Raw genomic sequence first — 57671 nt, forward strand, 5'->3', positions numbered from 1 at the left:
TTTAAAGAATTTTCGACTGATTTATAAACTTAAATTGACTGAATTGTATTTAATGGCTTGTCAAGTAAAATTCCATTTTTTTCTTCCCTATTTTTTTATCATTTTTGTCAGCCCTGAGCAAAAATAGGGGACTCAAATTAACAATCCGTCAATTATTAGTGTGAATGGTTAAAGACTGTCAATCAGTGTGGAATAATTGTCTTCACTCCATAAAGGAGGGAGTAGGGGAGCAAAGTTTTAATACTTGGTTTTCTCCTATTGAGCCGGTAAAGCTTGAAAATAACGTATTAACGATTCAAGTACCGAGCCAGTTCTTTTATGAGTGGTTGGAGGAGCATTATGTACATATTTTACGGAAAGTCATTCACCAGGAATTGGGCCCAGAAGGCAGATTGGAATACTCTGTTATTGTAGATAAAGGAAATGACAAGTATAAGCCATTTACTATCAACTTACCGAACAATAATAAATCCAATAAACCGAAAGAGCAACAAAGAGAACAACCACTCAATCCTTTTGCTCTTAATGGGGTAGATTTAAGTCAACAAAATTCACAACTAAATCCAAACTATACTTTCGATACATTTATAGAAGGAGATTGTAATCGTTTGGCTCGATCTGCAGGCTATGCTGTGGCTAAAAAACCTGGTATTACTTCTTTCAACCCATTAATGATTTATGGGGGAGTAGGATTGGGAAAAACCCATCTGGTGCAAGCCATTGGAAATGAAATAAAAGATACTTTAAATGGTAAATTCGTTTTGTATGTTTCGTCTGAGAAATTTACCAATCAATTTATCGATGCCTTAAGAAATAATAAAATTCAGGATTTCTCCAACTACTACTTACACATTGATGCTTTAATAATTGATGATGTTCAGTTTTTAGGAGGTAAAGAAAGAACTCAGGAAATATTTTTTCATATTTTCAACCATTTACATCAGAATGGTAAGCAAATTATCATGACTTCTGACCGTCCACCTAGGGATTTGAAAGGATTAGAAGATAGATTACTTTCCCGTTTTAAATGGGGATTAACTGCTGATTTACAGCAACCCGATTTGGAAACCAGAATTGCCATTATCCAGAATAAAATGGAAAGCGATGGTATTCATATCCCAGAGGATGTGATTGAATATTTAGCTTATTCTGTAGATACCAATATCAGGGAACTGGAAGGAGTCCTAATTTCATTGATTGCTCATGCGTCTTTAAACAGAAAGGAAATTGATTTAGAACTTGCCAAGCAGACTTTGAAAAATATTGTACACGATATTGAGTCTGAAGTAGGTATTGATTTTATTCAAAAAACCATTGCGGAGCATTTTGCGGTAAAAATTGATGATTTAAAAGCGAAAACCAGAAAGAAAGAGATCGTAATTGCCCGTCAGGTTTCCATGTATTTCTGCAAAGAACACACTAACCATTCTTTAAAATCAATCGGTTACCATTTTGGTGGAAGAGACCATTCTACTGTAATCCATGCAGTGCAGTCAGTAAATGACATGATGCAAGTAGATAAGCGTTTCAGAGAAGAAATGGAAGAACTGAAGAAGCGATTTAAAATGAAGAAGGTTTAGGCCAGCCACCTAACCCGCCAGCTGGCGGGGAATAAAGCACGGTTATACTTTAATGATTAATAGCAATCGACATTCCTTTATTCCTACAGGGAAACACCCCTGTAGTCCCCTCAAGGGGACAATCTCATAGATTTAAATCAGTAGAAAATAATGAAATTCATCACTATTTTTGATTATTTGATGAAACAACATTTTCAAATTAAAAAGTCATTGTAAATTCTGTGCGACTCGCCGCCAGCTGGAGGGGGCGAAGGGGGGTGTGATTCGTCCTAAAAAAGTACGACTGTACTATATTAAATTCCAGTCCTATTTCTTTGTGTAAATAATGATAGTCTTTGAAATAGAAGTGTTCTAATCCAAAGTATTTCAAGCAGATTCCGTCCTCTTCAAAAATCCTTCCTTCTTAATTTTCTTATAATGCCTAGTAGCATGTTCACTGCTCAGTATTTTATAAATTTCAGGATGGTCAGGATACTGAATTAAGTAATTGCTGAATTCTTCCCAGTGCTCTATTGAATCTTCCTGAGTATAAAAACCAAAGCCTTTGTAAAAACCATCTTCTACTAATACAAAAGCTGTTTCATTGATGTTTCGACCTTCTCCAATTAATAGATAATCACTTTTTTCGGCTTTGCAGTGATCTATAAAAGCTTGAATCTTTTCATTGTGTTGAGATACAGATTCTTCTCCAGCGCAGGCTCCTTCACAAAGATTTACGCTATAATCAAAGCAAGTCCCGGGACTAGATTGAATTCCAGCAAATTTTGGACAGATTTTCAATTTTTTACTGACTTCATTTAAAAAACTAAATCCAGAAGCGTGATTAGGAAAGCGCATCAAACTTTGCATTCCAGTTTGTTTTCTGCCTAGTTGCAATCTTTTGTAGCCTTGTCTGTCTTCGTAAAGGTAAATGGAATAACCAGGACTGTTATTCTTCTGGGCTCGGTTATAGCGGGGCCAATTCTTTCTGATTTCATGTGATTCATGTAAGAGTGCAATCAGTTCATTGCCAGTCAAATAATAATCTACATGATGAATTTGGCTTTGGAAAGCTTGTTTGGCTACTTCCAACTTACTTCCGCCAAAATGATTGCTTACCCTCTTTTTAATGTTTTTGGCTTTGCCTACGTAAATGATTTGGCTTTTCTGATTAAGAAAATAATAAACGCCTGGCGATTCAGGTAAGTCTTCAAAAACCGTTCTTTCTAGATTTTCGGGAATATTTACTACAGCGGCATTCTTTTTCAATGATTTTTGGATGTGATTATCTGTGTCGTGCTGAACTAATTGGGTGAAAAGCTCAGCTGTGGCGATGGCATCCCCGAATGCTCTGTGTCGGTCATTTATTTTGATTCCCCGATTTTCACAAATGTTTCCTAGACTATAGCTCTTTAATCCTGGAAATATTTTTCTGCTCAAGCGGACCGTACAGAGTTTTTTCAATTTTAACTCATATCCCAAATCTTGAAATGCTGCTTTAACAAAGGAGTAGTCAAAATTTACACTATGCGCTACAAAGATATTCCCTTCTAGTAGCTCATGAATGGTTTTAGCTTCCTCATAAAATTTAGGAGCATCTTCCACCATTTGGTCGTTTATACCATGAATAGCAGAGAGTTGTGGAGGAATGTGTCTTTCAGGATTGATTAAAGTCTGATATTCTTTGACCACTTTTTCGCCATCATGCAAAATAATGGCGATTTCGCATATTCTGTTTCGGGCTGCATAACCTCCAGTGGTTTCAATATCAACTATGGCGTACATTCCACATTTAACTTTTCTAAAACTTTATTAGTTCGACATTATTGATAAATTTAAAATCTTTAATGTTATATGTGAATAGAGGCACTCTTAATTTTACTGCAGATGCTGCTATTAAACAATCTGCTATTCCAATTTTATGGCTAAGATGAAAATTATTTAAAAGTTGGGAAGCAGTTAAGCTTATATCTGTATTAATTGGTACGATATCAAAGTTATTTAGCTGGCTATTTATAAGATGTAAATCGTTTTTATTACTGGCACCAATTGTTAATTCCATTAATGAAATTATAGAAATTAAAATATTATCTAAACCAATTTTATTTTCTATAATATCAACTGTTTTTTCATGCCTTGTTTTTCTTTTTTCAAAATAATCAATCAATACATCAGTATCGCAAATTATAAGTTTCGATTCCATCCTTTTTCTCGTAATTCTTTGGCTGTGCTTTTATATTCAGAAACTACATCTGACACCAAGTCTAAGTTTGAAAAATCTTTCTTTCCCTTCTTTATTTTAACTCCGTTTAAATCATAATAATCACTAGAATCCGGATATAAGTTTTGTACTGTGCCAATTTCAAAATTGTATTTTTTTGAAGCATCTTTTATAAATTTCAAAGCTGCATCATCAACATTATTTAGAATTAAATTATTCATCATTTTCATTTTATTCAGTCCAACTCATAGGATATTTCTTATCCATAAATTCTTTGCCTTCTTCTGTAACATAAAGGGGTCTGAAAGTATCTAACATAACTGCTAGTTCTTCAGTTTCTTTGGCTCCTATGCTTTTTTCAACAGTTCCTGGATGAGGTCCGTGAGGAAGTCCACCAGGATGAAGCGTAAAAGAACCTCTGTCGATTCCTTTTCTGCTCATAAAGTTTCCTTCCACATAATACAATACTTCATCAGAATCAATATTACTGTGGTTATAAGGTGCTGGAATAGCATCTGGATGATAATCAAATAATCTTGGCACAAAAGAGCAAATCACATAACCAGCTGCCTGAAAGGTTTGATGTACGGGAGGCGGCTGATGGATTCTTCCTGTAATAGGCTCGAAATCATGGATAGATAAGGTGTAAGGATATAAAAAACCATCCCAACCTACTAAATCAAATGGACTATGATCATAAACATAATGATGGATATAGCCTCCCTTTTTGATTTTTACATGGTAATCTCCTTTGGTTTCTTCTGTGATCAATTCTTGTGGAGGATGGATGTCTCGCTCACAATAGGGAGAGTGTTCCAATAGTTGACCTAAATCATTTCTATATCGGCTTACTGTTTCAACTGGGCTAGCTGATTCTATTACTAGGTAACGGATTTCACTTGTATCCCATTCTAATTTATAAATGGTGGTTCTTGGAATCACTACATAATCACCCGCTTGGATTTTCAGTTTTCCAAATTGGGAATACATATAACCACTGCCATCATGAATGAATAATAACTCATCTGCTTCAGCATTTTTATAGTAATAATCCATACTTTGGCGGCTCGGCATACAAAGCGCCATGGACACATCATCATTCATCAATAATACTTTTCTGCTGTCCAGAAAATCACTCCCTGTATTTTTAACGCCAGAAGTATTTAGGTGTACTTGCTGAAGTGTTAAATCTTTGTCAGGCTTAGCTCCATAAGCCACAGACTTTTTAATCTGCTTTACTCGTGTAGGAGGGTTAATGTGGTATAAATTTGAATAAATACCTGAAAATCCTAAAGAGCTTACTAATTCTTCAGCATACAAACTCCCGTCTGGTTGTCTGAATTGAGTATGTCTTTTAGGTGGTATGTTTCCTTTTCTTACGTAAAATGCCATAATAATATAAGTTCTAAAAAATTATTTCTTAGCCAATGATTCAGCTCGATCAAAAAGTTTAAGTGCTTCTAGGAAGACTTCATTCTGCTGATTAAAGATAGGGTAGAAGCCTTCATTATTCCAAATATTCCTAGCGATGTAAGCCTTGCTATACAATTTAATTAAATCTTTAGATTTATTAAATCCGTCTTCATTGAATTTCACGTCATTGGTTTTAGCCAAGTTTGTTAGCTCATTCAACATTTTATCAGTAACCTGAAAGTTATTGATGAAGCCTTCCATTCCCATGTTTTCCAACATTTTTTTATTTTTTTCATAATAAGAGAAAGTGTATTGTCTTAAGCTATTGCTCAAGAAAAGTCTATTCAAATACGTTGAAGTTTGTGCAGTATCCAGTGGTACGAAATAGTCAGGCATGATTCCTCCACCTCCGTAAACTATTCTCCCATTTGAAGTTGTATACTTTAATGAATCATCAAATTCAATGCTATCAGCAACAAAATATTCACCGTGTTCATATCTGTAATTCATCTCATTCCTATATTCATTAGGGTCTTCGCCAAATGGTTTTTGAATTGATCTTCCTGAAGGAGTGTAATATCTGGAAATAGTCAATCGCAATTCAGAACCGTCTTTTAACGGCACTGGCATTTGAACTAATCCTTTACCAAATGATCTTCTTCCTACTATCAAGCCTCTATCATTGTCCTGGATGGCACCTGAAACAATTTCTGAAGCAGAAGCACTGCCCTCATTGATTAAAACGATTAACGGGCTGTCCTCAAATTCTCCATCTTTGATAGCTCTTGCTTCAGAATTATATCTTTTTTCTTTCCCTTTGGTATAAACAATCATGGCATTATCTTTCAGGAATTCATCAGCCATGTTGATGGCTTTGTCCATGTAACCGCCAGGATTGTCCTGTAAATCCAGAATTAGTTTTTGCAAACCTTGTTCTTTCAATTTGTTCAGGGCTTCCATGAATTCATTATAAGTTGTGGCGGAAAAACGACTAACTTTTATGTAACCGATTTCATCATCTACCATATAACTGACATCCACAGAAAATTGAGGGATTTTATCTCGAACGATTTTATATTCAACGGGCTCTTCTAAGCCAGAACGCATAATTTGTAATTTCACTTCACTGCCTTTTTCTCCCCTTAAATTTTCATGTACTTGCCTGTTAGTAAGTCCTACACCTGCAATGTTTTTACCATCCACCGCAATGATTTTATCGCCTGATTGAAGCCCGGCAGTTTCTGACGGGCCACCACTTAAGGGGGCAACGACATAAAGTGTGTCATTAAAGATGTTGAATTCTATTCCAATCCCTTCAAAATTACCTTTTAGATCAGCTGAAACCATTTCTAAATCTTTAGCTGGGATGTAGGAAGTATGAGGATCTAACTCTTTTATTATACCAGAGATAGCACTATTTACTAATTTATCGGTATCAACTTCTTCAACATAATTTTGATCCACTTGTAAAAGAATCTCTTTTATTCTTGTAATCCCCTCTAAAACAGTATCTTTATTGGAAGAGGGGTTTGCCATAGTGGCACCAATCAATATTCCTGCTGCCAAAGTTGAAAAAATGATGATAGGCAGTTTGATTTGAAATGAACTATTTTTATTATTATTCATGTGTATAAATTAATTTGTCAATGGGTACAACTTGTCCCGCATTTATCTGGAATTCGCAAAAAACATTTCTTCAGTTGGTTATTTAACTTGACCTTAGAATTATTTTTGCTCATTCCACGTTTTAAGATTTTTATTTTAACAAATAACGCAACAATTTAACAAATCGTTGGATTGAAAAGCTTTAAAATTAAATTACCTTTGTAAAATACCTAAATTAGTTAATGTGGAATACTCTCAAAAGAAAATAAAAGAATTAGTAGCGGAAAATTACGTTTTTGCATCGGTTCTCTATTATTTAGGTATTGAGTATTATGAATATGCAGAGGATTCTCTTGAAAAAGTTTGTCTGCATATAGGAGTTGATTTAAATTACGTAGTTTCAGAATTAGAGAAAATAAATCAAAATGAGGAAATTGAGAATGTTAAATTGTTATCTTTTCCAATAGATTTAGTCATCACATATCTTAAACATGCTCATTTTATTTTTATTAAAAAGGATTTGCCTTTTTTAGTAAAATTAGTGAATAAATTAAACAGTGTTTCTCCAAGTTTAGCTTCAGTAGAAAAGGAGATTAAAGATGTTTTCCCCTTATTCGTGGAAGATTTTGTTCATCATATTTATGAGGAAGAGGACACGCTTTTTGAATATATTAGCCAACTAAAAGCAATAGAAGATAAAAAGAAGAATCCTTCGGCCTTTTTTTATAAGCACCCAAATTTTAATATGCAGAAATTTGCTATTGATCATGAAGTGCATGATGATGAAATGAAAGGAATCCGATTCTTAATGGATCAATATCCTGTAGAGAAAGATTCTCCTTTGAATGTTAAAGTTTTGTTTTCAGAACTGGAAAGATTTGAAGAAAAACTTAAAGTTCATGCCAAAATTGAAAATGAAGTGCTTTTTCCAAAAGCCTTGATGTTGGAAAAATCAGTAAGGAAGAAATTTGATTCCCTTATTCGACTGAATTAATAATGCCCAGAGTTTTAGCAATAGATTATGGTACCAAAAGGGTTGGTTTAGCAGTAACAGATCCATTGAAAATTATTGCCTCACCTTTAGAAATGATACATTCTAAAGACTTGGTTCAATACTTAGCCAATTATTTCTCGAGTGAAGAAGTAGAAGCTGTGGTTTGTGGTTATCCTACCAACGAAGAAGGGGAAGCCACAGATGCAACCCGTCATGTTGATGCATTTATTAATCTCTTTAAGAAGAAATTTCCGACAATGCCCTTACATTTGCAGGATGAAAGCTTCAGTTCGCAAGAAGCTATGCAAGCCATGATTCATTCTGGATCCAATAGGAAACAAAGAAATAAGAAATCAGGTAATATAGATAAAATTAGTGCAGCAATTATTTTACAACAATTTTTAGAAGAATATTAGATTATGATATATCCTATAGTAGCTTATGGGCATCCGGTTCTTAAAACCAAAGGGAAAGATATTGATAAGGGTGAGATAGATGTTAAAACATTGGTGGATGATATGTTTGAAACCATGTATAATGCAAATGGTGTTGGGCTTGCGGCTCCTCAAATTGGCAAGAGTTTGAGATTGTTTGTTATAGATACTGATCCTATAGATGATGAAGAAGATCAACCAAAAGTAAAGCAGGCTTTTATAAATCCGCAAATTTTAGAAGAAGAGGGTGAGGAATGGGCTTTTGAAGAAGGTTGTTTAAGTATTCCTAATATTAGAGAGGACGTAAACCGTAAGCCAACTATAAGAATTAAGTATTTTGATGAAAATTGGAATGAGCATGAGAAAGAGTATGATGGTTTTGTTGCCAGAGTTATTCAACATGAATATGATCATATAGAGGGAATACTTTTTACAGATCATGTTTCTGCTTTCAAAAAAAGGATTTTGAAAGGTAAATTAGCTAATATCAGTAAAGGGAAGGTTTCTGCAGATTATAAAATGTTATTCCCTCTTAAAAAATAAATAGATGTAAGTTCAGCTTGAATTTAGCTGTTAATTTGTTTAAATTTTTAAATATATTTGAATAATGCAATAAACTGATCGCTTTTAGGGATATTGGCAAACTTATTGCATTGGTTTTTATTCAACATATTTAATTTTTATTATGAATAAATTATCGAAAACATTAATCTTAAGCCTGATAATGGTTTTTTGCATTTCAGTTGTCTCAGCTCAACAGAAAAAGGCTGCAGATTTTATTGAAAATGGCATCAATAAATTTGAGGAAAAAGAGTATATGGAAGCCATTGTGAGTTTTAATGAAGCCATTAAATTGGACGCAAAAGCATATCAGGCTTACTATATGAGAGGTAATATCAAGCAAAAATTTGCAGATGTTCATGGTGCTATGAAAGATTACAATAAGGCAATTGAAGCAAAATCTGATTTTTCTGAAGCTTATTTTGAAAGAGGGAACATTAAATATTTGTTGCAAGATTATTACGGAGCAATCAATGATTATTCTAAAACCATTGAGCTTAACGAAAATAACTTAGATGCTTATTATAAAAGAGGGCAAGCGAAGCAGCAGCTAGAGGCATATCAAGATGCCATAAATGACTGTACCAAAATAATTGAAAAAGACAGTGATAATGTTGATGCCTATTATTTAAGGGGTGTTTTAAGAATTGAATACGGCCAACTTTCCGAAGGTTGTCTTGACTTAAGTAAAGCTGGTGAACTTGGAGATTTGAAAGCCTATGAAATGATTCGTGAAAGATGTAATGATGTGAAATGTTATCCTTCTGAATTCGAGTAAAATTTTTAATTGCTATTAATAAAAGCCAGCAAAATGTCGATATTGCTGGCTTTTTTTGTTTTAAAGCTTGGTTTTTACTTTTTCCCAAGATTTAATTTGCCAATAGATTTTACCCGTGCTAAGATGATTTTCATTTTTATCATATAATTTGATCTCACAGGGGATAACAACTGCATCTTCTGTTTTCAAAGGGCCTTCTACTTCATTTTTCACCCAATGATCATCAATTGAAAATTCAGCGTAAGCATCCATTTTTGCTTGAAAGTGGTAATCCATTTCCAGCTTTTGCATGATTATGCGATACTTCTTAACATCTAATTTATATAAAATCATTAAGCCAGTTGTGTATTCTGAAATAGTAGCCATTGCACACGCATGAATTCCTTTAATATGATTCAAATTCCTTTTCTTATAGGGCAGCTTTGTTTTGATTTTATCAGGAGAGATCTCTGTGATTTTAAAACCATGCGGTTTGTTAAAGGGAATCATTTTGCTTAATCCAAGATTTAGAAGCCATAAATAGAATCCAGAGTGCTGTGCTTTATTAATTATGGAAGTTAAGTTCATGAAATTGAGTGTTTACCAGATTGAATTGAATTTGTAAGTGATTTTTATAAAATATTACTTTATTATAAAGCAATCTCGTTGAAATAGACCTATTTTTCAACTATCGATCAAAATTTATTATGCATGCTGAGTTTTTGGGAAAGAGAAAGTTTATCTAAATATGATTATGTAATAATAGGCGGAGGCATAGTGGGATGCTCCACAGCTTATCATTTAAAAAAGAAAAAACCTAAAGCCGAGATTGCCATCATTGAAAGGGGAGTATTTCCAAGTGGGGCAAGCTCAAAGAATGCTGGTTTTGCTTGTTTTGGAAGCCTTACAGAATTGGTCGATGACAGAAAAGGACTTAGTGATGATGAGCAGTTGACTTTAGTTGAAAAAAGGTGGAAAGGTTTACTAGCTCTTCGAAATATCTTAGGAGAGAAAAATATAGGCTTTGAGGATAATGGAGGCTTTGAAGTCATAAGAAAAGCGGAACTGCCTGCTTTGGAATATTTAGACCATTATAATCAATTGCTTAGAAGTATTTTTAAGAAAAATGTATACAGCTTAAAACCGAATTTCATTAATGAATTTGGTTTTAATAAAAGTGATATTGAAACCATTGTTTCTAATCCATTTGAAGGCCAGATTGATACGGGTAAAATGATGAAAAGCTGGTGGTCATTGTGCAGCGAGATGAGCATTAAAATTATAACAGGTTGTGAATTGAAGGGATTTGAAGAAAAAAATGACTATGTAAATTTAAATTGTCAATCTGGTAATCAATCTGTTCAGCTTCAGGCGAATAAAATTGCCATTTGTACCAATGCTTTTGCACATAAATGGTTCAATCAAGAAGATATTAATCCTGGAAGAGGAATGGTGTTAGTTACAGACCCAATTGAAAAATTGAAATTTAAAGGTGTTTTTCACTACGATGAAGGTTATTTTTATTTTAGAAATGTGGGAAACAGAGTCTTGATTGGAGGTGGCAGAAATTTGGATAAATCCACTGAAGATACTGTGGAATTTGGGATTAACCCTAAAATCAAATTGGCTATCTTACATGATTTGAAAGAACTAATTTTACCTAATCAGGATTTTTCCATTGATATGGAGTGGTCAGGTATCATGGCGTTTGGTGCCATCAAATCACCGATTATCAAAAAAATTTCTGATAAAATCGCTATTGGAGTACGGTTAGGAGGGATGGGAGTAGCCATTGGTACTCAAGTAGGCAAGGAATTACATGAATTGCTTGCTGACGGATAACTTATTTTTATTATATTTCGAATTCATTTAAAATTAATATCTTGATTTAAATTACATGACGGACAAGCAGCTCAAGCCAAGCTTAATTCAAGCACTGATTCCAATTATATTTTTAATTTCTCTTTTAAGCTTAAATGTCTACTTCTTTGGAGATGGCACTTTAGATGGTTCCAACCAAATCGCTCTAATTTTATCAGCAGGAATTGCTGCAATAGTGGCATTGAAGGTAGGCTTTAAATGGACGACAATGCTGGATGGTATAGTGAGTAGTATTAGTTCCGCTATGTCTTCTATATTGATTTTATTATTGATTGGATCTTTAGCTGGCACATGGTTGCTGAGCGGTATCGTTCCCGCCATGATTTATTATGGATTAAACATTCTTAATCCCACTATATTTCTTTTCGCAGCTTGTATTGTGAGTGCAATTGTCTCGGTGGCAACCGGGAGCTCATGGAGTACAATAGCTACCTTAGGGCTAGCATTGCTTGGAATTGGTCAAACCTTAGGTATGAGTGAGGGAGTAGTGGCCGGAGCCATCATTTCTGGTGCTTATTTTGGAGATAAAATGTCACCTTTAAGTGATACAACTAATCTGGCACCAGCAATGGCTGGAACTGACTTATTTACACATATTCGCTACATGGCCTATACCACAATACCGTCTATTGTTATAGCATTAATAATATTTCTGGTATTAGGTTTGATGAATAATTCCGAAACTGACATTCAGCAAGTTGGCTTGGTTCAAGCAGCAATACAGGATAAATTTAATATCAATTTATGGTTGTTTTTAGTACCTGCGATTGTGATTTTCATGATTGTTAAAAAGATATCAGCTATTCCAGCATTGCTAATTGGTTCTTTATTAGGTGGGGCGTTTGCAATTATATTTCAACCACAAATTATTGAAACTATAGCTGGTGGTACCGGTAACTTCTTTGAACAATCATACAAAGCTGTAATGGTGTCAATGTACGGAGATATAAGTATCAGTACCAATAATGAAATGGTAAATGATTTACTCTCTACTGGAGGCATGGCAGGCATGTTGAATACCATCTGGCTAATTGTTTGTGCGATGGTATTTGGAGGTGTGATGGAATCTACCAATATGTTGCGAGTAATCACAGCTTCTATCATAAAATTAGCCAACTCAACTGGTTCATTGGTGGCTTCAACTGCTGGAACATGCGTTTTCTTTAATGTAACCGCTTCTGACCAATATTTAGCTATTGTAGTACCTGGCAGAATGTTTGCCGAAACCTACAGAGAGCGCGGCTTAAAACCTGAAGTATTGAGTAGAACCCTAGAAGATTCAGGTACAGTTACCAGTGTGCTTATTCCATGGAATACTTGTGGAGCTACGCAATCCTCCGTTTTAGGAGTTTCTACGTGGACTTATGCACCTTATGCGTTTTTTAATATCATAAGTCCATTTATGACCATACTGTTCGCATACCTTAATATTAAAATTAGAAGATTTACTGATAAATGAATTTTGTAAAGGAGATTTCAAAGGAAGAGATCAATGATTTACCACTTTGGAAGTTTGAAGGTGAAATTACATTGGTGGAGAAAGATGAAGATTGGGAAGAAGTGATACCTAAACTGTGGAAAGCAGAAATTTTGGGATTCGACACAGAAGCTAAGCCAGTTTTTAAGAAAGGGCAGTATAATCCAGTTTCACTCATTCAATTGGCCACTGAAGAAGAGGTTTTCCTTATTCGAAATTTGATGTGTGGCTTTCACGGTGATTTGGTAAGGATTTTTGAAGATCCTTCAATTATTAAAACAGGAGCTGCTATCCATGATGATTTAAAAGATTTACAAAAATTAAGGAAATTTAGACCTGAAGGATTTGAGGATATTGGTTCCATTGCAAGGCAAAATGGGATGCTCCAAAGTGGTGCAAAGAATCTGACCGCTATATTTCTTAACAAAAGAATTTCAAAAGCCCAGCAAACCTCTAACTGGGAAAAATCAGAGTTGACCCAAGCTCAAATAGATTATGCCGCTACAGATGCCTATCTGGGTTTAAAGGTATATGAAGTTTTTGAGAGGATAGGTTGGGTTTGATGTTTTACCTTCATTCTAAAGTTGAATAAGAATTATGTTATAAGAGAATAACATAATTCTATGATTTATTTAATTTTTACGATTTATTAAAGCTTTCTCAATATTTTCTAAACCTTCTATAAACAAAGTCATTTGCCCAATAATTTGAGACATTCTATCAGAATCACCTAGACCTTTTAATTTATTGTTTTTCACAAAGGTTTCTTTTATTGAATTCCATCTTTTAGCTTTTACTTCATCTAAGTCGTCCATTAGTTCTCCTAACTTTAATAGATTAGCCTCTGCATCAGAAGTTAAGGTCTGAGATTCGTTTTGATAGTGATCTATCAATAGTTGATATACCTCTCGATCTTCTAATATAGGAACTACTTGACTCATAAGTTTATTCATATCTCTGTATGAACCCTGTAATTTAAAAGGAGGTTCTACTCTATAATCATCACTCATTGCAGCAGATGTGATGTATTGTGCGTTTACTTTTAATACTACATCCCTGATATACATTACCTTTTCCAATACCTTCAAACAATCTTGTACCTCTTGAGGGGAAAGGTTACCTTCCATATCCGGCATGTTCTGTTCGTCATTTTCAATGTATTTAACCAGCTTATACAAATTGTCCAAACCATATTGCGTTATGGATTTTAAATAAGGATTTGAAGTAAGTCCATTTTCTATTAAACTTAATCTAAATAAGTCTGCACGATTGGTAGCCGTATCTCCTAGATTATAAATATCAGCTCTATTAGATAGCATATCTGGAATTTGAAATTTGTCACCACTTTCAGTGTAAGGGTTTCCAGCCATCACCACACAGAAACGCTTACCTCTAAAATCGTAAGTTTTTGATTCTCCATTAAATACCCCCTCGATTTTGCGTTGTCCATCTGCTAATGAAATAAATTTCTGTAAAAATTCAGGATTACAATGCTGGATATCATCTAAGTAGAGCATGACATTATCGCTCATTTCAAATGCTAGATTTAGTTTTTGCAGTTCTTGTCTGGTAGCAGCATTTCGCGCTTCCCCGGGATCAACGGAAGTGATTTCATGTCCTATTGAAGGACCATTGATTTTCATGAAAATTAAGCCTAGTCGATCTGCTACGTATTCCATCAGAGTAGTTTTACCGTAGCCAGGAGGAGAAATTAACAATAGCATACCAGATCGGTCGGTACGCTTATCATTACCATAAGCCCCCATTTGTTTGGCAAAATTGGCACCTATTAAAGGAAAATAAACCTGATTTATCAATTTATTTCTTACAAAAGAGGTCAATACCTGAGTTTGGAATTCGTGTAATTTTAAGGCTTTTCTTTTCTGCTCAACTAAATCATGTTTAAGCTTTTGCAATTCCATATACCGAGGCTTTACCTTCTTCACGAAGTTTGTTAACCTATTTACAAATTCATGATAATCGAAATGATAGGATTTTGTGGATTTATCATTATCCTGCTCATTATGACTAATTACAGCTTTTAAATTATCTATTTTTTCTACACCAGAGATAGTCTGTACCTGTTTACTATCAGCGGAGTCAGTCATTATAAATCCTGCAACCTCATTGATTGTTTGTTCAGAACTTTCATATTTACTGTTTTCAATAAAAGAAACAATCCATTGCTTGCATAGATGCCAATTTTCTGCTGGGTGGTCATTTAGCTGGTTTTGCGCATCCTTAAAGTTTAGGTCTGCATTTTTGGTTTTAAGGTGTTTTTTAAATGCGACCAATATATCGAAGGCCGTTTTGTCTATTACAAATCCATCTGAAACCTGTTCTTCTGCCAAATAAATTGCCGCCTGACGCACATCAATCTTTTGAAATAAATGATTCTCCTCAGTGAAATTTTTGATAGCCTCAGTAAGCTTTTCAATTAAATGAACATGCTCTTTGGGGTTGGAGAAGGCTTGTTTTAATAAATTTACGAATACGAATTGTTTTTTAAAATAGGCCTTTTTATCAGCATGGGTAAAATGCCAAAATAACTGAGCCAAAATCCTAACATTAGGGGAAAAACGCAATAAGCCCAAATCATTGTGCTTCTTAAGTAGTGTTTTTACAATATAGAGTGCGTCATGATCGTGTACTCCTTTTACGTAACCTTCTCCATAATTTGCTGCTGTGTATTGATTAATTTCTTCTTTTAATTCTTGATCAGTATATTTTTTTTGCTGATTAAGACTATTGAAAATTTTCCAGGATAAATATTCCGTTCTATTGACATTTTTGTTTTCAGAAGGAAGTTCCTGTTCCCAAACATCTTTTAAGTCATTGATGTTTGTGGCATCAATTTGTTCGTAATAAGATGTGCCTGTCAGGTGATAAAAGTACTTTTTATCTTTTATTACCAATGCTAAGTCTAGCTTTTGAGTATTGGTTGAAAATCGATATTCTCCTAATTTAATGATATTATCACCATCTTCAAATAGCTCTTTTTTGTCTTTTAAAGCTCTTAAGGCTTCTTGTTGCAATACTTGAAGTTGGTTTAATAAGTCTTCTGATTTAGCTGAGTCACCTAAATTTTCCAGTTTTTCAGCCACATCACGGACTTTATCAATCATGAGATCAGAAGCGAAATAACCATTAATCTCTACATCAGAATCAAAGCTTGCAGCCCTTGATTTTATGCCTTTTAAGACGCGTTCTGCTGATCCAAATAAAGAATTGGTTTTTTTATTCCGCGCTTCAGTAAGATTAACTTTCTTTGATTCAAACGCGGCATAAATAGATTCTCTTTTTATACTTATTTTCTCAATAAACTCCTCAAAATCCACAAATCTGCTTTCCAATTCTTCTAACTGTATGGATAATTTGGTTAGATATTCATCGCATTTTTGAGGATCGGTTGCTAAATCTAAATAGTTTACAATTGACTGTTCAAAAAGGGTCATTTGTGCTTGAAAATCTGCTCTAGCCTCACGTTCCCCCAGTTGTTTGCGCTTATTGTTTAGGGCTATTCTTTGTTGATTGAGTTGTGCGAATATTAATGAGATGTTCTCTATAATTTGAGTAGAATGAGCAGTGTCTTCTACCTTTAAGTTATTGACAATATCAATCAGTAATTCTAATTGAAGAGAGAGCTCATCAAACTCTTTTTCCAATTCTTTTGCGTCAATTACTTTAGTAAGTTTTTCAACAGACTTTACTAAGGAGTTCATCTGTTTTTGGTAGTAATCAAGTGCATTATCTTTTAGCAGGAATTGCACACATGCCTCTGAAAGTTCATCTGCTCGTTCAGCTATCTGATTTTCCATTTCCTCTACCAGCTCTAAATCAATATAGCGCAAATTTTTTAGCCCAATAATTTCGCCCCTTATGCTTCTCATTTGAGAAAGTAAAGAAACATACTGTTCAAGAGTGTCGTAATTGGCACTTCGAGTGTCAAATAGTATTTTCTCTACCTTAGCTTTAGTTTCTTCTAGTGTGTCATTGGTTTTATTACGGATTTCTACTACTTTTTCAAATTCATCAATAGCTGAAACAGCAATTTTTTTGACAGCCTTTATAGGTTGATTTAAACCTTCAGGCGAATCACTTTTTAACCAAAAGTAGCCATCTAATATGCCTTGACTTCTCTTTTCAATGTCTTCATAGAGCCCGTTATAACTATCTTCTTTATTTAATAAAACAATAAGCTCTTGTATTTCTGCCATGGCATTTACAATCTGCCTATTTCCTATTTTGTAAAGTTCATGGTCTTTAAATTCATCATTTGGAATTAACTCCTTGGTATAAGGTGTTTGCCAAATTTGTATTAAATGGGTTTTACTAGGCTCTTTTTCAGTATTGAAATAACACATTTCTCCATCTGCAAAAAGAGTGTAGCCATTACAGAAAATCGGAGTCTTAACCGTTTGTTCAATTACATTGTAAGAGAGAATAACGAAATCATGGTTTTTTTCTTCATAAAAAACGAATAGGTAGTCCTCCCCATTTGGAGATTGAACTTTTCTTAAAAATTTTACTCCTTCTATTCGCCTATCAAATATTTTATTTTCACCTGTTTGTAGATAATAGCCATTAGACAATATTATCCCTTGTTCATCTGGTAGTAATATTCCTGCGTCTTCAAGCGTATCTACCCTTACTACTTTTTTGACCCTGTAGTTAAAAATGAAATAGCGGTTGCTTTCTAAATAGGGCTTTATTTTCAGTAAAACTAAATTACCTAAATCACAATAGGATACTTCTGCATCATCTAATGATTGATCTCTTTGCTCAACATCCTCACTATATATTCCTTCCCCATCATCTGTATTATCCTCAATTTTGATTGTCAGATTGCCATTTACTGTTTCAACGAAAACTTTATCGACAATAGAAATATGCGGGTTTTTACCTGTTCTTTGCATGTCTCTAGTGGCTTTAGTCCACTCAAACTCATGCTGCGCTGGGAATTGTACTTCAGCGGCACTGCGTGAATCTACGAAGGTTAGTTTTTCATCTTCTATGAGCCATTTAAAAGCTTTTATATCTGTAGGGCTTTCAGATAATTGAAAGACCAAATACAGAAAACTTCCTTTTTTAAAGAAGCGTGAAAATTGCGTGTTTCTATAAAATTTATAGAGGTTCTGAAGTTCTTCTGAAAAAGTATCATCCTTTATTATATCAGAAGAAATAGGATGAAATTCATCATTTTCAAATTTGAATACACTAAATACATCATCAATTTCGAGAATTGATTTAAGGCCTAATCTGACATTATAGCCAAATAAGCAAATATTGCCAATAGAAATAATATCTCTTGCCAGACAATTATGTTCAGTTTTAATACGAACATTTGATAGAAGTTTGAATTCAACAGCCCCAAATATATTTTGACGTTCTTTATTTAGTTTTTGAAGCTTTTCAACCAGATTTTCACGTTGCTCATGTAGTCGGTTTTGAATAATCTCGTAGGTACCTCTTTCAATATTATTATCCATAATCGGTTTATTCCCTTATCCTAAATGATTAGATTTTTTGGCAATTTGTTGGTGTTTAGATTTAGCTACTGGCTATTAATTAAAGCCAGTAGCTAAAGTTTAATTGTATTTGTAGGAAAGTCCTATTAATATGAAGCTTTTGGGTAATTAATTTATTGTAGCTTTTTTTGATCTAAACCCATTCCGCTAACAAACTTACTTATATTCGACAAGAAGCTTTTATCCTCATCAGTTGCTTTCATTTGTACACGGGTAATTAGAGCTGCAATAGATAGATTTTTTATATCTTCTGCTGTAACTCCATATTTGAAAGCCATATTTTTAATCTTCTCAATTAAATCAGTTTGCTCACCGTTTTCACCGTTACCACCAAAAAAGGAATCTTTGAAGCTCGTAAGTGTATTGGAGTTTTCTACCAATTTATCAATTCCCTTTCCGTTGGAAACTTGCTTGATAAGATTGTCAAAGAAAGTGTTGTCACCACCGACAATATCAATTTTCGCAGTTTTAAATGCTTCAGATAGTACTTGAGCTTGTGCATTAGCAATATCTTTTTGTATGCCAATGTCTGCAAGTTGTACTTCTTTCTCTTTATTGAGTTTCAGTCTGAATTCTTCATGTTCTTTACCAGCATCATTCAATTTCTTCATTGCTTCAGCTTTTTCATGAATTCCTTTAGCCTCAGCAACTGCTTTTTCTTGGATGACACTAGCTTCTGCTAGTCCTTGTTTTCTTTTTGCTTCTGCTAGTTTCTCAACTACTATTGCATCCACAGTACCTTGTCTCTCGTTTGCGTCAGCTTTTGCATGCATGACTTGTGCTTCAGACATTCCAATCGTAGCTTCTTCCTTAGCTTTTGCATCTGCAATTATTTTTCTTGCTTCTGCTTCCATATCAGCAGCATCCTTCTTAGCCCCCGCTTCAATGAGTACCTTTTGTGCATCAAACTTAGCAGCTTGTTCTCTTGATTCTGCAGCTTTTACATCTTCAATTAAGTGTTGCTCTGCTTCTTTATCAGCATTAATAATGGCAACTTCTTTTAATCTATTCGCTTCTTTTAAAGCAACAACATCTTTGATTTTTTCTTGTTCTTCAACAACAGTTTTTTCCATTACAACACGTTCACGGATGGCGTCTTGGATATTTCTTTTTTCAATTTCTACTGCTTTTTCTTTTTCGATTTGAGCGAGTGAAACTATCCTTTCTCTTTCTGTTGCCTCAATATCACGATCTTTTTGTACTCTTTCAGTTTCAACTGCTTCAGCCCTTTCTTTATTTTTGGCAGCAATAATTACCTGACGAAGTTTGTTTTCTTGTTGTATTTCAAGCTGTTCCTCAGTTCTAATACGTACTTCCTCTGACTTCAGTTTTTCTTGTGAGCTTACAGTGTCAATCTCAGCTTGTTCTCGGGCTATAATTGTTTCAATTTCCCTGCGTTGCGATTCTTCTTTCTCTTTTTGTTGCTTTTCAAGTTCTAAGATAGCTTCCCTAGCTTCAACATCTTGTTTTTTGATAGTTTTCTCCTCATCTCTGCGGATCAAATTCGATTTAACCTTTTGAGCAGCAGTTAATTCTGTGATTTTTTTGATACCCTCAGCATCTAAGATATTGTCAGCATCCAGGTTTACTACATTAGTCTGTTCTAAATAATCAATCGCACAATCATCTAAAACATAGCCGTTTAAATCTGTACCTATAATGTCGATGATTTCATTTCTAAATTCTCTCCTAGCTTCATATAACTCTATGAATTCAAACTTTTTACCTACACTTTTTAGTGCTTCTGAGAATTTTGCTTCAAAAAGGCTCTCCAACGTTTCATGATCAGATGCTCTTTCACATCCAATAGTTTGTGCAACGTTGACTATATCTTGAACAGATTTATTTACTCTTACAAAAAAAGCTACTTTAATGTCTGCCCTCATATTGTCTTTGCAGATTAGTCCATCTTTCATCATTCTGGAAATTTCCAGTTTTTTGACAGATATATCCATGATTTCTTCTTTATGCAGAATAGGGATTACCATACCTGCATTGAAGAATATTTTGACACCACCCTGTCCGGTCCGTACTAAAACACGGCCTTGGCTTACTTTTTTATACATTGAGATGAGCCAGATTCCTAGCCCAAATAAAACAACGATGCCTACTGTGGCAACTACGTAAAATGATTCTATCATAAGATTTGAGTTTAAATTATTGTGGATATTTTTGTGCAAGAAAGTATTTCTTGTCTGGTGATTCTTCTAAAATTATCACTGTTTCATTAAAGGCTACTAGCTGTTCATCAATGGATTTTGCATAAACTTTAATGATGTCGCCATTTACCTGAATTTCTAATTGACCAATTTTATCAAATCCTATCGGAGAAAGTACTTTTCCAGTTTTACCGATAAAATCAATTGCTACTTCTCCTTTATGATTAAATTGTGCATATAGTTTGACAAATGGTTTGGCAACTACTTTTGTAATAAGCATACTTACTATTAAGCCCGGAATATATAGTAAAAATCCAAACAGGTTGTTTTCTATCCCAAGTATAGCAGTGATATTCACATTTATAAGCCACATGCAAAAAATCACGATAGTAATTATGAACATGACGGGAAGCTCCCCAATGTAAAAGAAGGATAAAAATGAGTTCCAGAAGCTAGGGCTTTCTATTTCTCCTGCCTCTATTGCTCCTGAATCAGCATCAACATCGGCATTGGCAAAGTCTAAATCTAAGCCAGTAAAAATAATTAAAAGCCAATAAAACACCATTAAAGCCGCCAACATGGTTAAGATGAAATTAGCAGGTGCTAAAGCGATATTTATTAAATTCTCCATAGTTGCAATTAAAAATATTGTTTTCAGAATGATTTTATTGTGATCCCTTTATTTTGGGCCATGCATGGGCTCTCTGAAAATTATATTCCTAATTGCTTTTTCATTTGTGCTAATTCATCTTCCACCGAAAGATTTTCAATGGCTTTGTTCATTTTTTCTTCATTAGTTTCACTTGCTTCAGCCATTTCACCATAAGCCTGAGCCAAAGCTTCATCTTGCATTACTTTGCTCTTCATTCTTTCCAACATTGAAACCACGCTATGACTATCCATATTGGTCATTTGCTTATTGATTTTTTGAGTGGCACTGCTTACTTTAACACGAGCTTTTAGAGTGCTTAATTCATTTTCCCATTGTTTTATACCAGTTTTGATGCTGTTTACATTTTTTTCTAATGTTGCAACTTGCTTCTCTAAATTGGCCACATCATCTTTTATTAAAAGAATGTCTTTAGCCAATTGCGCTTTTCTTTTTAGGTTTTCTTTAACAAAATTGTCTGCTTCCGCACTATCAATTTCTTTCTGCTGAGCTTTTTTCAATAGCAATACTGATTTGTTTTGAAGGTCTTCTTCAGCCTCTTTAGTTTCGTTGAGTTCTCGTGTTCTTTTTATATGCATGGCTTTTACTTCTGCTAAAGAACGCATGGCAACATCTTGATTTTCACGCATATCTCGTAACCCCTGTTCAACCATTTTGATTGGGTCTTCCAGTTTATCTACTGCCGAGTTGGTTTCAGCTTGTCCGATTTTAAATAGTCTTCTTAGTACATTCATGATTTTAAATTTAGTTTTTTGAAAATGAAACAAGCTCATTGGAAAATTCTGATAGCAATAATCCCAATGAGTTAATAGTGCTTTCTAATTCTTCAAGATCCAAAGTTTCAACTTGCAAAGTGTTTCTAAAGATTACCTTTTCGCCTTTTTCGTCTAATACAAAAGCACCATGAACAATATCCCGATTTTTGATAAGTAGTTGTTTGTAAATATTTCCTTCATCTTTTACTTCAAATAGATATTGCTCAATAATTACAATTGGAGATGCTACACCAATTACCATGTTTTTCACACCTAGTTCTTCATTCTCCACTACTAATAAGCTATCGGTTTCACTTTCATGTAGAATTACTGACTCAAGCTCCAAAACAAACTCTTTAACTTTTTTGAAATGCGGTTCCATTAATGGCTTATTTTTTATTTTAAAAATTGATATGGTGATTAAACCATAGCACAATATCCATGAAAATATTTATATTTGCAAATAGTATTTGCATTATATGATAATATTATTTGCAAAGTATTGTTATTTAAATTATTGGAATATGTCAAAATACGGAGAAAACATAAAGAAAATACGTAGTGTAAGAGGATTAACGCAATCTCAATTAGCAGATATTATTGATGTGAGTAGAGGAGTGATCAGTTCATACGAAGAGGGTAGGGCAGAACCAAAAATTGAGACGATTATAAAAACAGCTGAGGTATTTCAAGTTACAATTGATACATTGTTGAAGAAAAATATTACAGTAAATCAACTAAGCGGATTTGCCATACCAGATATTTTGACTGATAATAAACAGATAGCTACATCTTCTGGAAATGAAGAGTTTGCTAAATTTTTTCCTAGTGGATTAATAATTTTAGAAGCATCTAAAGTAAATGAAAATATTTACTGTACTGGCAATGACTTAATATTTGGACTTAAAGATGAGGCTACAAAAAATAAGTTATTTGTAATAGAATTGTATAATGAATCAATAATTGGGAGAGTCACACAAATAACTGATGAATTTATTTTCTTAAATAGATCAAAGATTCTAATTAAAGATATAAAAAGGACTATTAAAGTGATTGGCATCTACCAGCCTTTTAAAACTGTTTCTCCTTTAGAGAATAGGCTTATGTTATTGGAAAAAAGGCTCAAGAAAATTGAAGAAGCAATCGAGAGTGATTGGTCAGATATATAGTGAATCTTTTAATCAGATTTTTTAATTCAGCCTTCTGTTAAGGATGGTTCCGATGATTTCACAACAATTTAACAATTATCAATAGTTGTTATACTAACAATTTGTTTACTTTGTAGTTAAATCGGTGGAAGGAATAAAAATATGGAAATCTCAACTAAAAATTTTCAGCAGTATTGTAATAGCTTAGTTGCTTATAAGCGTAGAAAAACTATTCCTGTAAAAGTGGGTGATGTTACTATTGGAGGTGATAATCCTATTGTTTTGCAATCCATGACTACTGTTGACACCATGGACACAGAAGGCTCCATTGAGCAATCCATCAGAATGATTGATGCAGGGTGTCAGTTGGTAAGAATTACCGCTCCCTCGATCAAGGAAGCTGAAAATTTGAGAGCCATTAAAGAAGGCCTAAAGAAACGAGGCTACAACTCTCCTTTGGTAGCCGATATCCATTTCACACCCAATGCAGCAGAATTAGCAGCCAAGATAGTAGAAAAAGTAAGGGTGAATCCTGGCAATTATGCCGATAAAAAGAAATTTGAGAATATTGAATATACAGATGAGAGCTATCAAGCGGAATTAGATAGAATAAAAAAGCGTTTTAAGCCCTTGGTCAAGATCTGTAAAGAACATGGCACTGCGATGAGAATAGGCACCAATCACGGTTCGCTTTCTGATCGTATTATGAGCCGGTATGGTGACACTCCTTTTGGTATGGTGGAATCCGCCTTGGAATTCATCAGGATATGTGAAGAAATGGAGTTCTATGATATAGTAGTTTCCATGAAGTCAAGTAATCCGCAAGTGATGGTGCAGGCCTATCGTTTGTTGGTGCAAAAGCTCGATGAAGAAGGTCTAAAACCTTATCCCTTGCATTTAGGTGTAACAGAAGCAGGAGAGGCAGAAGATGGTCGTATCAAAAGCTCTGTAGGTATAGGAACTTTGTTGGAAGATGGTTTAGGAGATACCATTCGGGTTTCTTTAACAGAAGAGCCAGAGGAAGAAATCCCAGTTGCCAAGGTTTTAGCTGATCGTTATAATGAGAGAGAGGATCATGATGAAATCCCGCTGATAGATAATTGCCTTTTCAATCCTTATGAATATGAAAAAAGAGATAGCAGGCAAGTAGCAAATATAGGTGGTCAGGAAGTGCCAATAGTCATGGCTGATTTTTCTTTGAAACAGAATATTACACCGGCTTCATTTTTTGGAGTAGGTTATAATTACTCAGTCCCCTTAGATAAATGGTCAATTTCTGACTTTGCTTGTGATTACATATTCACCAATGACAAAGCAGTAGATTTTGAAATTCCGGGTACATTAGGAATAGTACATTCCCACAAAACTTGGTTGGATGAAAAGCATAAGGAAAGAAGATTTCCTTTTATCAATCCTAAAGATTATTTAAAAGGAGTTGAAGTGCATCCTAAATTAAACTTCATATACGCCATTTTATCTGATTTATCGGAGGAGTTAATTGTAAAATTAAAAAATGACCCAACTGCTGTTTTATTGATAGATACCTACAATACACATGGAATGGCTGAACAGCGCAGATTATTTATGGAATTGATGCAAAAGAGTTGTGATGTTCCGGTTGTAATTGGTAGAGCGTATCAAGACTTATCATTAGAGAAACTTCAGTTATATTCAGCTACCGATATGGGCGGTTTATTGATTGACGGTTTTGGAGATGGTGTATTTATAGCGGCTGAAAACTGTGGAGGTGATAAAGCTATTAATGAAACTGCTTTTAATATTTTGCAGGCGAGCCGAACTAGAATTTCCAAAACGGAATATATTTCCTGCCCTTCTTGTGGAAGAACTTTGTTTGATTTACAGGAAACCACGGCCATGATTAGAAATAGAACTAATCACCTGAAAGGTGTGAAGATTGGGATTATGGGCTGTATAGTAAATGGGCCAGGTGAGATGGCCGATGCAGATTATGGTTATGTAGGCTCAGGAAAAGGTAAAATCACCTTGTATAAGGGACAAGAAGTTATGAAAAGGGGAGTGCCTTCAGAAAGAGCAGTAGATGAGTTAATTGATATTATCAGGCAAGATGGCAAATGGTTAGAACCACAAGAGGCTTAATGTTGTTAGCTTAGAAATCAAAAGTAGTTATGTCAAAAGAATTTAATTCAAATCAAGAGAATAAAACATCCGATCATTGGTCTGCCTATTTTCGGTTAGGTGCAGTGCTTGGTTATTTTAAAAGATTATTTGGTAAAAAAGATCCTAACGCTCCAAGTAATTTCAATTTAAAAATGATGCACGGAATCAATAAGATATCTATTGTCATGTTTCTTATTGCAGTAATTGTAATGGTAACAAGGGCGATTTTGCGGTCTTAACAATAATTAAGAGTGATTTTGATTTGCTCCAGATGAATATTGAAGAATTTAGAAATTTCTGCATTCAAAAATATGGTGTAACTGAAGAGTTTCCCTTTGATGAAAACACATTGGTTTTTAAGGTAGTGGGTAAAATGTTCGCTTTGATCGATGTAGATTTATTTGAAAGTGTGAATTTGAAATGTGATCCTGAGCAAGCTATAAAATTACGTGAAAAACATGAAGCCGTTAAACCTGGTTATCACATGAATAAAAAGCATTGGAATACCATTGAATTTGACGGAAGCCTGTCAAATAAGGAAATCTTTCATTGGGTAAACCACAGTTACGATTTGGTGGTATCCAAATTATCTAAGAAAATCAGAGAAGAAGTGAATCAGAATAAATAGAATTCTACCCTTCTATTGAGTTCTCTACCTTCGAATTCATCATCATTTGTAGCAATTGGACGTTCTTTTCCTTCACAGCTGATTTCAATTCTATATTGATTTATGCCTCTATCAATTAAGGCATCTTTAACTTTGTTGGCACGACTACATGATAAGTCAATGTTTATATCCTCACCTCCGATTGCATCAGTATGACCTTCTAGCATGATCTTAATTTGAGGGTTTTTCTCAAGCTCTTCACTTATTTTGTCTAGAAGACTATTGAATTTTCCTTGTAATTTGTCAGAGTCAAATTTAAAATAGACATTTCTATTAATTTTTTGACCTTTTGCCCCGGCATCTATCAATTTGATTTCCTCGTCTTTACCTCCTAAACCGATTTTTTCTCCAATTTGAGCTAGAAAACCTTGATTGTTTCTTTCTTGCTCCTTAACATAGTCCATTTCTTGGTCTATCTTTACTGCAACAGGTTGAGACTCCATTGCTGTAGTAGGTTCATCCTGCAATGGTTGCTTCGCATTTGCCACAGATTCAGCATTCTCTGTAGGAATCTTTTCACTCTGCTTGTCGCTTTCTTTAGCTATAATTTCTTCACTTTGAGGTTCCTCAATGATTTCTTTTTTCTTGTTTTGATCTCTAGCTTTTATAATTTCTTCTTTTAATTCTTCGGAAAGCGTTGCTCGCCAAATGTTTCTGTTTTGAGCACCAGAAGGATAGGAATCATAGTAGAGGTAATCGAAACTAGGATCAATTGAAACAAAGGTCTCTTCGAATTTAGTATTAATGACATTTCCTAAATTTTTAGGTTCTGTCCATTCATCCCACCCATCTCCAATTCGGTGCGATATAAATAGATCGGCTGAACCTTCTCCATCATGCCCATAACTAGCAAAGAGGAGTGTATTTCCATCGACTGTTAAGAAAGGAGCGAAATCAGCTTTATCGGTATTGATTGTTTTTCCCATGTGCATGGGTGTACTAAATGTTTTAGAGTTTTCTTGGTAAACGCTGTAATATAAGTCCTGATTACCCTCAGAGTCTTTTCTTTCTACAGCCATTAAAATAACTTTGTACTTGAAATTATAATCATAATCAACATAGGGATTATTATTATAAAAACCATCTATGGGTAATTCTTTTGGATCAGTACTACCTTTTGTGAAAAGAGCTAATTCCGAACTAACTCCCCTGTATTTAGTATTTACGAAAATAAGAGAGTCATCATTTTTGCTGGCTCTTACAAGATCATTTGCTTTTTTGTCATTATAATCTTTACCCAAATTTTTAGGTTTGCTCCAAACTCCTCTTGGATCATACTGACTCACCCATACATCCTGAAAATCTTTTTCGCCTCTGATGTTCTCTGGATGAAATCTTCGGTTCAGATATAGTTTTTTACCATCATCTGAAATAATTGGTCTTACATCTTGCGATTTGCTATTCACATCGCCAGGTATCCCTTCTGTGGTAATTTTATCTTGTGCCTGTACTGTTAGCGCAAATTAGAAAAATAAAAATGCTAAGAGAGTTCTCAATTATGACTTTATTTTTGAAGGTTTGAGTGAATAAGCTGTTATTAAATAATCAAATACTAAAAAAAACGAAAAATATTGAGACGGAACAAACTTTTTCGATCAAGCAGGTATAATTGTATATGAATATTAAAAATTCTCGATATTGAGCCTAATATTTGCGATATTTGTATAATTACTATGTGATAAAACATTGTTTAATTGAATAAGCAACTGTAGTTTTGATCAAACAATGTGATAAGATAATTCCTATTTCAATAAATATATTTTAAATTGCATTTTATTGATAATATGTATTATGAAAATCCTTAGTTCCATCTTAATTTTACCCTTAGTTTTTTTGCTTAATCATAATATAATGGCTCAAGACAAATTATCGTATTTAGCACTTGGAGATTCTTACACTATTGGAGAAGCCGTAGATGTTGCTAAAACATGGCCCAAAGTATTAAGTGATAATCTTAAAAATAGAGGAATTGAGTTACAGCTAGATAGAATGATTGCAACTACGGGTTGGACCACTGATGAGTTGCTAGAAGCAATAGAAGAAGACAGTGTGATCAAAAATACTGAATATAATCTTGTTAGCCTTTTAATTGGGGTTAATAACCAATATAGGGGGTATGGTACTCAACAATATGAAGAAGAATTTGAATTGCTTTTAAGGAAGGCAATTAAATTAGCAGGGAAAAAGGTAGATAGAGTTTTTGTTGTGAGTATTCCGGATTATGGCGTTACGCCATTTGCAATAGAAAGTAATAAAAATACCGATTTGATTGCTAAAGAGTTACATGAATACAATAGCATTGCTAAGAACATTTCTGACCAATATGGTGTTAAATTTTTTGATATTACACCTATCTCATTGAAAGCGATATGGGATGAGGATTTTATAGCTAAAGATAAATTACATCCTTCAGCAAAGATGTATGCTGAATGGGTGGAGTACATAGCCCCTGGAGTATATCAGTTATTAAAAGATTAATGAAGAAGCACATCCATTTATATATAGTAGTAATGCTTGTTTTTACAGCTTGTAAGGACAAAATGGTATGTGCTGCATTTCAAAGTAGCTATATTTTAGATGAAGAAGAACAGAAAAAGAGGTTCTCTCTTTTTGAAGGTGATTCTCTTGTATTGACAGCTTCCGCCTCAACTAGCAATTACAAAACTAATATTTATGGGATTTCCGAAAAGAAGTATGGATATTGGAAGGAACAGGCTTTGTTAAAGGTAAAACAAAAGAATGTATATAGTGAAGAAGTAGATTCATTACTGGATGTACGAAAGAATGGTATTCCAGAAATGGCTGAAGGAGGAGAAGTACAAGAAAAATCCCCCTTTACACCAGAACTAGACTCAGCTCAATTAGCACAAGGAGAAGATGCTTGGGACAATACAAAGAGGTTTAATTATAATGTGGATTTTGTTAACTATATGTTACTTGTCGGCAACGATGTATTAAAGCAGCAAGCCGTTGCTAGGGACTCCGCACAAGCAAAAGCGGAAAGAAATGAGTTAGCGCAATCTAGTGATTCAACAGCTAATGAAAAAAAGGGTTTTCTCAAAAGGATTTTCAGTCCAAAAGAGAAAACTGAAGATGTTGCATCGGACAGTAGCAAAGTAAACTAATTCAAGTGAATAATTAACAGATATGAAAAACAAAAAAAGCTGTTTCAAATTGTTGAGACAGCTTTTTTTGGTTGTTTTTATAAATTGAGTTACCTGTCTTCTTGCTGCATAAGAGCAGATTTTTTAAGAGCTTTTAGAATTAAGTAAAGCACAATTGATATTGCTGCTGCAATGATTAAGTAGATATTAAAATTTTGCGTTCCTTTCAATAGTTCTGCTGTTACGTCAAAAGCACAAAAGATTATAAAAATAGCTGCAAACCCATTTTTTTCCTTTTTCAACACTTTCTTCCAGCTGAATGATAAATTTGGCTTTACAAAATTTTTAAATGAAGGAATAAAGGCGGGTGTTTTTTCTGCCCAATCTGTGTATGTTTCTTTGAATTTTCTCCTTAAGAATTGCTCTTCAGCAAACATAATTCTTTCATAATATACCCAGTAGAAAAGAATGAAAGCCACAATAAACCATATGTTCTCCGTCACCAAAGCAGGACCTAACCACATGAAAAAGTTTCCGACATATAAAGGGTGTCTTACCGTTGAATAAATCCCTGTTGTATTTAGAGTGTCGGCAACTTGCTCACCGGTATTTCTTCCAGAAGTGTTTTTAGGGGTGTGTCCTACCGTATAAGCCCTAATATATTGCCCAAATAAACTTACAGCAATACAAAAGATCAGAAAATAGTTTTTTATTGTGGGGTCTTGAATGAAAAACAATTCGGGATTTAAAGCTGCGTAGACATAAATCGCCATTCCGATAAATAAAATAATAACGGGTAGTGTACCCCTGTATTTGAAAAGCCAAACGCCCTGTTGTTCAAATTCTTCCTGTAATGCCATTAATGATAAAGTTCAATTTAAAAAGTTGCAAATTAACTATTATCTGCGCAAATAATTAAGCTAAATCTTATAAAAAATACTACTATTCTAAATAATATGATTTTGAGGGTTATAAAGAATGATTAATTAGAATTATAATGTAATTTGTAATTCAACTTATAAATGATTCAAAATGCAAAATATCTATTCCTTATTTATTGCTTTTATACTCTGCAGTTCCTCTCTTTTAGCGCAAGAAGCTCAGTTTCCTATTGTCAAAGGATTCGGGGGAATTTATGAAATAGATAATGTTGTGGAGCAATTAGAGAAAAGTCAGCAAGTTAAAATAATTATTGAGCTGGTGTCAGGTAATGAAACTCCAGAAGAACATTCGTTTTGGATAAACAACATTGCTCGACTGATGAATTTGCATGGTATTGAAGGGTTATCCACAAGTGATTTGGAAGTTAAAGTAATTGTTCACGGACCAGCTGTTTTCGATTTACTTTCCCATGGTAATTATTTTGAAAAATATAGAATTCCTAAAAATCCAAATATTGCAGTATGGGAAGCTTTAGAGGAGGCTGGAGCTAATGTTATTATTTGTGGGCAGTCATTAATTGCAAGAGATTTGGGGAGAAATGAAATATGGGAAAAAACTCATGTAGCAACATCTGCATTAACAACCATTACAAAAAACGTTGCTGATGGATATGTATTGATTAAGTTTTGAGTGGGATGATTGTATAGGTATAAGTGAGATGCTAAAGCCAAAATGAACTTTTCATTTCCTTCTATACTTTCTTGTGAATTTAGTACTGTTGTTCACAAGTTTAGCCAGTAAGTTAATTTTAAAACAAGTGCTCTGTTTTTAGTGTTTTCGCCTGGTATAAAATCGACAGGCCCGCTTGGTGCAAAATTTTCAGTGTAGACTAGAAAGATATCAGAGGCTGGCGCAAATCTCCATTGAAAACGTAAGTTGTAATTCACATTATCAAACCGATTATTGTATTGAGCAAAGCCTGTGAAAAATATAGCATCGGTCATGGTCAGATCCAACCTTGGCCCTATTAAGTAAAAGTTGGCTTCTCCAAAGCCTTCTGCTAATTCTATTGAATTGAAATCGTATCGAACTGAAAAAGAACCATATGGCTGGAAACGGTAGCCAACATTTCCATTAACGTTAAATCTGCTACCATTATAAAAACCACCGTAGCTGGTGCTAATATCATAGTTTAACAATGATCTTCTGTCTGATGTGTAATTGGCTTGCAAAACATTCCATTCATAATCTGTCCCTTGCAAGAGCAAGCTGTCATTAAATGGAGCTATAGGGCTGAAGTCAAAAAACATATATTCATAATTTCTACTCAAATTAACAGAAGCAGAAGAAGTATTGGTGAAATTAAAATCATGTGACAGACTGAAAGAACGATCGGTTATTCTACTAAAATCTGAATTGGTGGTATAGGATACATCTAGACTTACGCTATGATTGATGATTTTATTATTTTCAGGATAAAATATGTAAGAAGGACTAAACGATCCTTGATTATAACCCACTCTGGGGACAAATCCCATTTCTGCATTAAAGCCATCTCCAATAGCAGTATGAACCCATCTAACAGAATAGTTTCTTCTTTGATAACGTAAAAAAGCTCCGTGATTATAGGTGCCGTTTTTATTCCAATTATCGAAAGATCGTTGATAATAAAAATCCCCTGCCCAGCGCGTATCTTCGGTAAACAGGTTGAACTCTGCCCCTAAAACTCTATTATAGAGTTTATAACTCGTGGTAGTATCATTTCCTTGGATCTCTCTTCTGGCCACTTGAGGATTATATTCGCTTATATCTTTCCCTTTTTCTATACCTAAGTTTTCTTTGTTGGCAAATACGAAAGCTACATTAGATCTTTTCAGAATATTCTGTTGTAGTGCTACAACGCTATAATTTTGATAAGGAAGTTGTAAATCATCTCTTTTATCAGTCAACATATTTAAAACGCCTATTCGTAGTTTTTCATTGAGTTTACCGCTCATTCTGGCTCCTCCCAAAATAGGTACTTGTTCAGAACGCCCTAAAGTATCGGTTGTAATTCCAATTCTTCTTGAGAAGAAAGCCCTTGATTGTGGAAAACCAAATTTGCTAAAAAGGTCTGCGTTTTCTAAAAAGAATTGTCTGCGCTCTGGAAATTGTACTTCAAAACGACTTAGGTTAATGACTTGCCTATCTACTTCAACTTGCGAGAAATCAGGATTCACAGTCAAATCCAAATTTAAAGAAGGGGAGAGGCCTATTTTTGCATCAAAGCCCGCATTGGCGTTCAGGCCTTTTTCCAATTCAGGCTCTGTGAAATTCTTATCATAATTCCCTAGCGCATAAGGAATGAATGAAATATTAGTTCCAGCAGGGGGTGGATTTTCAGGCCATTTTACTTTTCCAGAAAAAGTAAGTGCTGAAGGGGTATATTGTTGTTCAACTGCAATCCATGAGCTTCTTTCGTTCCTTTTTAGGTGGTTTCGGAAAAACTGCATATTCCAAACCTTATTTTCATCACTATACCTTATGGATTTAAAAGGAATGGCAATTTCTGCCACCCAACGATCATCATATCTTTTTACGTTTGAATACCACTTATTGTCCCAATCTTCATTCACATTGGTGCCTTCATCTATAGTGCCCTCTCTTTGTACACCATAAGGTGTAATACCAAATGAAAATCCATTGGTGAAATCATTATAGGGGTCTATATAGATAGAGAAATTTTCATTAAGGGGCCAATCCCAATCCCTCCTTAAGGATTGCACTACATAACCCTCCTGACCATCAAAACAGGTGATGGCAAAGTAGAAGTTCTTATCATCGTAGGTCATCCTTACTTCTGATTCCATGGCGCTTGGTCGGTCATCATAGGGGATGTTCATATAGAAATTGGTGGCCGCTTCAGAATTGGACCATACAGATTCATTTAATTCACCATCTAAAACAATATTTTCTTTTGTCTTCTGAAGGTTGTATTGTGTTTCTTGTGCCTGGTTTTGGGCATTACAAACTTGTATAAATCCCAAATATAATGATCCTAATATGAGTAGAATAGTCGTTTTCATCGGGTGCAATACTACTAAAAGTAAATAAGGTTATGGAGTAAAATTTTATAAATGGATTTATTTGTCTTTTGAACTAGATTTAGTCACAATACTTCTTATAACATCATCAATTTCATGAGCAGATTTCAATACATTTTTTAGTAATAATGAACACTCTTCATCTACTTCCATAATATGAGCCATATGCTTTTCTTCCAACCTGTTAATAATTCCCATCATTCTGGTTAATGGTGCTCGAACTAAATGAGATTGTTCCCACGCTATGTCCTTTAATTGTTGGTTTTGTTCTTCTATTTGGCGGATATAGGATTCTGTTTCGCTCAAATCAATGGACATTAAAAGTGTGGCATCTATCCCTTGGTACTCAATGGGGTTAACATAAAGCCGCACTTGGATATTATGACCATTTTTTAATTGATGCTGATGCAGATTACCATCTCTTAATATTTCACTTGCATCATGATATTTTTGTAAATCTAGCTTATCAAAATCAGGGTCAATATCTTGCATGCTCATTTCTAAGAATTCTTCCTTCTCATATCCATATTTATCTATGGCTGATTTATTTACCTCGAGAAATCCACCTGTGTTATTATTGATCACCCAAATAGGCTGAGGATTTAATTGGAAAAGTTGTTGATATCTTTTGACAGAATTTTCCAGTTGTTTGTCGATATGTTTTCTTTCAAATGCATAGGTGATGCTTTTTCTCAGTCCTTTACTCGTGATTTCATTCTTAAGTAAGTAATCAGTACAACCCAAGGTTAAGGCTTGAATGGCCGTGTGTATATCATCTTGACCTGTTAAGATGATGATGGGTGTAGAAGGAGCTAAAGCCAAGATTTCTTTTAACAATGTGTCTTTATCAACATCAGGTAGGCTTAAATCCAACAAGATTATTTTGTAAGGATTATTTGGCTCTTTAAGTAAACATTTAGTTTCCTTAAAATCAGAGGCTATATCTAGGTTTAATTTCGGGAATTCATCTTCAAGATAGTCTTTTATTAAAATTTGATCACCTAAATTATCTTCTATTAGTATTACTTTAAGTCCATGATTTTCATTTAATGACATAAGTAGAGGATTTTTTTTTAGTATAGAATTGCATTAAATTATGGTTTAAAAAATACTTTCTAAAGTTCTGGCTTTGTTATTTTAAGAATCAAGTTTTTTACTAATACTAAAATGGATAGTGGTCCCATATCCTTCTTGGCTTTCCACCGTGATTTCACCTAAATGAGTTTCCACAATTTTTTTACATACGGCTAGTCCAATTCCATGGCTCTCATTATCTTCTTGATGTACCTTCTGAAAAATTTTAAATACTCGGTCAAAATCACGCTGAGATATGCCAATGCCATTATCAGCTACAGAAAAAATGTAACTGAATTCATCTTCTGAGGCTTTGAGGGTTATTTCAGGCTTCTTTTCTGACCGATATTTAATGGCATTTTGTATTAAGTTTTGTAATAATCTTCCGAATAGGATAGGATATGCTTTGAAATCACCAATATTATCATTCACGCTAATAATGGCATTGTTTTCTTTTATAAGTTTTTGAAGCGAGAATTTCACTTCCTCGGTCATGTCGTTAAGGTTAATGGTTTTCAATTCCTCATTTAAAACTCCTGACCTAGAATACTCCAACAATGAGTTGATCATCTGGTTCATTTTATCTCCTGCTCCTGCTGCCATTCGCATGTAATTCTCTAATTTTTCATTCAACTCTCCTTTAGATTTTTTCAATATTAATTCTAATATGCTTTTAATATTTCGGGCTGGTTCCTTTAGATCATGTGAGGCAACATAAGCAAATTCTTCTAAGGATTTATTCAAATCTGTAAGCTTATTATTTCGGGATCTTAGTATTTGGTTCAATGACTCAATTTGATTTTCAAATTCTTTTTCACGACTTATTTCAGCTTGAATGGAAAAGAAACCTATAGGTTTTCTGAATCTATCATGTAAAAGTTCACATTGGATATTAGTCCAATACTTATGTCCTTTGTCAGTATAATTAATGATATCCACCTCAAAACCTTTTCTTTCTTTTATGGCATCACTCATGATTTTTACCGTTTTAGGATCTGTTTCCTTTCCTTGTAAAAAATCTCCCGGCTTTCTACCTAACACATACGATTCCTTATAGCCTGTTAATTTAAGAAATGATTCATTTACATAATTAATTTTGCCTTCTAAATCGGTAATGATCACCGCATATTTAGTCTGTTTGGCAATTAATGATAGTTTTTGAATTTCTTCCTCGAAATAAATCCTTCTACTAACGTCCTTACTAATAGCTAGTATTTTAAATAATTCACCACCTTCATTATTAACGGCCGCAAATCGAGTTTCCAACCATTTCGACTCCTTCTTTCCTGTTTTGAGTTCAATTTGGATAGTAGCTGTATTTTCCCCTTTCTTTATTTTATTAAATGTGCTTTTCCATAAGTTTCGGTGGTCTTTGTCTTTAATAAATTTATTGGGATTTATGGTAAGTAAATCTTCAGGGGTCACACCTAAAATTTCTTTTGAAGCAGGTGAAATATACTCTATTTTCCCGTTCAAATCGAGCAAACTAATCATTTCACTTGATTGATTTATAATCAATTTGAATAGCTCAATTTGTGTTTCGAAATCCTGATTAATTTGATTTAAAGCATTTTCATTAAGTTGTATTGAATTATTGGCTTGGGAATATGATGTGATTTCCACAAATGATATTACAACACCTTTAATCTCATTTTTATTCGTTCTAAAGGGAGAAACCCTCATCATAAACTTACGGTCGTTGGGGTCCTGAATGGTCGTTTCAAAAGGCTGTAAATCTCTGTGAACTCCCTCTATTTTATCGGTGAAATTTTCAATTTGAAAGCGAGACCTAAAATGACTGATATGCCTACCTTCATCATGTGGCATCAAATTAAGTATGTCTTTAAGTGCAGGGGTAAACTTCCTAATATTGAGTTCTTCATCTAAAAAAAGTATCGCAATATTGGTGCTGTAAATAAGGTTGTTTAAATCATTATTGGAAGCGGTCAGTTCTTCTACTTTTTCTTGAAACTCTGCATTTACAGTATGTAATTCCTCATTTACTGACTCTAATTCTTCATTTGAACTTTGCAGTTCTTCATTGGATGCTTGTAGTTCCTCGTTGCTTGATTCAAGTTCTTCAATGGTTGTTTGAAGGTTTTCTTTATTTACCTTTAATTCTCTTTCCAGTAGCTCGATTTTTTCTTTGGAGGCTAAATCTAAGTTGATAGGAGAGGTTTTACCTTTCTTTTGTATGCTTTTATTCCCTTCAAACAATGCAATAATCAATACAGACCCATCATCACTTTCTATTTTTTTGAAATAAATATTGAGGAATTTTGTGTCATATATTTTTTCCATTTCCGGAGTGAGCTCCGCATTTTTTAAGCTTACTTCCTTGTCTTCTTGAATAATTTTATTGGCAGCGACCTCAAAAGTTAAACTTAAATTTTCAGGCAACATTCTAAGGATATTGATGCTGACTACGCCTAAAGGTAATTTGAGCCATTGATTAGTTCTTCCTGTGGTATGAACCAAATCAAAATTCTGATTAAATATGACTGCATCAGGGACATATTCTTGAATTAAAAAGTCTCTGATGTTTTCCAACATTTTTTTAGGAGAGATTGAAAATTTACTGTTTGCCGAGCTGATTTGATTTTGGTCTGTTGAAGGAGTCATTTTCATCCTAATGGGTTTCTTATTGGCTCCTTGATCCATTGGTTTTAAGACCTTTTGATTCTTTTTATTTTGAAATATTTTATGTTTTTTATCGAACTCTTGAAATGCAGTATCTTTCTCTCCAACTGATTCACTTGAGCCTAATACTAGGAATCCATTTGATTTCAAGGTGAATTGAAAGAGAGAAAAAAGCTGTTTTTGAATATTAGGATTCAGATAAATTAAAAAATTCCGGCAGCTGACTAAATCAATTTTACTAAATGGAGGATCCTGAATGATATTGTGAACCGTAAAGACAATCATATCACGGATTTCATTCGCAATCTTGTAGCCTTCTTTTTGATGGATAAAATATGCTCCTAAAATATTGGGTTCTATTTCATTCGCAATATTTTCCGGAAAAAAGGGATTGCTAGCCGCTTTTATGGCCTCGACATCCAAGTCCGTTGCAAAGATTTTTACATCATATTGAAGATTATTTTTCCGTAAATAATCTTTTATTAAAATGGCTATAGAGTAGGCTTCTTCCCCACTAGAACAAGCAGGAACCCATACTCTAATATTTTTGGTTTCTGATGCTTGTCTAATTAATTCTGGAATGAGTCTATCTCTGATGGCATCAAAAGTATCGGAATCTCTGAAAAAACGGGTAACTCCTATAAGTAATTCTTTTGCCAATAAAGCCCCTTCAGATTTATTCTTTTTGAGATAATCTAAATATTTATCCAAATTGGAGAAGCCTTGTATACCCATTCTTCTTACCGTTCTCCTGTACATAGTGGAGAATTTGTATCCAGAGAAATCAATTTGGGTTTGATTTTCAACTTCTTTTAGGATATTCTTGATTTGCTTGCTGTTTTCATCTGTCTGAAAATCAAGTAATGTTAACTTTTTATTGCTATTAAAGAATATATCAAGTTCTTTAGGTAAGTCCTCAACGGCACATACTTTATCAACAGAACCGGTATGGATGGCATTTTTGGGCATCCCATCAAATTTTGATGATTCCGGGTCTTGCACTAATACAATTCCTCCTTTTTCTTTAATAAATTTAATTCCTTCGGAGCCATCACTGCCAGTTCCTGATAAAACAATGGCTGCTGAGAGTTCTTGGTTATGCTCAGCTAAAGATTGGAAAAAGGTAGTAATGGGAAAGCTTAACTTTTTATCTTCCTTATCGCTTAATTTTAATTTATTCCCTGAAAGAGTGACAAACTTTTTAGGTGGATTAAGGTAGATGGTATTGGGATCAATAGCCATCCCATCTTCAATAACTTTGATGGGTAAATTAGTATGCCTTGCCAACAACTCATCCATCAAGCTTTTATGGTTGGGGGCTAAATGCTGAATGACTACATAAGCATATCCTGCAATATGATTAGCATAATTAAAAAAGACTTCCAAGGGCTCTAGGCCTCCCGCAGAAGCACCGATGCCTATGATTGGTGTTCGGTTTGTTACCATATTTTATTTCTTTGGGACAGTAAAATAAAAATTGCTTCCTTTTCCAAATTGAGACTCTACCCAAATATTCCCTCCGTATTTTTCTACTATCTTCTTGCAAATGGCCAAGCCTAATCCAGTACCTGAATATTCAGACTTTGAGTGTAATCTTTGAAAAATTATAAAAATTTTCTCGTGATATTTTGGGTCAATTCCTATTCCGTTATCCGATATTTTAAATTGATAGTGCTTTTTAAATTCCTTAAACCTTATCTCAATTTTTCGTCCTTCTCCTTTTTTAGAATACTTGATGGCATTTCCAATAAGATTATGAAAAAGTTGCCTAATGGCTGTTTTGGAATAGTCAATTTCAGGAAGTTCGTCTATTTCCAATTCAATGTTTTTCTTATTGATACTAGAATGAAGGAGACTTAAAACTTCAGCTATTTCATTGTTTAAATCCAGTTTTTGAAGTTCCACTTTCTGCGTGCCAGCTCTTGAGTACTCTAAAAGATCAATGATGATTTGACGCATTCGCTGTGCCCCATCCACTGCAAAATTTATGTAGGTTTGCGCTTTATCATCCAATTGATTCTCATATTTCTTTTGTAATTGTGTTATAAAGCTGGACACCATTCTCAGGGGTTCTTGTAAATCATGAGAGGCGATATAGGCAAATTGCTCCAATTCTTGATTGCTTTGCTCTAATTTGTGCGTATAGTCTTGAAGTTCTTGATTTAATTTCTCCAATTCTTCCTGCTGTTTTTTCTCTAACGTTATATCCCTGAAATAGATGGAGAGACCTCTCTTAGAGGGGTAACTTCTGATATTAAACCACTTATCTAAAAGCTCATCATAAAAGTCGAAAGTTCGGGTTTCATTATTCTTTAAGGCTTTATTGTATTCCTCTTCTGCTATGGTCCCTTTTGCATAATTGAACAAATCCCATTGGTTTTTTCCCAATGCCTCCTCTTGGGTAATATTTAATAATTTTTCTGCTTTTTTATTAAAATAGGTAAAATTTAAATTTTGGTCAACTGCTACAAATGCATCCGAAATACTATCCAAAATTTCACTTTCTTTTTCATAAGCTTCCTCTAAAGCTTTGTCGATGATTTTCTTTTTGGTGATATCTTTATAAAATACAGAAAATCCATGTTCACTTGGATAGATACTTTCGTCAAACCATAAATCATAAAATTGATAATAAAATTCAAATTGAGCTGGTTTCCCTGTCCTGTTTACTTCTTCTAAATAATCTTTGAAAATAGATTTTTTAAGTTGTGGAAACTCTTCAAATGCATTTTTTCCTATAAGATCGTTTCGATCTTTCCCCATGGTTTTTAGTGCACTATTGTTCACATAGGTGAAATTGTAATCTTTATCTAGTGCATAAAAAGCATCTGAAATACTTTCTAATATATTTTCTTTTTCCTTAAGTGTCTCTTCAAGGACTTTTCGATTCCCTACTCTGTCCGTTACATCTGTTACGGTCGAGATCATTAAATCTTGCTCGGTTAGAGGAATATTTTTAGCATCAACATATTTGGTATTTCCTTTTTTGGTGGTGATTTTAATTTCGCTCCACTGCATACGACTCATATTGCCGCTCTCTATATCTGCTGTTATTCTAGCAATAATCTCTTTACGATAATTTTCTTCTGGATATATTTTGTTAAAAAAAGTTGAAACATCTGTTAATTCATTTTCTGGCCAGCCATAAGCTTTGCTAAATTGTTGATTTATAAGGATTTGTTTTCCAGTGCTATTCTCATTCACCGCAACCCCCATAGGTATATGCTGTAAAATGTTTTGTACTAAATCATTTTGTTTTTGTAATTCTAATTCAATTTCTTTCTTTTCTGTTATGTCTGTGCTATGGCAAACTAATCCAATTACTACTTCATTTTCATAGATGGGAGTGAGGTTTGCATGAATCCAAGCCGGTTTAACATAGTCAGCTTCTGATGGAGGAATTTCAATACTTATTTCTTTTCCCTTAAAACATTCATCAAATAAAAGTTTCCATTTATCAATATATTCCGCAGGTAACAACGGGATTTGAAGAATATTCTGACCTACCGTTAAATCAAAACTTGTATCATCCAAAATGCGATTTTTCATGGCCTGATTACTAGCCAATAAATTATAATCTTTATCTATGCTATAGATGAGATTTTGAGTTCCATTAATTAAAGCATGGGAAGATTTAAGAATTTTTTCACCTTCACTTTCCTTATTTTTAATTGAAGTAGATTCTTTTGCAACACAATAGAGTAATTCTTTTTTCTTGTCATATTTAGCAGACCAAACTATTGGCACTGAAAATCCTTTTTTATGAACAAAGTGGTTTTCAAAAAAAGCTACTTCTTTTCCACTTTTTATTTCTTGCTGGATATTAGCTGTCTTATTGAAATCCTGCGGGGCTACAAAATCTAAAAATAGTTTACCTTCTAATTCTTGAGGTTCATATCCCCATATTTTTTTGCATGCATGGCTTACTGAAAGGAAATAGCCTTTCTTATCAATAGTACATAGGATATCCAGACTTAATTCCATGAATTTATCTAAGGATATCTGGATTTGGTTGGACATACTCTTTTGTTAAAAAAAATAAACTATAAAAATATTATTATGTAATTACATAAGTTAATAAATATAGTTATAAGTAAATTCTTTTACAAAGGGAAGGATTTTGAAGCTAGGAAAAAAAGCTATTTCCGGTCATACACTACATAGTCAAATTCAAAAGCATGCCTATCATCCCTAGGGTGGTGTTCTCTACTTAATTCTTTCCACTGTGATTTGTCAAATTCGGGAAAATAAGCTTCTGCATCGGGAAATTCTGCATCAACCTCTGTGATATACATCCTATCCGCATATTTTAAACCTTGCTTATAGATTTGACCACCTCCTATGATAAACAACTCCTCTTCATTATTAGATTTGGCAAATTCAATTCCATCTTTAATGTCATGAAATACTTTTACGCCATCATGCTCCCAATCTTTATTTCGGGTGATGACGATGTTCACTCTTTTGGGTAAAGGCTGATATTTCTCGCCCAGAGAATCAAAGTTTTTTCTCCCCATCAAGATATGATGGTTTCTAGTTTTGTCTTTGAAATATTTTAAATCATCTGGCAGGTGCCAAATCATATCATTGTCTTTTCCTATGGCATTATCATTAGCCTTTGCCACTATCATGGATATTTTCATTTCCTATATATTTTAAGAACTTTAACTTAAAGAATTAAAGTGAGGTCTATATGTTTATAATTTTTGTCCCGTTTTGATTTTTTTACCAAAACAAGCTTGATGCATATTAAAACAACCGTGAATTACGCACATTTTTTTTGACTTCTTTACTGTTTTGTAAGTAAATTAATTTCAATAAATTATCATAAGAATAAAGACTTATTTATGCTTCCAAATTCTATTATTAAGTTTTTGAATTCACTACATCATAAGCAAATCAAACAGTTTAACCCCGTGGGTGGAGGAAGTATTAATCATGCTTATCGCTATTCAGTTGATGGAAAGGATTTTTTTATAAAATATAATAATGAAGTAGAAGGTATAATTGAAAAGGAAGTAGGTGGACTTAAGTCAATAGCTAAATTTAATTGTATTGCCACACCAGAAGTAATAGCCTTTGAGCAAATGGATGGGTATGAAGTGTTAATTATGTCGTACATCCAAGGCGGATTAAAAACTGCAAATGCTTGGGAGAATTTTGGAAAGCAATTAGCAGCAATGCATCAAAAGCCAGCCCCTTATTATGGCTGGCATCAAGATAATTTTATCGGCAGCTTACCTCAAAGCAATGAAAAAAGGGATGATTTTATTGAATTTTTCATTCATCAAAGACTAAAACCTCAAATTAGGTTGGCTCAGCAACATCAGTATTTTGCTTCAAAAGAACTCAGTTTATTCGAAAATTTATTTCAAAAGCTAGATACAATTCTACCCGTCACCAAACCATCTCTAGTTCATGGAGATTTATGGAGCGGTAATTTTATGATAGGAGAGAAGAATACCCCTTATTTGATTGATCCATCCATTCATTATAATTTTAGGGAAACCGATATTGCTTTTACTCATCTTTTTGGTGGCTTTGATAGCAAATTCTATGATGCATACCATCACCACTTTCCATTAGATCCCGGATTTCAAGATAGGATTTCGCTTTACAATATTTACCCCTTACTGGTCCATTTGAATTTATTTGGTAGCGGATACTATGGTTCAGTAATGAATAGTCTCAATCAATATGTAAGATAATTGTCCGCACTTGGGATTTTTTATGTTCATTAGTGAACACTTTTTCATTTCCTAAAACCCATAAAACCCTTTTTAATGCGTTTAAACGCATATCTGCAACTATTCAATTTTTGGCAGCGTCTTAGCTATAGAAACAATAACAAAATAATATTTTAACAAAAAATCTAAAAAAAATGAAAACTATTAAGACCACCGCCAAAATGATTGCTTTAACCTTAATAATGGGATTAGCAATTAACGTAACAGCTTCTGCAAGTTCAGAAGAAATGTCCACTAATCCATTTTATTCGGATGATGAAATGATTAGTCTATTAGAATTGGATAGTAAATTTGATAAACTTGAAGCCAATTTAAGAGAAGAAGGAATTTTAGAATGTGAAAACACTGAAATCATTGTAGTATTAGGTGAAAATGATGAAATCGTTTACCAAGGAAGTCATCAGTTAGAAGATGAAAACAATGCTTTTTTAACAAGACTTTTGACAAAAGCAGATTTCATTATGTCATCAGGAAATAAAAATTTCTACAAAGTATTCTGATTTAAGGTTCAACTCTAAATATTGATTTTATGGAAGATCTATAAAAAAGGCTGCCCCAAAAAGGACAGCCTTTAATTTTTTCATCAGAATCAAGATTTTATTTAAACTTCGGATGATTTTCCCCTGGAAAATTTTCTTCAAAGAAATCTCCATATTCCCCGATCGTTTTCTTCATATCTTTTCTTAGCCATAAAATACCTATTAAGTTAGGTATAGTCATCAAGGCTATAGTGATAGCAGATAATGTCCAAATTATGGTAGTGTCTTGGAAAGCAGCAAAGAAGAATGCCACCACGTAAACTACTCTATAATAGATAACTGACTTAGGACCGAATAAATAAGTCATTGCCCTATCTCCATAGTAAGACCAACTAATGGCTGTACTGAATGCAAACAATAACAATCCTATCGATACTATATATTGGCCCCAATCTCCAAAGAACCCTCTTTTGAAAGCCAGAGCAGTTAGGGGTGCACTATGAACCAATGATTCTCCAATAAATTTGATCGGTCTGTCATCCGATACCTTACCGTTTGTTATGTTAACCGAGCCAGTGAAGAGTTCATCTGTTAATAAACCTTCATCCTTATAAACCTTTATGTTATCGGCAAAGCTTCTACTGTGAATAAAGGTGAAATCATCATTTTGAATGGTTCCATCTACAACTTTTAATTCACCCGAGTAGGTAGGAAGTTTTTCTTCATCATTGATGTGGAGATAGATTTTGTTTTTATGTTCTTCATTGGATTCCACATATTGCTTTTCCAATATTTCTATTTCCGAATACTCAAATTTATTAATATGCTTTTCATTCCAAGCTCCAGATGAAAGCAATACTAAACCCGTAACAGTACAAATTATAATGGTATCGATAAAAGGCTCTAAAATAGCCACCATACCTTCAGAAAGTGGTTCATTAGCTTTTGCTGAAGCGTGAGCGATCGGAGCAGAACCTTGGCCTGCTTCATTGGAGAATAAACCCCTGTTCACCCCTCTATTGAATGCATAGGCAATATTGGCACCAATAAAACCACCAGTTGCGGCAGAACCAGTAAATACATCCCCGAAAATCGCCATCAGGGAAGGAATGATGTTTTCGTAATTAAAAAGGATAACAGCAAAAGCTCCAATAAAGTAAATAATAGCCATTGCCGGAACCAATTTTGACGTAACTGCTGCTATTCTTTTAATTCCTCCAATGATCACTAATGCCAAAAGCACAGCCAAAACAGCACCAGTAACAACTTGGTCAATACCGAAAGTCGCTAAAAGCGTGCTAGAAATACTGTTGATCTGAGGTAAACTACCTGTTCCAAAGGATGATAAAACAGTTGCAAAAGCAAAAATAGCTGCTAACCATTTTAAATTTACCTTTTTGCCATTGAAAGTGAAATTGGCGTTTTTCATGTAGTACATCGGGCCACCCGCCATAGTACCATCACTTAGCTTTGTTCTATATTTGTGAGAAAGTGAAACTTCTACAAATTTAGTACACATACCTATTGCAGCTGTTACCAACATCCAAAAAAGGGCTGCAGGCCCTCCTAAGTGGATGGCAAATGCAACACCCGCAATATTCCCGGTTCCTACCGTTCCTGACAAGGCAGTTGCTAAAGCTTGAAAGTGAGAAGTATCTCCTGGTAAATCTTTTCTGTCAAATTTTCCACTTACGATTTTCACCGCATGTTTGAAAAACCGTATCTGCGGGAACTTTAAATAAATGGTGAAAAATAAACCCGTACCTAAGAGGGCATAAGGAAACCAAGTGGCACTCCCTATAAAACTGTCAATAAAAATGAGGAAATTATTTACTTCTTGCATAAAGTTTATAGTTCAATCAGTCAATTTTTTAGTGAATGGGGACAAAACTAACAATTTTTAATTTAGATAATTGATTTGCTACCACAGTTTTTATAATTGGCAATAAGAAATGATGAGTTTATAGTGTTTTACATAAGTTTATTTGGATAATCAGTAAACAGTATGAATTCAAATAAACATATTTTTCTAATTCGCTTAATTGAGTCTATATTTGGACAAATCTTAACAGACCATAAACGAACCATGAAACATTTATTGATAATCAGCTTTATTTTGGCGATCCCGCTAATGACTCATGCCCAATTTGAATTAGATAGCTTAAAACAGAAATGGGAAAGTGTTGGTAGAGAACCTATTGAAGGGGTTTATTCCCTATCAGCCAATAACAGGTCTTATTCCATCGCACTTGCAAAAGCAGAGGATGTTTTTAAATTGGTTTACCTTGAAGGTGGTTTAGAGCATTGGGTTTATGGCGATCTAAAAGGAATGATAGCCAAATCCGGAGAAATGTATGAAGGAAGGAGGAATGCTGGCAAACCTACCAAACCCAACCTTGAGGATATTAAGATTGTGTTTGGCAATAAAAAGTTTATCCTCTATTGGTCTGACTGGTCAATTGATGAATTTAAAATGATTTATCCTGAAGAAGCCAAAGAACCTACAGATATGGATAAAGTTTTTTTAGATGAGGCTTTTAAAAGAAATGACATTTCTATTCCTATTCAGCTTAGCGACTCAGGTACTGTTGAAATTCCAGTTATGGTCAATGATGTTTTGAAGATTTATGTTGGGCTGGAAAAGACTAGTCAGGAAGTAATTGTGTCAAAGGATATTGCAAAGACATTGATTCAAACCAAAACGCTGGGCTATAAAGAATGGAAAGAAGGAAATTATTATCAGTTTATTGATGATAAGAAAGCCTTTGAACCTCCGCATACATTTATCTTAAATTCTTTAGCTGTGGGCGAAGGGCAATTAACTAAGCTCGAAGCCGTTGTCTCGGAAGACATTTCACGGTCAATGCTCATCAGCTTTGATGTATTGGAACGTTTTGGTAAAGTAAACATTGATATGGAAAAAATGTTGTTAACCATAAAACCTTAGTCATGATTTTAAGCCAATATTTAATAGTACTGTTCTCTTTATTTGTTCAACCTTCAACATCGACACTTGAATTAGAAATTAGTGAATTTCGCAACACAAAGGGACATGTTTTAATTTCCGTATTTGATAATGCCACTGATTTCCCTGAAAATGAGGATAATGCAATTGTTAATAAAAAAGTTAAGGTAACTGACAAGACTCACTTTATTAGCATTAAAAATTTACCGCAAGGTGAATATGCTGTGGTTTTTCTTCATGATGAGAATGATAATGAAGAAATGGATACTAACTTTGTTGGTGCGCCAGAAGAAGGCTACGGAGCAAGCAATGATGCCGTCAATACTTTTAGTGCACCAAAATACAAGGATGCAAAATTCCTTCTGGAAGGGGAAAAGAAATCCATAAAATTGAAAATATTTTACTAAGTAGAGTCTATTAACAATTACATGAGAACCATTGGAATCAAGCTGAAATTCAGAATCAAATGTGTATCCTTTGTGTAAATTAATTTTAGAATCCATATAATATATCTTATGCGCTTAAACTTTTTACTAGTCCTTAGTTCATTTTTTGTTTTGTCTTGCGGACAAAATGATTCGGAAGAAAACAATCAAGATCCTCTTTGGGATTTAGAGCAACAAGTTTTTGAAAAGGGGGAGGATATTGAAATCGAAGAAATCAATAAATCAATTGAGAAAGCCAATACGATGCGTTTGAGCTGGGCTTATAGCCCAATTACAATTGCTATTAAGATAGCCGGACAGCAAATGATTAGCCCGGAAGTGAAGATTCTAGCTAAAAGCAAATCGGGCAATGAGTTGATTACTCATACAGTGGTAATGATTGAAAAGAAAAATTTGCAAGATGATTCTGTAAATGACCAATATTTCCGTATTGAACTGAAATTGGGCGGAAGCATTTGGCAAGTGATGGACATCAAAAAAGCTTGGAATTGCAAAGCTAATAGGGGACATAGTGAAATAAATGCCGAACTTTGCAAATAAATCTCAATGGCTTCTCGCTTTAATCATTTCTATTTAGTTGAAATTCAATATCTGGGCTTTCGTTACCATGGGTGGCAATTTCAACATGGTTTAAAAACACTCCAGGGAATGCTAGAAAAGACCCTCAATTTTCTATTTCAGGGCGAGAAATTTAAAATACTCGGAGCTGGCCGAACGGATGCTATGGTTTCAGCTGAGTCTGCATATTTTGAGTTATTCACTAATCAAGCATTAGATTTGGAATCTTTTGCACGGGAGTTGAATGAAAATTTACCGGCTGATATAAATGTCCTTAATGTTGAAATAGTAGATAGTAAGTTCAATATCATTCAAGATGTACGCTTAAAAACCTATCAGTATTATTTTGCCTCGGTTAACAAAAAGTACCCTTTTGCAGCACCTTTAATGAATTGTATTCATCATTCCCTAGATATTTCAAAAATGAAGGAAGCGGCTAGGCTTTTTGAAGGGGAAAATGATTTTAGACATTTCATGGTAGGGGATGCAGAAAATAAAAGTATAGTCCGTGAAATAAAGGAGAGTAGGATAGAGGAGAACACAGCATTAAGAGCTAGTTTTTTTCCGGAGAAAAGTTATGTGTTTATCGTAAAAGGAAAAGGATTTATGCGCTACCAAGTCCGCATGATGATGGGGGCATTAATTAGGATTGGGAGGAATGAAATTTCCCTGCAAGATCTTGAACATGCCCTGCAAGGAAATCCCCCTAATTTCACGAAACTGAATGCAGCAGCTTCAGGCTTAATGGTGAAAGAGGTTGAGTTTAAGTCTTAAACAAACCTGAACTCAAATACCGGTCACCACGATCGCAGGTGATACAAACAATAACTCCCGATTCAATTTCTTCAGCAATTTGTAAAGCAGCATATAATGCTCCACCACTGCTCATTCCAGCTAAAATGCCTTCTTCTTTCGCCATTCTTTGGGTCATTTTAGTGGCATTTTCTTCGCTAATGTCAATGGTTTTATCTACTCTATCAGCTTCAAATATTTTGGGTAAAAATTCTGGCGACCATCTTCTAATCCCGGGTATTCTGGAGCCATCAGTAGGTTGGGTGCCCACAATTTGAATACTGGGATTTTGTTCTTTTAAAAAGCGCGAAACCCCCATAATAGTACCGGTAGTTCCCATGGCAGACACAAAATGGGTGATTTCACCATTGGTGTCTTTCCAAATTTCAGGTCCTGTAGTTTTATAATGCTGTTTGTAGTTATCAGGATTCCCAAATTGATTAAGCATATAATATTCACCTGTTGCTGCCATTTCCTCAGCAACCGTTCTAGAATACTCAATAGTGCCTTCTGCTTTAGTTAAAATTACCTCAGCACCATAAGCTTCCATGCTTTGTATTCTTTCGGCAGTGGAATTTTCAGGCATAATCAAGGTCATGTGGAGGCCTTTTAGCTTGGCAATCATGGCCAAGGCAATTCCAGTATTCCCGCTAGTGGCTTCCACCAATTTATCCCCAGGTTTTATGTCACCTCTTTTCAAAGCGGCACCAATCATTCCCAAGGCTGCACGATCTTTCACGCTTCCCCCTGGGTTTTGCCCTTCTAATTTGCAATAAATCTTAACATTTTTATTGGTAGGAATATTTTTTAATTCTACTATTGGGGTGTTGCCCACTAAATCTTCTACAAACATTAATAATAGTTATTAAAATGAATTTGAGTTAATGATAACACAAACGAGCGATCAATTTAACTGTTCGAAATTTATCCGGGAATTTTATATGACTTTATCGATATAAAATATTGTAATTATTATTTTTATCCATAAATTGAGCCTAATAATTATTCATTTACTTAAACTTTTTAAAATATGTTAGCTATTGGAATAGCCGTTGGAGTGCTTTTATTAATTATAATATTGATGTATAATAGCCTGGTGAACAAGAAAAACCAAGTTGAGAATAGTTTTTCTACAATAGATGCGATGTTGAAGAAGAGATACGATTTGATTCCCAATTTGGTCAATACAGTAAAGGCATTTATGAAACATGAAAAGGAGCTGTTGACGGAAATTACTGAATTAAGATCAAAAGCGGTTTCCGGTAATTTGTCTGATAGTGAAAAAATTGACGTAGAGAATAAAATTGGCGGTAAAATGAGCGGGATCATGGTGGCGGTTGAAAATTATCCCGAATTAAAAAGCAATACTAATTTTTTGCAATTACAAGGTGCTTGGACAGAATCTGAAGAACAAATTTCTGCCGCGAGAAGAGCATATAATAGTACGGTGACTGATTATAATAATGCGATACAAATGATCCCGACCAATATTTTAGCATCCATGATGAATTATACGAAAAAGGATTGGTTTGAAATTCCTGATACGGAACGAAAAAATATTAGTGCGAAAGATATGTTTAATGCCTAATTTTTGAGTGATGGATAACAAGAATTCTTTCGAAGAGTTTTATGAGGCTGAATTGGTTCCGGAAATTACCAAAATGGAGATTCTCCGGAAAGACTTTAAAAAGAAGTTCAGTATCTATCTTGCATTTTTGGGTTTTATTCTTCTAATACTCTTTTCTTCAACTCTTGTAGAACAGCAAAGTGAACTAGTCAATTCCATATTTTCAATTATATTTTTAGTAGCAATTTTTGCTTTTTTTACCATACTAATCGTCTTGATAGTTAAGTATTATTCTTTTAGAAAGAAATTCATTCCTAAATATAAAGAAGATGTCATTAAAACTATTATTCAATACATAAATGATGAGTTGAAATATGATGCTAAAAGTAAATTTCCAAGAGATCAGTATTTAAAAAGTAAATTATTTCATCAAAGACCAGATAGATATTATGGTGAGGACTATGTGGAAGGGAAAATAGGTGATACTTTTTGTCGATTTTCAGAGCTACATACTCAGTTTAAAACGAGAAGCGGAAAGGATAATAAGGAGTCATGGCATACTATTTTTAGAGGGATATTTTTTGAAGCTGACTTTAATAAGCAGTTTAAGACTAACACATTTATACTCCCCGATTATTTGGAAAGGTCACTAGGATTTATTGGGAAGAAATTACAGAGTTTAAACTTTACCAGACCGCCAATAGTGAAGCTTGAGGATCCTGAATTTGAAAAGCATTTTGTTGTATATGGTGAAGATCAAGTTGAGGCTCGCTACATCTTATCTACTTCCTTGATGAAAAGGCTTACAGAGTTTCGAGAGAAGAGAAAGCACCCCGTTGCCATTTCATTTGTTAATAATAGCATTTTTGTGGCCATCACTGAACATAAGAATTTATTCGAACCCAGAATTTTCAGGACAAATTTAAATATGGAGGTTTTAGAAGAGTATTATTCCATGTTGGATTTAGTCATAGGGATAGTAGATGATCTCAATTTGAACAATAGAATTTGGGCTGGATCAAAAATGAAAACGGAACTATAATATTGAATTTGTTTTGAGCAAGTTCAGCTGCAAAAGCTTTTCATTCTATATTATTTTTTAACAAATGTTTATTTTCCGAATCATAATAAAGTCTCGAATTTGGTTCTAGACTTTTGGTAATCCAGCTGTTGCCGCCCACTATACAATGATCTCCAATATGGGTCTTACCTCCTAAAATGGTGGCATTCGCATATATTACCACATTATTCCCAATAGTGGGATGCCTTTTTTGGCTTGCATTTTCTTTTCGAACGCTTGTGGCGCCAAGCGTTACTCCTTGATAAATTTTTACATAATCACCAATATCAGTTGTTTCCCCAATGACAATTCCTGTTCCATGGTCTATGCAAAAATGAGATCCGATTTTTGCCGCAGGATGTATATCAACACCAGTTTTACTATGGGCATGCTCACTGATCATCCTAGCAATTAAAACATATCCTGAATTGTAAATGCAATGCCCTATTCTATAGGCGGCAATCGCTTTAAAACCAGGATAAGTTTTGATTACTTCTAATCGACTCTTTGCTGCAGGATCACCTTCAAAAATAGCATTAATGTCTTTTTCGAGTGCAGATTTTATTTTTATTAAATCATTGAAAAGTACTTCTTCTTCACCCGGATATTTTTTTTGAAGGCTCTTACATCTTTTTTCTAATAGATTATGCCAGTCATTTTTTAGTTCTACATACCTACCTTCTAATTTTCCCTTGTCAGATATTTTTTCATTACCATAATCTGGGAAAATAAATCCCAAAAGGGATTCATAAAATGTAATGATGCTGTCTGGTGATGGACAGCCCAGTGCGTTTTGGTGTTCTTTATAAATATTTTCTAAAAATTCTTCTTGCATCAATCTTTGATTTCCTCTCTTCCATCTGCATGTATAGCAAATCTGCCTTTATTTTTATCATGAACATTCTCGTAAGAAGGCCAAGGCCATCCCCCGAATTCTGTCTTTTGAAATTCCATAATGGTTTCCCTTACCTCAGCTGGGTAATTCAATACAAACGGTCCATGTTGAACTACAGGTTCATTAATAGGTTTTCCTTGCAGTAATAATAATCTTGCTTCTTCTTCGCCATTTTTCAACTTAATATCTGCTCTGGAATCAAGATATGCTCCATGATAGTGCGGCAAATCTGTATCATTCAATTTAAAATCTTTGCCTTTAAAGAAATATAAATTTCTATTGACTTTATTTTCGCTGGTAGGTAATGTGAATTCAGCTCCTGCTTCCATTTTAATGTGCCATATGGCCACTTCATTTTCTGGATTTGCTGCCCAAGAATCGGGTGCTGGTTTAGGAGCTGTTTCATCACCGACTTTGCCCGCCATTACTTCAATCTCTGTTGATTTACCATTAGCATCTTTATGCTGGTGAATGGGAATGGTTTCTTTCCAAAGCATAGCAAAATGGGGTTCTACTTTTTTGCTATCTCTCGGTAAGTTCAACCAAATCTGGAAAAGCTCTAATGGATTTTCTTCATTCTCTTTTAATAATGGAAACATTTCAGAATGTTGAACTCCTTTTCCGGCAGTCATCCACTGAACATCACCATTGCCAAATCTTCCAGCTGCTCCCAGTGAATCAGAATGATCCACCAAACCCTTTCTAACTGCTGTAACGGTTTCAAAGCCACAATGTGGATGAGCTGGGAAGCCTGGCACTTTATTGCCGTGGTACATTCTCCAACCATCCTTAATGGTGAAATCTTGCCCTATCATTCTGCCTTCTAAAGAAGCGGCAGGTCCCAAATCTTTATTTCCCTTAGGGAAGAAATCCTCATGATGAACACAAAACAAGAAGGGGTCTTGTGTCTGCCATGGGAAGCTTAATTTTTCTATTCTATTGATTCCTGAATTTTCCATGTAGATACAACGATTTTAGCGCTAATTATGTTGATGAAAAATGAATCGATTTAAGAAATAGGAGGTAATTTTTCACCGCAATTATGACAAAACTTTGCAAAATCGCCATGTTGCTTAGCTCCACAATTTTCGCAGCTTCTACTGTCTACCTTAAATCTACTCCTATTCATTTCAGAGGTTACAATTCCAGTGGGTACTGCAATGATTCCATATCCCATGATCATAATAAAGGAGGCGACAATTTGACCTAAGGGAGTGATAGGAGCAATATCTCCATAACCAACAGTAGTGAGCGTTACTATTGACCAATAAATTCCTCTCGGAATATCAGTAAACCCACTTTCGGGTGGTTCAATTAAATACATAACTGCACCCATTATTGATACTAAAATCATAACGGTTGCAATAAAAAGTGTTATCTTCTTTCTACTTGCCATTAATGCTGTAGAAAGTTGAGTTGCTTCTCCTAAATATTGTGTGAGTTTAAAAATTCGAAAAATTCTTAGTAATCTAAGGCTTCTGATGATCATTAAAGATTGAGCACCAGCAAAAACAAAAGCTAATAAAGAAGGTAATATTGACAATAAATCTACTATTCCGAAAAAGCTTTTAATGTAGTTCCATGGTTTTTTTACAATGATAATCCTTAAGATATATTCGATAAGGAAAAATCCTGTGAAAATCCATTCAGCCCATAAAAAATAAGTACCATAATTTAGTCGAATTCTGCCCACACTTTCTAAAACCACAGCTAATACACTAAGAAAAATGGCAACTAATAAAATCGCATCAAAGAATTTCCCCCAAAATGTATCGGCCTTAAAAATAATATTAAAAGCTTTTTCTTTCCATTTAGCGTTAGTATTTGCTTGTTCTACCATTTGTGAAATGCTATTGTCTTGTTTTTGAAACTTTTATTTTAAGTTTATTTAAACTTTAAAAATATTGTTGTGTTTTATTTATAAAAATTATAACTTATATTTATTTAACTAAGTATTAAATATAACTTACAGTTAAACCATTACAAGTGAAATTACTATCCAGAACCTTTTTTTTACCCTTATTATTTCCTTTTATTTTGTTCGGGCAAGCTAAAAGTAATAATACTTTGCCTCAAAAATCAATTAATTATGGAATTGATAAAACATATGAGCCTTATGAGTTTTTAAATGAGGATGGTAATGTGGATGGTTTTAATGTCGAAATCATAAAAGCAATTGGAAATGAACTGAATTGGAATGTTACCATCTACCCTGATGATTGGAAAGTAATTCGAAGAAAGTTAGAGGAAACAAATGAATTTGATGTTGCAGCATACTTCAAATCTGCAGAACGAGAGGGTAATATATTATTTTCACGACCTATTAGTTTGGTTTATTATTCTATTTTTACTCGATCTGATAAAGATCCTGTAGAAGATTTATTTAGTCTTTCTAGTAAAAAAGTAGCTATTCAGGAAGCTACAATAGTAGAAGAGTATTTTAATCAGCTTGGTTTCTTGGATTTAAGGGAGCTCCAAACCTATTCTTCAGAATCTGAAGCAATTGATGCGGTAGTGAGAGGAGATGCAGATTGTGCCATTACTTCCTTTATGACCACAAATTATAAAATGGAAGTTGAAAATATTGATAATATTCAATCTTCTAGTGATCCTGTTTTTATAACTGAATACTGCTTTGTTGTCAATAAAAAAGATTCGGCTCTACTAGATTCTTTAAACTGGGGATTAAGATTAGTTAAAGCATCTGGTGAATATGATCGGTTATTTCAAAAATGGTTAACTCCTAAAAAGGGTTGGTGGTCTCAAAATAAGGAATTGGTTTTAATGTCTTTAAGTGTATTCTTCTTGCTATCCATCATAGCTGTAATATATATCTATTCTTTACGGAAACTAGTAAGAAGAAAATCTCAGGTCATAAAAAGGGAGATGCAAACAAGGGCTGCGACCGAATGGGAGTTGATAGAGAGTGAGAATTTAAGGAAGAAAATGGAGGATTTCACTTCTGTCATGCTTGTCGAGACCGACCTGGAACATAATATTATGCAAGCCCCAAAATTGTTTTATTCTATTTTAGGTTTTGATGAAGAAGATATTATAGGTGTTAATATTCATCAGTTACTTAAAACCAAGTCGGTGTCAAAGGATAAAAAAATAAAAAATGTTTTAATGAATAAGGAATTTCCTTATTTGGATGCGGAATATGAATTTAAGACTAGCTCAAATGTTCCTGTTTGGATGGAAAGCAGTACATCTCTTTTATGTGATGAGAAAAAGAGAATCATAGGATTTAAGCAGTTTTTGCGAGACATAACGCCATTGAAGCAAGCGAACTTAAATTTAAAGGATTTAAATGCGGAGCTAGCGAATTTCATGTATAAAACTTCTCATGACGTGCGAGGGCCAATTGCCAATGTGTTAGGATTGGTGAATCTTGGAAATATGACTTCTAAAGATAAAGACATAATAAATTATTTTCATTTAATAGAAAAAAGTGTTCATAAGCTTGAGCATATTTTTAACGATTTTAAGGAAGTTAGCTTTATTCTCCATGGTGATTTAAATATCACTACTTTCGATTTAAATGAATTAATAGAAGAAGTTTCCCAATCGGTATTCTTGAAAAGAAGTAAAGACTTTAAAAAGGCTAAAATTGAATTTGAAGTTTTGGCAGATTCTCGATTCATGACTTCCGATCGCGCTTTACTTAAAAGATTGTTTTATCAATTAATTGAAAATGTATTCGAACATAACAACTACTACGACACAAAACTGAAAATCACCTTTGAAAGGGATGATACGTCCCACTATAAAATCTACTTTGAAGATAACGGAGTAGGGATTCCTGAAAATTTACAAAAGAAAGTTTTTGAAGTGTTCTTTAAGGGAAGAAGGAGTGATATCAATGTCGGAATGGGCTTATATATGGCGAAAAAAGTGGTGTCAAGATTGGAAGGTGAATTAAATTTGCAGAGCGAATTTGAAAAGGGCACCACAATTGAAGTGATTTTACCTGTTAAGCAAATGGCGGAAAATTTAAACTATAATTGATCTGAACGTACTTATTTTTAGTGCAGCATAGACTTATTTAGGAATGGAAAAGGAGAAAATCGTACCTTTTCCTTCTTCACTTTTTACCCAAATTTCACCCCCATTTTTTTCAACAAATTCTTTACAAAGAATTAAGCCCAAACCGGTTCCTTTTTCCTTGGCTGTTCCCTGAGTGGAATGTTTAGTATCAATTCTGAAGATTTTATTGGCAACTTCTTTTGGCATCCCCACTCCGTTATCTGCAATTTTCACCACATATCTATTCTTTTCTTCTACAACACCCATCTTGATTTGCCCATCTTCTTCAGTGAATTTTATGGCATTGGACAATAAATTTCTTATTACGGTGGTGATGGAATTCGGGTGAGCTTTTGCCACAACAGCTTTTGTGTTTTTAACCTCAATACTGATTTTTTTATTTTCAGCCTGTTTTTCTAACAGCTTTTTATTTTCATCAAGCATTTCAGTAAGATCAAATTCTTCAGCTTTGAATTCAATATTTCCAGTTTGAGATCGAGACCATTGCAATAAATTTTCTAACAATGCGAATAGGTTTTTTAAAGATTTATCCAAGTCTTTTGCTAGCATTTGAATTTCTTCTGTGCTCAAACTGCTAGTATGATTCATTAATAAACCAGAAAAAGATGTCAGTGAATTTAAAGGACCTTTTAAATCGTGTCCAATAATAGAAAAGAATTTATCTTTTGTAGCGTTTAAGTCTTCTAATTCATCATTTTGGGCCTTTACTTTAAGGTTGGCTGCTTTAAGTTTTGAATTATTTTTTCTTTGTAAAATAAAAAGTGTGAGGATTAATATCAGAATAATAGCAATAAGTACTACCATGATAATCAAGAAGTTTTTAAATCTTTTTTCTTCTTCTAGTTCAAACTCTTTTTGAATTCTGTTTAATTCTAATTGATCTATAAGGCTTTGTTTTTGATTAATAGAATACCTGCTCTGCATTTTCAGTATACTCCTATCATTTTTTTCCTTTTGAAGGAAATCCTCTAATGCTTTAAATAATTCACTATATTCTAATGCGCTTTTAAAATTGCCCAGTGCCTTATAAGTTTTGCTTAATAAAGCGTAAGTTTCTTGAACCAACTCTTGGTTTTGAGAACTCTGAGCTAATGGGTTTGCTATTCTTAAATTAGCTAAAGCTCGTTCTGGATTATCTTCTTTTAAATAATATCGCCCAACAGAATTATATAATGAAGCCAACTGAGCCTCAGCATTCTTGATGTTTTTTAAGATGTCTAGTGCTACTGTGTAATTATCATAGGCTTTTTTAGATTTGTTCTGCATCAAATATATATTACCAATTGCATTCAAACATTCAGCTTCTGAAAGCGTTGATTTAATTCTCCTATAGGTTTCTAAAGCACTTTTGTAATGGTTCAATGCTTTCTCATATACATTTTCGTTTGTATAAATATCGGCTAAATCTGTATGAGCCTCAGCTTCTATTTGAGGTATTCTTTCAGTTTGGGCATATTTTAGGATGTTTTGATGCTGTTCTATGGATTTACCTGTTTCTCCTGTTGCGTAATAAGTATAGCCCAAATTCTGATTAATATAAAGTCTAAGAGGAGGGAGGTTAAAATTTCGAAGGAGATTAGATGCTTTTTCTAGGAATTCTTTACCATAGTAATAGTCTTCAACTTGTTCAAAAAGTTGATAAAAGCCAATATATGTGAAAATTAAAGCTATCTCGTTTTCAGCTTTCTCATCAATGTCTAATGCCCGGATGAGCAAAGACATAGCCTTTTCCAAATTGTTGGTTTTATGAATGTGAATAAAAGCAAGCTCTTTAGAAACTTTGCTTTCGATATCTGTTCTGTCAATATCCTTAGCTGATTGTAGTTCCTCTTGCTTGTTTTCCAGTAATTCTTCGGCATTAGCATTGGAAATGCGTTCTTCCAAAGATTTAAACCAATTCCACTCTGAAGCTACTTCACTGGATTGAGCTTCTAGATTACAGATTGAAATCAAAAAAAACGTAACTAAAAATATCGTTTTTCTAAGCATTATGAATTGACATTAAATATCAAATTAAGTAAAAAATTACTGATAGTATGTATTCCCCTAAGTGTTTTTTAGCTCAAAAACTATATTTTTTTAGATGGGTCAAAGGTGCTGAATAAAAATTGGAATATAGCTTAATTATAGTTCAATAAGCGATTTTGATTGATTTCCGGTAGACGAATCTATTTGTTCTAGCTAAAAATGTGTTTGAAAAATGTAATTAATTTAATAATAGATTTTAAATTTTAGATTAATGGGCTTATATTTGAATGTAAGATTTTTAAACGCTTTCGATATGAAAAGACTTCTATTAGTAATTTTATCAGCATTATTCATCGGAGCTTGTGCTCAAAAAACATGTCCTACATATTCTTTTAA

49 protein-coding genes (1 of these 49 running past the window's edge) are annotated in these 57671 nt (G+C 33.9%); 25 read left to right on the plus strand and 24 right to left on the minus strand.

Annotation, left to right across the window (positions count from 1 at the left end; genetic code table 11):
- Positions 1-164: 164 nt before the first annotated feature.
- Positions 165-1580 carry a chromosomal replication initiator protein DnaA gene (dnaA, locus tag FTRAC_RS00010; protein ID WP_013452169.1) on the plus strand — a complete coding sequence of 472 codons (1416 nt, stop codon included), beginning with the start codon at positions 165-167 and terminating at the stop codon, positions 1578-1580.
- A gap of 366 nt (positions 1581-1946) precedes the next feature.
- On the opposite strand, the gene FTRAC_RS00015 is transcribed toward dnaA, so the two are convergent.
- From FTRAC_RS00015 to FTRAC_RS00035, 5 genes are read right to left on the minus strand one after another with little or no spacing between them, the layout of a single operon-like run.
- The gene (locus FTRAC_RS00015) at positions 1947-3344 is read right to left on the minus strand and encodes an exonuclease domain-containing protein (RefSeq protein WP_013452170.1); all 1398 of its coding nucleotides are present in this window, start codon (positions 3342-3344) and stop codon (positions 1947-1949) included.
- A 16-nt stretch (positions 3345-3360) separates the two neighbouring features.
- Entirely contained in the window at positions 3361-3762 is a 402-nt protein-coding gene (locus FTRAC_RS00020) for a type II toxin-antitoxin system VapC family toxin (protein WP_013452171.1), read from the minus strand.
- Complete coding sequence (locus FTRAC_RS00025; RefSeq protein WP_013452172.1) at positions 3744-4004, minus strand: hypothetical protein; 261 nt, start codon at positions 4002-4004, stop codon at positions 3744-3746. Before FTRAC_RS00025 ends, FTRAC_RS00020 begins: the two co-directional genes overlap by 19 nt.
- Before the next feature lie 7 nt (positions 4005-4011).
- Complete coding sequence (locus FTRAC_RS00030; protein ID WP_013452173.1) at positions 4012-5172, minus strand: homogentisate 1,2-dioxygenase; 1161 nt, start codon at positions 5170-5172, stop codon at positions 4012-4014.
- A 21-nt stretch (positions 5173-5193) separates the two neighbouring features.
- On the minus strand, positions 5194-6819 hold the full coding sequence (locus FTRAC_RS00035; protein ID WP_013452174.1) for a S41 family peptidase: 1626 nt from the start codon (positions 6817-6819) through the stop codon (positions 5194-5196).
- 223 nt (positions 6820-7042) lie between these two features.
- On the opposite strand from FTRAC_RS00035, the gene FTRAC_RS00040 reads away from it, so the two are divergent.
- The 4 genes from FTRAC_RS00040 (at position 7043) to FTRAC_RS00055 (ending at position 9565) form a co-directional block, all read left to right on the plus strand.
- Positions 7043-7792, plus strand: a complete 750-nt coding sequence (locus tag FTRAC_RS00040; protein WP_013452175.1) for a hemerythrin domain-containing protein — start codon at positions 7043-7045, stop codon at positions 7790-7792.
- Between the two features lie 2 nt (positions 7793-7794).
- Positions 7795-8208: a Holliday junction resolvase RuvX gene (ruvX, locus tag FTRAC_RS00045; protein WP_013452176.1), complete on the plus strand. Its 414-nt coding sequence runs from the start codon at positions 7795-7797 to the stop codon at positions 8206-8208.
- Positions 8209-8211: 3 nt separating this feature from the next.
- Positions 8212-8769, plus strand: a complete 558-nt coding sequence (gene def, locus FTRAC_RS00050) for a peptide deformylase (protein WP_013452177.1) — start codon at positions 8212-8214, stop codon at positions 8767-8769.
- 142 nt (positions 8770-8911) lie between these two features.
- Entirely contained in the window at positions 8912-9565 is a 654-nt protein-coding gene (locus FTRAC_RS00055) for a tetratricopeptide repeat protein (protein ID WP_013452178.1), read from the plus strand.
- Between the two features lie 60 nt (positions 9566-9625).
- Here FTRAC_RS00055 and FTRAC_RS00060 read toward each other — a convergent pair whose 3' ends face one another.
- Complete coding sequence (locus FTRAC_RS00060) at positions 9626-10132, minus strand: DUF4442 domain-containing protein (protein ID WP_013452179.1); 507 nt, start codon at positions 10130-10132, stop codon at positions 9626-9628.
- 123 nt (positions 10133-10255) lie between these two features.
- Here FTRAC_RS00060 and FTRAC_RS00065 point away from each other — a divergent pair, with 123 nt between their 5' ends.
- From FTRAC_RS00065 to FTRAC_RS00075, 3 genes are read left to right on the plus strand one after another with little or no spacing between them, the layout of a single operon-like run.
- Entirely contained in the window at positions 10256-11386 is a 1131-nt protein-coding gene (locus tag FTRAC_RS00065) for an NAD(P)/FAD-dependent oxidoreductase (protein ID WP_013452180.1), read from the plus strand.
- A gap of 55 nt (positions 11387-11441) precedes the next feature.
- The gene (gene nhaC, locus FTRAC_RS00070; RefSeq protein WP_013452181.1) at positions 11442-12884 is read left to right on the plus strand and encodes a Na+/H+ antiporter NhaC; all 1443 of its coding nucleotides are present in this window, start codon (positions 11442-11444) and stop codon (positions 12882-12884) included.
- Positions 12881-13465, plus strand: coding sequence for a 3'-5' exonuclease (locus FTRAC_RS00075; RefSeq protein WP_013452182.1), 585 nt, complete (start codon positions 12881-12883; stop codon positions 13463-13465). Before nhaC ends, FTRAC_RS00075 begins: the two co-directional genes overlap by 4 nt.
- 69 nt (positions 13466-13534) lie before the next feature.
- Here FTRAC_RS00075 and FTRAC_RS00080 read toward each other — a convergent pair whose 3' ends face one another.
- From FTRAC_RS00080 to FTRAC_RS00100, 5 genes are all read right to left on the minus strand, one after another.
- Positions 13535-18391 carry a DNA repair ATPase gene (locus FTRAC_RS00080; RefSeq protein WP_013452183.1) on the minus strand — a complete coding sequence of 1619 codons (4857 nt, stop codon included), beginning with the start codon at positions 18389-18391 and terminating at the stop codon, positions 13535-13537.
- Between the two features lie 152 nt (positions 18392-18543).
- Positions 18544-20571 carry a flotillin family protein gene (locus FTRAC_RS00085; RefSeq protein ID WP_013452184.1) on the minus strand — a complete coding sequence of 676 codons (2028 nt, stop codon included), beginning with the start codon at positions 20569-20571 and terminating at the stop codon, positions 18544-18546.
- 16 nt (positions 20572-20587) lie between these two features.
- On the minus strand, positions 20588-21220 hold the full coding sequence (locus FTRAC_RS00090; protein ID WP_013452185.1) for an OB-fold-containig protein: 633 nt from the start codon (positions 21218-21220) through the stop codon (positions 20588-20590).
- 80 nt (positions 21221-21300) lie between these two features.
- Positions 21301-21993, minus strand: a complete 693-nt coding sequence (locus tag FTRAC_RS00095) for a PspA/IM30 family protein (RefSeq protein ID WP_013452186.1) — start codon at positions 21991-21993, stop codon at positions 21301-21303.
- 10 nt (positions 21994-22003) lie between these two features.
- Positions 22004-22396, minus strand: a complete 393-nt coding sequence (locus FTRAC_RS00100) for a type III secretion system chaperone family protein (protein ID WP_013452187.1) — start codon at positions 22394-22396, stop codon at positions 22004-22006.
- A gap of 142 nt (positions 22397-22538) precedes the next feature.
- Between FTRAC_RS00100 and FTRAC_RS19015 the strand changes: the two genes are divergently transcribed.
- The 4 genes from FTRAC_RS19015 (at position 22539) to FTRAC_RS00120 (ending at position 25929) form a co-directional block, all read left to right on the plus strand.
- Complete coding sequence (locus FTRAC_RS19015; protein WP_013452188.1) at positions 22539-23183, plus strand: helix-turn-helix domain-containing protein; 645 nt, start codon at positions 22539-22541, stop codon at positions 23181-23183.
- A 141-nt stretch (positions 23184-23324) separates the two neighbouring features.
- A complete protein-coding gene (gene ispG / locus FTRAC_RS00110) occupies positions 23325-25280 on the plus strand; it encodes a (E)-4-hydroxy-3-methylbut-2-enyl-diphosphate synthase (protein ID WP_013452189.1) in 1956 nt (651 codons plus the stop codon).
- A 29-nt stretch (positions 25281-25309) separates the two neighbouring features.
- A complete protein-coding gene (locus FTRAC_RS00115; RefSeq protein WP_013452190.1) occupies positions 25310-25540 on the plus strand; it encodes a DUF6728 family protein in 231 nt (76 codons plus the stop codon).
- 32 nt (positions 25541-25572) lie between these two features.
- On the plus strand, positions 25573-25929 hold the full coding sequence (locus tag FTRAC_RS00120; protein ID WP_013452191.1) for an MmcQ/YjbR family DNA-binding protein: 357 nt from the start codon (positions 25573-25575) through the stop codon (positions 25927-25929).
- Here the strand turns inward: FTRAC_RS00120 and FTRAC_RS00125 are convergent.
- Positions 25917-27374 (minus strand): OmpA family protein, encoded by a 1458-nt coding sequence (locus FTRAC_RS00125; protein WP_013452192.1) that lies wholly within the window; start codon positions 27372-27374, stop codon positions 25917-25919. The two genes, FTRAC_RS00120 and FTRAC_RS00125, sit on opposite strands and share 13 nt — an antisense overlap.
- Before the next feature lie 445 nt (positions 27375-27819).
- Here FTRAC_RS00125 and FTRAC_RS00130 point away from each other — a divergent pair, with 445 nt between their 5' ends.
- A complete protein-coding gene (locus tag FTRAC_RS00130; protein WP_245546001.1) occupies positions 27820-28446 on the plus strand; it encodes an SGNH/GDSL hydrolase family protein in 627 nt (208 codons plus the stop codon).
- On the plus strand, positions 28446-29093 hold the full coding sequence (locus FTRAC_RS00135; protein ID WP_013452194.1) for a hypothetical protein: 648 nt from the start codon (positions 28446-28448) through the stop codon (positions 29091-29093). Before FTRAC_RS00130 ends, FTRAC_RS00135 begins: the two co-directional genes overlap by 1 nt.
- A gap of 89 nt (positions 29094-29182) precedes the next feature.
- Here the strand turns inward: FTRAC_RS00135 and FTRAC_RS00140 are convergent, their stop codons facing one another.
- Positions 29183-29932 carry a methyltransferase family protein gene (locus FTRAC_RS00140; protein ID WP_013452195.1) on the minus strand — a complete coding sequence of 250 codons (750 nt, stop codon included), beginning with the start codon at positions 29930-29932 and terminating at the stop codon, positions 29183-29185.
- Between the two features lie 172 nt (positions 29933-30104).
- Between FTRAC_RS00140 and FTRAC_RS00145 the strand changes: the two genes are divergently transcribed.
- On the plus strand, positions 30105-30644 hold the full coding sequence (locus FTRAC_RS00145; protein ID WP_013452196.1) for a DsrE family protein: 540 nt from the start codon (positions 30105-30107) through the stop codon (positions 30642-30644).
- A 92-nt stretch (positions 30645-30736) separates the two neighbouring features.
- Here the strand turns inward: FTRAC_RS00145 and FTRAC_RS00150 are convergent, their stop codons facing one another.
- The 5 genes from FTRAC_RS00150 to FTRAC_RS00170 all read right to left on the minus strand — a co-directional run bounded on the left by FTRAC_RS00150 (position 30737) and on the right by FTRAC_RS00170 (position 41394).
- Positions 30737-33019, minus strand: a complete 2283-nt coding sequence (locus FTRAC_RS00150) for a DUF5916 domain-containing protein (protein ID WP_013452197.1) — start codon at positions 33017-33019, stop codon at positions 30737-30739.
- A gap of 57 nt (positions 33020-33076) precedes the next feature.
- The gene (locus tag FTRAC_RS00155) at positions 33077-34093 is read right to left on the minus strand and encodes a response regulator (protein WP_013452198.1); all 1017 of its coding nucleotides are present in this window, start codon (positions 34091-34093) and stop codon (positions 33077-33079) included.
- Between the two features lie 81 nt (positions 34094-34174).
- Complete coding sequence (locus tag FTRAC_RS00160) at positions 34175-38197, minus strand: CheR family methyltransferase (protein ID WP_013452199.1); 4023 nt, start codon at positions 38195-38197, stop codon at positions 34175-34177.
- A gap of 3 nt (positions 38198-38200) precedes the next feature.
- Positions 38201-40771 carry a PAS domain-containing sensor histidine kinase gene (locus FTRAC_RS19020; protein ID WP_013452200.1) on the minus strand — a complete coding sequence of 857 codons (2571 nt, stop codon included), beginning with the start codon at positions 40769-40771 and terminating at the stop codon, positions 38201-38203.
- Positions 40772-40890: 119 nt separating this feature from the next.
- Complete coding sequence (locus FTRAC_RS00170) at positions 40891-41394, minus strand: dihydrofolate reductase (RefSeq protein WP_013452201.1); 504 nt, start codon at positions 41392-41394, stop codon at positions 40891-40893.
- A gap of 204 nt (positions 41395-41598) precedes the next feature.
- Here FTRAC_RS00170 and FTRAC_RS00175 point away from each other — a divergent pair, with 204 nt between their 5' ends.
- Together FTRAC_RS00175 and FTRAC_RS00180 are read left to right on the plus strand one after the other, a co-directional pair.
- Positions 41599-42459, plus strand: a complete 861-nt coding sequence (locus FTRAC_RS00175; protein ID WP_013452202.1) for a fructosamine kinase family protein — start codon at positions 41599-41601, stop codon at positions 42457-42459.
- A 173-nt stretch (positions 42460-42632) separates the two neighbouring features.
- Positions 42633-42998: a hypothetical protein gene (locus tag FTRAC_RS00180; RefSeq protein ID WP_013452203.1), complete on the plus strand. Its 366-nt coding sequence runs from the start codon at positions 42633-42635 to the stop codon at positions 42996-42998.
- A gap of 97 nt (positions 42999-43095) precedes the next feature.
- Here the strand turns inward: FTRAC_RS00180 and FTRAC_RS00185 are convergent, their stop codons facing one another.
- Entirely contained in the window at positions 43096-44820 is a 1725-nt protein-coding gene (locus FTRAC_RS00185; RefSeq protein ID WP_013452204.1) for an alanine/glycine:cation symporter family protein, read from the minus strand.
- A gap of 162 nt (positions 44821-44982) precedes the next feature.
- Here FTRAC_RS00185 and FTRAC_RS00190 point away from each other — a divergent pair, with 162 nt between their 5' ends.
- The 4 genes from FTRAC_RS00190 (at position 44983) to truA (ending at position 47720) form a co-directional block, all read left to right on the plus strand.
- On the plus strand, positions 44983-45924 hold the full coding sequence (locus FTRAC_RS00190) for a hypothetical protein (RefSeq protein WP_013452205.1): 942 nt from the start codon (positions 44983-44985) through the stop codon (positions 45922-45924).
- A gap of 2 nt (positions 45925-45926) precedes the next feature.
- On the plus strand, positions 45927-46349 hold the full coding sequence (locus tag FTRAC_RS00195) for a DUF2141 domain-containing protein (RefSeq protein ID WP_013452206.1): 423 nt from the start codon (positions 45927-45929) through the stop codon (positions 46347-46349).
- 108 nt (positions 46350-46457) lie between these two features.
- A complete protein-coding gene (locus FTRAC_RS00200) occupies positions 46458-46928 on the plus strand; it encodes a hypothetical protein (protein WP_013452207.1) in 471 nt (156 codons plus the stop codon).
- Positions 46929-46934: 6 nt separating this feature from the next.
- Positions 46935-47720 (plus strand): tRNA pseudouridine(38-40) synthase TruA, encoded by a 786-nt coding sequence (truA, locus tag FTRAC_RS00205; RefSeq protein WP_013452208.1) that lies wholly within the window; start codon positions 46935-46937, stop codon positions 47718-47720.
- Here the strand turns inward: truA and cysM are convergent.
- Positions 47710-48591 (minus strand): cysteine synthase CysM, encoded by an 882-nt coding sequence (cysM, locus tag FTRAC_RS00210; protein ID WP_013452209.1) that lies wholly within the window; start codon positions 48589-48591, stop codon positions 47710-47712. The two genes, truA and cysM, sit on opposite strands and share 11 nt — an antisense overlap.
- Positions 48592-48768: 177 nt before the next feature.
- On the opposite strand from cysM, the gene FTRAC_RS00215 reads away from it, so the two are divergent.
- Together FTRAC_RS00215 and FTRAC_RS00220 are read left to right on the plus strand one after the other, a co-directional pair.
- On the plus strand, positions 48769-49326 hold the full coding sequence (locus FTRAC_RS00215) for a LemA family protein (RefSeq protein ID WP_013452210.1): 558 nt from the start codon (positions 48769-48771) through the stop codon (positions 49324-49326).
- A 10-nt stretch (positions 49327-49336) separates the two neighbouring features.
- The gene (locus FTRAC_RS00220) at positions 49337-50347 is read left to right on the plus strand and encodes a DUF3137 domain-containing protein (protein WP_013452211.1); all 1011 of its coding nucleotides are present in this window, start codon (positions 49337-49339) and stop codon (positions 50345-50347) included.
- Positions 50348-50387: 40 nt separating this feature from the next.
- Here FTRAC_RS00220 and epsC read toward each other — a convergent pair whose 3' ends face one another.
- Genes epsC through FTRAC_RS00235 form a run of 3 tightly spaced genes read right to left on the minus strand, consistent with a single transcriptional unit; the run spans position 50388 to position 53100 of the window.
- Positions 50388-51200, minus strand: coding sequence for a serine O-acetyltransferase EpsC (epsC, locus tag FTRAC_RS00225; RefSeq protein ID WP_013452212.1), 813 nt, complete (start codon positions 51198-51200; stop codon positions 50388-50390).
- Positions 51200-52219 carry a pirin family protein gene (locus FTRAC_RS00230; protein WP_013452213.1) on the minus strand — a complete coding sequence of 340 codons (1020 nt, stop codon included), beginning with the start codon at positions 52217-52219 and terminating at the stop codon, positions 51200-51202. Before FTRAC_RS00230 ends, epsC begins: the two co-directional genes overlap by 1 nt.
- Before the next feature lie 50 nt (positions 52220-52269).
- Entirely contained in the window at positions 52270-53100 is an 831-nt protein-coding gene (locus tag FTRAC_RS00235) for an ion transporter (protein WP_013452214.1), read from the minus strand.
- A 146-nt stretch (positions 53101-53246) separates the two neighbouring features.
- Here FTRAC_RS00235 and FTRAC_RS00240 point away from each other — a divergent pair, with 146 nt between their 5' ends.
- Entirely contained in the window at positions 53247-55268 is a 2022-nt protein-coding gene (locus FTRAC_RS00240; protein ID WP_013452215.1) for a transporter substrate-binding domain-containing protein, read from the plus strand.
- Between the two features lie 33 nt (positions 55269-55301).
- On the opposite strand, the gene FTRAC_RS00245 is transcribed toward FTRAC_RS00240, so the two are convergent.
- Positions 55302-57260 carry a tetratricopeptide repeat-containing sensor histidine kinase gene (locus FTRAC_RS00245; RefSeq protein WP_185094422.1) on the minus strand — a complete coding sequence of 653 codons (1959 nt, stop codon included), beginning with the start codon at positions 57258-57260 and terminating at the stop codon, positions 55302-55304.
- A 328-nt stretch (positions 57261-57588) separates the two neighbouring features.
- Here FTRAC_RS00245 and FTRAC_RS20060 point away from each other — a divergent pair, with 328 nt between their 5' ends.
- On the plus strand, positions 57589-57671 hold the 5' portion of the coding sequence (locus FTRAC_RS20060) for a putative periplasmic lipoprotein (protein ID WP_262492798.1). It continues 49 nt past the right edge of the window; 83 of the gene's 132 nt are visible here — the first part of the coding sequence; the start codon lies at positions 57589-57591; its stop codon lies beyond the right edge, outside the window.

Origin of the sequence: Marivirga tractuosa DSM 4126 (assembly GCF_000183425.1) — a bacterium.
Lineage (GTDB): Bacteria > Bacteroidota > Bacteroidia > Cytophagales > Cyclobacteriaceae > Marivirga > Marivirga tractuosa.

What these genes read in the sequence shown, in the direction of transcription:
- dnaA (WP_013452169.1), top strand. Translation starts at nt 165, where the DNA reads ATGGTTAAAGACTGTCAATCAGTGTGGAATAATTGTCTTCACTCCATA.
- FTRAC_RS00015 (WP_013452170.1), bottom strand. Translation starts at nt 3,344, where the DNA reads ATGTACGCCATAGTTGATATTGAAACCACTGGAGGTTATGCAGCCCGA.
- FTRAC_RS00020 (WP_013452171.1), bottom strand. Translation starts at nt 3,762, where the DNA reads ATGGAATCGAAACTTATAATTTGCGATACTGATGTATTGATTGATTAT.
- FTRAC_RS00025 (WP_013452172.1), bottom strand. Translation starts at nt 4,004, where the DNA reads ATGATGAATAATTTAATTCTAAATAATGTTGATGATGCAGCTTTGAAA.
- FTRAC_RS00030 (WP_013452173.1), bottom strand. Translation starts at nt 5,172, where the DNA reads ATGGCATTTTACGTAAGAAAAGGAAACATACCACCTAAAAGACATACT.
- FTRAC_RS00035 (WP_013452174.1), bottom strand. Translation starts at nt 6,819, where the DNA reads ATGAATAATAATAAAAATAGTTCATTTCAAATCAAACTGCCTATCATC.
- ruvX (WP_013452176.1), top strand. Translation starts at nt 7,795, where the DNA reads ATGCCCAGAGTTTTAGCAATAGATTATGGTACCAAAAGGGTTGGTTTA.
- def (WP_013452177.1), top strand. Translation starts at nt 8,212, where the DNA reads ATGATATATCCTATAGTAGCTTATGGGCATCCGGTTCTTAAAACCAAA.
- FTRAC_RS00055 (WP_013452178.1), top strand. Translation starts at nt 8,912, where the DNA reads ATGAATAAATTATCGAAAACATTAATCTTAAGCCTGATAATGGTTTTT.
- FTRAC_RS00060 (WP_013452179.1), bottom strand. Translation starts at nt 10,132, where the DNA reads ATGAACTTAACTTCCATAATTAATAAAGCACAGCACTCTGGATTCTAT.
- FTRAC_RS00065 (WP_013452180.1), top strand. Translation starts at nt 10,256, where the DNA reads ATGCTGAGTTTTTGGGAAAGAGAAAGTTTATCTAAATATGATTATGTA.
- nhaC (WP_013452181.1), top strand. Translation starts at nt 11,442, where the DNA reads ATGACGGACAAGCAGCTCAAGCCAAGCTTAATTCAAGCACTGATTCCA.
- FTRAC_RS00075 (WP_013452182.1), top strand. Translation starts at nt 12,881, where the DNA reads ATGAATTTTGTAAAGGAGATTTCAAAGGAAGAGATCAATGATTTACCA.
- FTRAC_RS00080 (WP_013452183.1), bottom strand. Translation starts at nt 18,391, where the DNA reads ATGGATAATAATATTGAAAGAGGTACCTACGAGATTATTCAAAACCGA.
- FTRAC_RS00085 (WP_013452184.1), bottom strand. Translation starts at nt 20,571, where the DNA reads ATGATAGAATCATTTTACGTAGTTGCCACAGTAGGCATCGTTGTTTTA.
- FTRAC_RS00090 (WP_013452185.1), bottom strand. Translation starts at nt 21,220, where the DNA reads ATGGAGAATTTAATAAATATCGCTTTAGCACCTGCTAATTTCATCTTA.
- FTRAC_RS00095 (WP_013452186.1), bottom strand. Translation starts at nt 21,993, where the DNA reads ATGAATGTACTAAGAAGACTATTTAAAATCGGACAAGCTGAAACCAAC.
- FTRAC_RS00100 (WP_013452187.1), bottom strand. Translation starts at nt 22,396, where the DNA reads ATGGAACCGCATTTCAAAAAAGTTAAAGAGTTTGTTTTGGAGCTTGAG.
- FTRAC_RS19015 (WP_013452188.1), top strand. Translation starts at nt 22,539, where the DNA reads ATGTCAAAATACGGAGAAAACATAAAGAAAATACGTAGTGTAAGAGGA.
- ispG (WP_013452189.1), top strand. Translation starts at nt 23,325, where the DNA reads ATGGAAATCTCAACTAAAAATTTTCAGCAGTATTGTAATAGCTTAGTT.
- FTRAC_RS00115 (WP_013452190.1), top strand. Translation starts at nt 25,310, where the DNA reads ATGTCAAAAGAATTTAATTCAAATCAAGAGAATAAAACATCCGATCAT.
- FTRAC_RS00120 (WP_013452191.1), top strand. Translation starts at nt 25,573, where the DNA reads ATGAATATTGAAGAATTTAGAAATTTCTGCATTCAAAAATATGGTGTA.
- FTRAC_RS00130 (WP_245546001.1), top strand. Translation starts at nt 27,820, where the DNA reads ATGGCTCAAGACAAATTATCGTATTTAGCACTTGGAGATTCTTACACT.
- FTRAC_RS00135 (WP_013452194.1), top strand. Translation starts at nt 28,446, where the DNA reads ATGAAGAAGCACATCCATTTATATATAGTAGTAATGCTTGTTTTTACA.
- FTRAC_RS00140 (WP_013452195.1), bottom strand. Translation starts at nt 29,932, where the DNA reads ATGGCATTACAGGAAGAATTTGAACAACAGGGCGTTTGGCTTTTCAAA.
- FTRAC_RS00145 (WP_013452196.1), top strand. Translation starts at nt 30,105, where the DNA reads ATGCAAAATATCTATTCCTTATTTATTGCTTTTATACTCTGCAGTTCC.
- FTRAC_RS00150 (WP_013452197.1), bottom strand. Translation starts at nt 33,019, where the DNA reads ATGAAAACGACTATTCTACTCATATTAGGATCATTATATTTGGGATTT.
- FTRAC_RS00155 (WP_013452198.1), bottom strand. Translation starts at nt 34,093, where the DNA reads ATGTCATTAAATGAAAATCATGGACTTAAAGTAATACTAATAGAAGAT.
- FTRAC_RS00160 (WP_013452199.1), bottom strand. Translation starts at nt 38,197, where the DNA reads ATGGTAACAAACCGAACACCAATCATAGGCATCGGTGCTTCTGCGGGA.
- FTRAC_RS19020 (WP_013452200.1), bottom strand. Translation starts at nt 40,771, where the DNA reads ATGTCCAACCAAATCCAGATATCCTTAGATAAATTCATGGAATTAAGT.
- FTRAC_RS00170 (WP_013452201.1), bottom strand. Translation starts at nt 41,394, where the DNA reads ATGAAAATATCCATGATAGTGGCAAAGGCTAATGATAATGCCATAGGA.
- FTRAC_RS00175 (WP_013452202.1), top strand. Translation starts at nt 41,599, where the DNA reads ATGCTTCCAAATTCTATTATTAAGTTTTTGAATTCACTACATCATAAG.
- FTRAC_RS00180 (WP_013452203.1), top strand. Translation starts at nt 42,633, where the DNA reads ATGAAAACTATTAAGACCACCGCCAAAATGATTGCTTTAACCTTAATA.
- FTRAC_RS00185 (WP_013452204.1), bottom strand. Translation starts at nt 44,820, where the DNA reads ATGCAAGAAGTAAATAATTTCCTCATTTTTATTGACAGTTTTATAGGG.
- FTRAC_RS00190 (WP_013452205.1), top strand. Translation starts at nt 44,983, where the DNA reads ATGAATTCAAATAAACATATTTTTCTAATTCGCTTAATTGAGTCTATA.
- FTRAC_RS00195 (WP_013452206.1), top strand. Translation starts at nt 45,927, where the DNA reads ATGATTTTAAGCCAATATTTAATAGTACTGTTCTCTTTATTTGTTCAA.
- FTRAC_RS00200 (WP_013452207.1), top strand. Translation starts at nt 46,458, where the DNA reads ATGCGCTTAAACTTTTTACTAGTCCTTAGTTCATTTTTTGTTTTGTCT.
- truA (WP_013452208.1), top strand. Translation starts at nt 46,935, where the DNA reads ATGGCTTCTCGCTTTAATCATTTCTATTTAGTTGAAATTCAATATCTG.
- cysM (WP_013452209.1), bottom strand. Translation starts at nt 48,591, where the DNA reads ATGTTTGTAGAAGATTTAGTGGGCAACACCCCAATAGTAGAATTAAAA.
- FTRAC_RS00215 (WP_013452210.1), top strand. Translation starts at nt 48,769, where the DNA reads ATGTTAGCTATTGGAATAGCCGTTGGAGTGCTTTTATTAATTATAATA.
- FTRAC_RS00220 (WP_013452211.1), top strand. Translation starts at nt 49,337, where the DNA reads ATGGATAACAAGAATTCTTTCGAAGAGTTTTATGAGGCTGAATTGGTT.
- epsC (WP_013452212.1), bottom strand. Translation starts at nt 51,200, where the DNA reads ATGCAAGAAGAATTTTTAGAAAATATTTATAAAGAACACCAAAACGCA.
- FTRAC_RS00230 (WP_013452213.1), bottom strand. Translation starts at nt 52,219, where the DNA reads ATGGAAAATTCAGGAATCAATAGAATAGAAAAATTAAGCTTCCCATGG.
- FTRAC_RS00235 (WP_013452214.1), bottom strand. Translation starts at nt 53,100, where the DNA reads ATGGTAGAACAAGCAAATACTAACGCTAAATGGAAAGAAAAAGCTTTT.